Raw genomic sequence first — 57,671 nt, 5'->3', positions numbered from 1 at the left:
CCATCAGCGCGAACATCGCTGCGGTGGATATTTCGCGTTCCGCACACGGGCCGAGGCCGATGCCTTCGTGCGCTCCGACCGCTCCGCGGATGCGGTCCGGTCGTCATTGCTGGCCGACTACAGCATCGACAACCAGGCAACGGTGGATCCATGGCTGGCGAGCGTCAGCGAAAGCAACCTCTACGACACCATCGACCATCTTTCCAGCTACCGGAACCGCTATTACAGCAGCAGCTACGGCAAGGCTTCGGCCGAATGGATCCGTGATACCTGGCAGGGCCTCGCCGCCGGTCGCAACGACGTCGATGTCGAACTGTCCGGCTGCAGCAGTTGCTCGACCCAGCCCTCGGTCATCCTGACCGTCCAGGGCGCCGAGCTGCCCGACGAAGTGCTGGTGCTTGGAGCCCACCTGGACTCCATCAACGTCAACGGTGGCGGCAGCAGCAACCAGGTGGCGCCCGGCGCGGACGACGACGCATCCGGCATCGCCACCCTGACCGAAGTGATCCGGATCGCCCTGGCCAATGGCTGGCAACCGCGGCGCACGGTCAAGTTCATGGGCTACGCCGCCGAGGAGGTCGGCCTGCGGGGTTCCAATGCGATCGCACAATCCTTCGCCAACGACGGGGTCAACGTGGTCGGCGTGATGCAGCTGGACATGACCAACTACAAGTCGGGCGCAGTCGATGACATGCAACTGGTCACCGACTACTCCAGCACGGCCCTCAAGGCATTCCTTGTCGATCTGTTCGACGAATACCTGGCGCCCCTTGGCCTGACCCGTGGTACCTATACCTGCGGCTACGGCTGCTCGGACCACGCCTCGTGGACGAACGCCGGCTTCCCGGCCGCGATGATGTTCGAGGCCGGCGATCCCGGTGGCTACAATCCCAACATCCACACCTCGTACGACACGCTGCAGAGCATGGGCGAGTCGGCGCAGAACAGCGTCAAGTTCGCCAAGCTCGGACTGGCCTTTCTGGGCGAGCTGGCCAAGACCGCGGGCGACACCGAACCGCCGGAGAACCAGGCGCCCACCGCAGGCTTCAGCTCCAGCGTGAACGGCCTGGCGGTGAGCTTCACCGATGGTTCCAGCGACAGCGACGGCAACATCGCATCGCGCAGCTGGGACTTCGGCGACGGCGATTCCTCGACCCAGACCAACCCCAATCACACCTATGCGGCCGATGGCACCTACGACGTCACCCTGACGGTGACCGACAACGACGGCGCAACCGATAGCGAGACCAAGTCCGTGACCGTGGCCGTTGGCGGCGGCGGTGGTGATGGCGAGTTGGAGAACGGCGTGCCGAAAACCGGTATCAGCGGCGCCTCCAAGAGCAACCAGTACTTCACCCTGGTGGTTCCGGCGGGCACCACCAGCCTGAAGTTCGTGACTTCCGGTGGCAACGGTGACGCCGACCTGTACGTGAAGTTCGGCAGCCAGCCCAGCACCACCAGCTTCGACTGCAAGTCCGAAACCCCGACCACCAACGAGACCTGCACCATCAACAACGTGCAGGCCGGGACCTACCACGTGCTGGTGCATGCCTGGAGCGCGATCTCGGGTGTCAGCCTGACCGGCAGCTTCAACGACGATGCTCCCGACCCGCAGGACGACTACGACTACGTCTACCCGCAGGGCCGGGGCAGCTACGTGCCGGGGCAGACCGTGGTGCTGGCCACCGACGGCGAGCTGTACCGGTGCCGTCCGGCGCCGTTCGGCAACTGGTGCAACAGCACCGCAGCCCATTTCCAGCCGGGCGTCGGGCAGTTCTCGAACATGGCCTGGACGAAGCTCTAGCAACCACGCGCCGGTGCGGACACCCGCACCGGCGCGATCGCGGGGCCGTCCGGGCCTGGCCGGACCATGGCCGGCCGCAGCTTGAATTCCCCTGCAGCGGCCCCATTGCTCGTTCCTGTCGTCAACATATCCACGGGATCCATGCCCGTGCGCGCCAGGACCAGAGCCCAGCATGACCACCGAACCCATGAAGGACGCGGCCGAGCAGGCCGCCGTCGATAACGAGCAATCCCCCCTCGCGGCCGAACTGGAGGCCGTCCAGGCCGAGCTCGCCCAGCTGCGCGAAGACACCCTGCGTGACCGCGCCGACCTCGAAAACCAGCGCAAGCGCCTGGAGCGCGAGCGCGACACGGCGCGCAAGTTCGCCAACGAACGCCTGCTGGCCGAGCTGTTGCCGGTCATCGACAGCCTGGAAGCCGGCCTCGCCGCGGCAGGCGAGGATGCCGTCGCGCTGCGCCAGGGCATCGAGCTGACCCTCAAGCAGCTGCTGAAGGTCACCGCCGACAACGGCCTGGTCGAGGTCAACCCGGCCGGACAGCCGTTCAACCCCGACCACCACCAGGCGATGAGCACGGTCGACAGCGCCGAGCACCCGCCCGGCCACGTCGTGCAGGTCTACCAGAAGGGCTGGCTGCTGAACGAGCGTCTGTTGCGCCCGGCGCTGGTCGTCGTCAGCAACCACGACTGAATCGTGCGGTCCGCGGCGGTTCTTGAACTGCCGGACGCCGACCCCAGATAGCGTTCATCGGCGGCAAAGACCGCCCCAAAACATCCGGATTCAAGAGGGAGCAACACCATGGGCAAGATCATCGGTATCGACCTGGGCACGACCAATTCGTGCGTGGCGATCATGGAAGGCGGCAAGGCGAAGGTCATCGAGAACGCCGAAGGCGACCGCACCACGCCATCCATCGTCGCCTACACCAAGGACGGCGAGATCCTCGTCGGCGCCTCGGCCAAGCGCCAGGCCGTCACCAACCCCAAGAACACCTTCTATGCGGTGAAGCGCCTGATCGGCCGCAAGTTCACCGACGGCGAAGTGCAGAAGGACCTCGAGCTGGTGCCGTACAGCATCGTCGCGCATGAGAATGGCGACGCCTGGGTCGCGACTGCCGACGGCAAGAAGATGGCGCCGCAGCAGATCTCCGCCGAAGTGCTGAGCAAGATGAAGAAGACCGCCGAGGCCTACCTGGGCGAGACCGTCAGCGAGGCGGTGATCACCGTGCCGGCGTACTTCAACGACAGCCAGCGCCAGGCGACCAAGGACGCCGGCAGGATCGCCGGGCTCGACGTCAAGCGCATCATCAACGAGCCGACCGCGGCCGCGCTGGCCTATGGCATGGACAAGAAGGGCGGCGACCGCAAGGTCGCGGTGTACGACCTCGGCGGCGGCACCTTCGACGTGTCGATCATTGAAATCGCCTCGGTCGACGGCGAGATGCAGGTCGAGGTGCTGGCCACCAACGGCGACACCTTCCTGGGTGGCGAGGACTTCGACAAGCGCGTCATCGATTACCTCGTCGACGAATTCAACAAGGACCAGGGCATCGACCTGCGCAAGGACCACCTGGCCCTGCAGCGCCTCAAGGACGCCGCCGAGCGCGCCAAGATCGAGCTGTCGTCCGCGCAGCAGACCGAGGTCAACCTGCCGTACGTGACCGCCGATGCGAGCGGCCCGAAGCACCTCAACATCAAGCTGACCCGCGCCAAGCTGGAGTCGCTGGTCGACGATCTGGTCAAGAAGACGATCGGCCCGTGCCGCACCGCGCTGAACGACGCCGGCCTGCGCGCCAGCGACATCGCCGAGGTGATCCTGGTCGGTGGCCAGACCCGCATGCCGAAGGTCGGCGAAGCGGTGGCGGAGTTCTTCGGCAAGGAGCCGCGCAAGGACGTGAACCCCGACGAGGCCGTCGCGCTCGGCGCCGCGATCCAGGGCGGCGTGCTGGCCGGCGACGTCAAGGACGTGCTGCTGCTCGACGTGACCCCGCTGAGCCTCGGCATCGAGACCCTGGGCGGCGTGTTCACCAAGATCATCGAAAAGAACACCACGGTGCCGACCAAGGCGTCGCAGACCTTCTCGACCGCCGAGGACAACCAGTCCGCGGTCACCGTGCACGTGCTGCAGGGCGAGCGCGAGCAGGCCCGCTACAACAAGTCGCTGGCGCGCTTCGACCTGTCCGGCATCGAGCCGGCGCCGCGCGGCATGCCGCAGGTGGAGGTGTCGTTCGACATCGACGCCAACGGCATCGTCCACGTGACCGCCAAGGACAAGAAGACCGGCAAGGAGCAGAAGGTCGAGATCAAGGCCGGCTCGGGCCTGTCGGACGAAGAGATCCAGAAGATGGTCGCCGACGCCGAGGCCAACCGCGAGGAAGACCAGAAGTTCCACGAGCTGGTGCAGGCACGCAACCAGGCCGACGGCCTGATCCACATGACCCGCAGCACCATCAAGGAGAACGGCGAGAAGCTGCCGGGCGACGCGATCGGTGCGGCCGAAAGCGCGATTGCCGAGCTCGAGACTGCGATGAAGGGCGACGAGAAGTCGCAGATCGAGGCCAAGAGCAAGGCGCTGGAAGAGGCCGTGCAGGCGTTGATGGCGGCGCTGCAGTCGCAGCAGCCGGGCGCGGATGCGGCCGGTGACGCCGGTGCCGGTGCGGGCCAGGCCGCCGACGACGTGGTCGACGCCGAGTTCACCGAGGTCAAGGACGACGAGAAGAAGTAAGGCGTCCAGGTCCTCCGTTCGAACCAGGTCCACGCCTGCGGGCGTGGACGTATTGAGGGCCCGGGTCGCCACGCGCGATTCCGGGCCCGTTGTTGCATGACCACCAGTCCCCGTCCCGGTCATCCGGTGGGGCAGGGAAGCAGTGGAAGATGAGCAAGCGCGATTACTACGAAGTCCTGGGCGTGGCCCGCGATGCCGGTGCCGACGACCTGAAGAAGGCCTACCGCCGCTGTGCGATGAAGTACCACCCGGACCGCAACCCGGGCGACCACGCCGCCGAAGCCTCGTTCAAGGAGTGCAAGGAGGCGTACGAGGTGCTGGCCGATGCCAATCGCCGGCGCATGTACGACCAGCACGGCCATGCCGCGTTCGAGCACGGCATGGGCGGCGCCGGGGCGGGTGCCGGCTACGCCGACATGGGCGACATCTTCGGTGACATCTTCGGCAACATCTTCGGGGGTGGCGCCGGTGGTGGCCGCGGTCCGCGTCGCGGTGCCGACATCGGCTACGTGATGGAGCTGTCGTTGGAAGAGGCCGTCCGCGGCATCGAGAAGCAGGTCGAGATCCCCACGCTGGACGAGTGCGAAACCTGCGACGGCAGCGGCTCGGCCGACGGCAAACTCGATACCTGCCAGACCTGCAACGGTCGTGGCCAGGTGCGCTTCCAGCGCGGCATTTTCTCGATGCAGCAGGGCTGCCCGCATTGCGGCGGCCGCGGCCAGACGATCGCCAATCCCTGTGGCGACTGCCACGGCCAGGGCCGTATCGAGAAGACCAAGACCCTGTCGGTCAAGATCCCCGCGGGCGTCGACAACGGCGACCGCATCCGCCTGGCCGGCGAGGGCGAAGCGGGGCCGGCCGGTTCGCCGCCGGGCGACCTCTACGTCGACGTGCGCGTGCGCGAGCACGAGATTTTCCAGCGCGACGGCGACGACCTGCATTGCGACGTGCCGATCCGCCTTGGCCAGGCCGCGCTGGGCGACACCATCCGGGTGCCGACCCTGGGTGGCGAGGTCGAGCTGCGGATCCCGACCGAAACCCAGACCGGCAAGGTATTCCGGCTGCGCGACAAGGGCGTTCAGTCGGTTCGCAGCCGCCGTACCGGCGACCTGTACTGTCGCGTCGTGGTCGAGACCCCGGTCAACCTGACCAGCGAGCAGCGTGAGCTGCTGGCGAAGCTGGAGGCGACCTTTACCGGCGAGAACGCACGCAAGCACTCGCCGCGTTCGTCGACCTTCCTCGACGGGGTGAAGGGCTTCTGGGACCGGATGACCTCCTGATCCCGACAACGTGCTTGTCGGCCCTTGCCGGGCCGGCTAGCCTGCGTCGATGAACCCGCCTATCCGCATCCTCATCCACGGCGCCTCGGGCCGCATGGGCCAGGCCCTGTCGCGGCTGTCGGCCGAACGCGACGATATCCAGCTGGTTGCCGCGGTGTCGCGCAGCAAGCCGGCGCAGCGGGTGGTGGATGGCGTGCCGCAGTTCTCGGTGGCCGAACTCCACGGTGTTCCCGCGTTCGATGTCGCGATCGATTTCAGCCTGCCGGCGGGTTTCGACGCCATCCTCGGGCTGTGTCTCGAACGCGGCGCCGCGCTGGTGTCGGGCACGACCGGACTGGGGCCGGAGCAGCGCGCGGCGATCGACCGTGCCTCCGCGCGCATTCCGGTGTTGTGGGCGGCCAATTTCAGCCTCGGCGTGGCGGTGTTGTGCGAGCTGGTCGAGCGCGCGGCCCGGACGCTGCCGGGCTGGGATTGCGACATCGTCGAATCCCACCACGTGCACAAGAAGGATGCCCCGTCGGGCACGGCGCTGGTGCTGGGCGCGTGCGCGGAGGAGGGCGGGGCGACACCACGCCACGCCGCCATCCGTGCCGGCGACATCGTTGGTGAGCACCTGGTGCAGTTCACCGGCCTGGGCGAGCGGGTGGAGCTCGTCCACCGGGCGACCAATCGCGACGTGTTCGCCCGCGGGGCATTGCATGCGGCCGCGCGGCTGGCCGGCCGGGACCCCGGAAGCTACGGACTCCGCGACCTCCTGTAGGAACGACGTAAGTCGCGATGGGACCTTCGACCGCTGCACGACTGCCTATCGCGACTTACGTCGCTCCTACACGGGCCCGGGACCTGGGTGGATATCCGCACCGCGACTGAACAAGCCGCTGGCGTCCAGGCGACTTCATCGCTAGAATTCCCGTTCGCCTGAACTCCATTTTCGGACCGGTCCCGCACCGTGTCCGCGCTTTGCTGCAACCTGCATTCCGGTTTGCGCTGCGCCTGGTGGAGTCAGGATTCCCTGGCAATCAAGGCGATCCCCGTGAACCAACCCGCAATCCTTGCGCTCGAAGACGGCACCATCTTCGAGGGCATTTCCGTCGGCGCGCCCGGCCTTTCGGTCGGCGAAGTGGTGTTCAACACCGCGATGACCGGTTACCAGGAAATCCTGACCGACCCGTCCTACGCCCGCCAGCTGGTCACCCTGACCTATCCGCACGTCGGCAACACCGGCTGCACCGACAACGACGACGAGTCGACCCGGGCCTGGGCCGCCGGCCTGATCGTGCGCAACGTGCCGCGCCGACCGAGCAACTGGCGCAACCAGGTCGCACTGCCGGAGTGGCTGGCCAAACGCGGCGTGGTCGCGATCGCCGACATCGACACCCGCAAGCTGACCCGGCTGCTGCGCGAGACCGGCGCCCAGTCCGGCGCGATCATGGCCGGCGACGGCCTCGATGCCGAGAAGGCGCTGGAAGCGGCGCGCAAGTTCGCCGGGCTCAAGGACATGGACCTCGCCAAGGAAGTCTGCATCCGCGAGCCGCTGCAGTGGCTCGACGGCCAGCTCGACCTCGACAGCGGCGAGTTCGTCCGCGCCGAGGCCATCCACCACGTCGTTGCCTATGACTTCGGGGTCAAGCACAACATCCTGAGGATGCTCGCCGAGCGCGGTTGCAAGGTCACGCTGGTGCCGGCGCAGACCAGCGCGGCCGAAGTGTTCGCGCTCAAGCCCGACGGCGTGTTCCTGTCCAACGGTCCGGGCGACCCGGCGCCGTGCGACTACGCGATCGCGGCGATCCGCGAGTTCGTCGACAAAAAGATCCCGACCTACGGCATCTGCCTCGGCCACCAGTTGCTCGGCCTCGCGGTCGGCGCCCAGACCCTGAAGATGAAGTACGGCCACCACGGCGCCAACCACCCGGTGCTGGACCTCGACAGCGGCCGGGTGATGATCACCAGCCAGAACCACGGCTTCGCGGTGGACGAGGCGACGCTGCCAGCCAACGTGCGCGTGACCCACCGTTCGCTGTTCGACGGCTCCAACCAGGGCATCGCCCTGACCGATGCGCCGGCCTTCAGTTTCCAGGGCCACCCCGAGGCCAGTCCCGGCCCGCACGACGTGGCGCCGCTGTTCGACAGGTTCGTCGCCTCCATGAATGACAAGAAAGCCGAGGCGCACTGACATGCCCAAGCGTACCGACATCAAGACCGTCCTGATCATCGGCGCCGGCCCGATCGTGATCGGCCAGGCCTGCGAGTTCGACTACTCCGGCGCCCAGGCTTGCAAGGCCTTGCGCGACGAGGGTTACCGGGTGGTGCTGGTCAACAGCAACCCGGCGACGATCATGACCGACCCGGACATGGCCGACGCGGTCTACATCGAGCCGATCAACTGGCAGACGGTCGAGAAGATCATCGCCAAGGAACGGCCCGACGCGTTGCTGCCGACCATGGGCGGCCAGACCGGGCTCAACTGCGCGCTCGACCTCGCCGACAACGGCGTGCTGGAGAAGTACGACGTCGAACTGATCGGCGCCTCGCGCGATGCGATCCGCATGGCCGAGGACCGCGAGCTGTTCCGCGTGGCGATGGCCGAGATCGGCCTGGAATGCCCGAAGGCGGCGGTCGCCAAGACCTTCGAGCAGGCGGTCGAGATCCAGGCGGCCGTCGGCTACCCGACCATCATCCGCCCCAGCTTCACCCTCGGTGGCAGCGGCGGCGGCATCGCCTACAACAAGGAGGAGTTCGAGGAGATCGTCAAGCGCGGCCTCGAGCTCTCGCCGACCAACGAGGTGCTGGTCGAGGAATCGGTGCTGGGCTGGAAGGAGTTCGAGATGGAAGTGGTCCGCGACACCGCGGACAACTGCATCATCGTCTGCTCGATCGAGAACTTCGACGCGATGGGCGTGCACACCGGCGACTCCATCACCGTCGCCCCGGCGCAGACCCTGACCGACAAGGAATACCAGCGCCTGCGCGATGCCTCGATCGCGGTGCTGCGCAAGATCGGCGTCGACACCGGCGGCTCCAACGTGCAGTTCGGCATCAACGCGCAGAACGGCCGCGTGGTGGTGATCGAGATGAACCCGCGGGTGTCGCGCTCCTCGGCGCTGGCGTCGAAGGCGACCGGCTTCCCGATCGCCAAGGTCGCGGCCAAGCTCGCGGTCGGCTACACGCTCGATGAGCTTCGCAACGAGATCACCGGCGGCGCGACCCCGGCGTCGTTCGAGCCGGCGATCGATTACGTGGTCACCAAGATCCCGCGCTTCGCATTCGAGAAGTTTCCGGCCGCCGATTCGCGCCTGACCACCCAGATGAAGTCGGTCGGCGAAGTGATGGCGATGGGCCGCACCTTCCAGGAGTCGCTGCAGAAGGCACTGCGCGGGCTGGAGACCGGCAAGGTCGGGCTCGACCCGACCGGCCTGGACCTGTCCAGCGAGGATGACCGGACCAAACTGCGGCGCGAGCTCAAGGAGCCGGGCCCGGAACGCATCTTCCATATCGGCGACGCCTTCCGCGCCGGCATGAGCGTGGAGGACGTGCACACCCTGTCGTTCGTTGACCCGTGGTTTCTCGACCAGATCGAAGAGATCATCGCCGCCGAAAAGAAGGTCGCCGAAGCCGGTCTGTCAGCGCTCGACGCCAATCGCATGCGCGCGCTCAAGCGTCTCGGTTTTTCCGACGCCCGCATCGCCCAGCTGACGGGTACCGACGAGGCTGCGGTGCGCACCCTGCGCCGCGCGTTCGGCGTTCGCCCGGTGTACAAGCGGGTCGACTCCTGCGCCGCCGAGTTCGCCACCACCACCGCCTACATGTACTCGACCTACGAGGACGAGTGCGAAGCCGACCCGAGCGACCGCGACAAGATCATCGTGCTCGGCGGCGGCCCGAACCGGATCGGGCAGGGCATCGAGTTCGACTACTGCTGCGTGCACGCCGCGCTCGCGCTGCGCGAGGATGGTTACGAAACCATCATGGTCAATTGCAACCCGGAGACCGTGTCGACCGATTACGACACCTCCGACCGCCTGTACTTCGAGCCGCTGACGCTCGAGGACGTGCTGGAAATCTGCGACCTCGAAAAGCCCAGGGGCGTGATCGTCCAGTACGGCGGCCAGACTCCGCTGAAGCTGGCGCAGGACCTGGAAGCCGCCGGCGTGCCGATCATCGGCACCAGCCCCGACAGCATCGACCTGGCCGAGGACCGCGAGCGCTTCCAGCAGCTGGTCGAGAACCTCGGCCTGAAGCAGCCGCCGAACCGCATCGCCCGCAACGCCGACGAGTCGATCGCGCTCGCCCGCGAGGTCGGCTATCCGCTGGTCGTGCGCCCGAGCTACGTGCTCGGCGGCCGGGCGATGGAAGTGGTGCATTCCGACGCCGACCTGTCGCGCTACATCCGTGACGCGGTCAGGGTCTCGGAGAAGTCGCCGGTGCTGCTCGACCGCTTCCTCGACAATGCGGTCGAGGTCGACATCGACGTGATCGCCGACAAGGACGGCAACGTGCTGATCGGCGGCGTGATGGAGCACATCGAGGAGGCCGGCGTGCATTCGGGCGACTCGTCGTGCTCGCTGCCGCCGTACTCGCTGTCCGCCGCCACCCAGGCGCGGCTGCGCGAACAGGTCGTCGCGCTGGCCAAGGCGCTCGACGTGGTCGGGCTGATGAACACCCAGTTCGCGATCCAGACTGACGCGAGCGGCGACGACACCATCTACCTGCTGGAAGTGAACCCGCGCGCGTCGCGCACGGTGCCGTTCGTGTCCAAGGCCACCGGAATGCCGCTGGCGAAGATCGCTGCGCGTTGCATGGCCGGCAAGACTCTAGCCGAGCAGGGTGCGACCGCCGAGGTCATCCCCGACTACTACTCGGTCAAGGAAGCGATTTTCCCGTTCGCCAAGTTCCAGGGCGTGGATCCGATCCTCGGGCCGGAGATGCGCTCGACCGGCGAGGTCATGGGCGTCGGCCGCAGCTTCGGCGCGGCGATGGCGCGGGCGCAGGAGGCCGGCGGGATCAAGAGCGTGCCCGATGGCGGCAAGGTCTTCGTGTCGGTACGCGACCCGGACAAGCAGCGGGTCGTGTCGGTCGCGCAGGACCTCGTGCGCCGCGGCTATTCGCTGGTCGCCACCCACGGCACCGCCGCCTTCCTGCGCGAGCAGGGGCTGGAGTGCGAGGCGATCAACAAGGTCACCGAGGGCCGCCCGCACATCGTCGACCTGATCAAGAACGGCGAGATCGCCTACATCATCAACACCACCGAAGGCCGGCAGGCGATTTCCGACTCGTTCTCGATCCGCCGCGAGGCGCTGCAGCAGCGGGTCACGTACTCGACCACCGTCGCCGGCGCGCGTGCGCTGGTGCAATCGATGGAGTTCCGCGGCACCGGCCCGGTGTGGTCGCTGCAGGAACTGCACGCCGAGGTGAACGGCAGCCGCTGACCCAGCGTCCGCGTAGGTTCCTTGTAGGAGCGACGTAAGTCGCGATGGGAAGCCGGCCGGCGACACCGGCTCCCGATGGCGACTTACGTCGCTCCTACAGGCCCATACCGTTTGCACACGCTCCAGCGGCTATCCGTGCACAATCGGGATCGAGCACAATCGATCCACAATCTCCCGACTGACAGAACCACCGCCGGCCTGGCCGGCAGCAGGATTCCACCATGCAAGCACCCATCACCAGCAAGGGCGCGCAGCGACTGCGCGCCGAGCTCGACGAGCTCAAGTCCACCAAGCGCCCGGCCGTGATCCACGCGATCGCCGAGGCCCGCGCCCATGGCGACCTCAAGGAGAACGCCGAGTACCACGCCGCCCGCGAACAGCAGGGTTTCATCGAGGGCCGCATCAAGCAGCTCGAAGCCGAGCTGTCGCATGCCCAGGTGATCGACATCTCGTCGCTCAACGCCGGCTCGCGCATCGTGTTCGGCGCCACCGTCGAGCTGGCCGACACCGACACCGACGAGGAGCGCACCTACCAGATCGTTGGCGACCTCGAAGCCGACATCAAGCAGGGCCTGATAGCGATCTCCTCGCCGGTCGCGCGCGCCCTGATCGGCAAGCACGAGGGCGACAGCGTCAGCATCGACGCCCCCGGCGGCACCCGCGAGTACGACATCATCGCCGTCCGCTACGAGGGCTGAGCACCGGTGGGCACGGCCACCCTGCTGCTGCCGCCGCGTGCGCGATTCGGCGGGCAACGCCTGTTGCAACCGACCGCGCAATGGCTCGGCCGGGCCGACCAGGACGATGTCGAAGCCGATCCGCTCCCGCGCGTGTTCGACATCCTGCCGCGCGGCTGGCCGGTTGCCGCGGTAACCCGCCAGCGCGATGCCGGCAACGCGGCCGGCAGCGGCTGGATGCGCGCCGATCCGGTCTATGTCCAGCCCGACATCAATGGCGCGCGCCTGTTGGCCCATGGAGACGCCCTCGGCCTGACCCGCGCCGATACCGATGCGCTGCTGCCGGCACTCAAGCCACTGTTTGGCGATGCCGGCTTCCCGATCGACGCCCCGGTTCCCACGCGCTGGTACCTGCGCCTGCCTGAAGGGGCACGGCTGCCCGTTCTGGCAGATCCTGCACGTGCGCTGGGTGCCGACCTGTTCGAGCACCTGCCGGAAGGCAGCGACGGTCGGCGCTGGAGGGCCTTGCTGAGCGAGGCCCAGATCGTGTTGCACAACCACCCGCACAACCAGCGCCGCGCGGCTGCCGGACTGACCCCGGTCAACTCGCTGTGGTTCTGGGGTGCGGGTCGCATGCCGGACCATGTGCGCACCGGTTTCAGCGAGATACTGGGCGGCGATGACGCGATCCAGGCATTCGCGGGAGCCGCTCACGTCGCAACGGGACCACTGCCCGAACGCTGGCAGCGGGGCGAGGGGCAACGGCTGTTGGACCTGCGCGACATCCGCGACCTGGCCGTGCTCGACCGCGACTGGTTCGCCCCGATGATTGCCGACCTGGGGTCGGGCAAGCTCGACGGCGCCTCGCTCGAGTTCGGCGACGGCCGGCGCTTCCGCCTTGCGCGCGCGCATCGATGGCGCTTCTGGCGCCGTCCGCTGCAGTCGTTTGTCCAGCGTCCGCCGGACAACGAACCGGAATGACGCCGACCACAACACTGCGCCGCCGCGCGCCGGTCAGTTCGGGGCCCTGGCCCGACCACGTTCCGCCACTGCTGCAGCGGATCTATGGTGCCCGGGGTGCCGGATCCATCGAGCTGGCCCAGCCCCGGCTCGCCAACCTGTTGCCTCCCGACAGCCTGCTTGGCCTCGATGCCGCGACACGGCTGCTGGCCGATGCGATCGCCGACGATCGCCACATCGTGGTCGTCGGCGATTTCGACTGCGACGGCGCCACCGCCTGCGCGGTGGGGGTGCGCGGCCTGCGGATGCTCGGCGCCAGGCGAGTGTCGCATGCCGTGCCGAACCGCCTCGTCCACGGTTACGGCTTGTCCCCGGCGCTGGTCGAGGAACTTGCGGGGTTGCAACCGGACCTGCTGGTGACGGTCGATCATGGCATCGCGTGCAACGCCGGCATCGCCGCGGCCAGGGCGCGCGACTGGCAGGTGCTGGTGACCGACCACCATCTGCCAGGCGAGACCCTGCCGCCGGCCGATGCGATCGTCGATCCCAACCAGCCGGGCGATCCGTTCCCCAGCAAGGTACTGGCCGGGGTGGGGGTGATGTTCTATGTCCTGCTCGCCCTGCGTCGACGGTTGCGTGAAGCCGGCGTTTTCGACGGCAACGGCCCGGACCTGTCGCGCCTGCTCGACCTGGTCGCCGTCGGCACGGTGGCGGACCTGGTTCCGCTCGATGCCAACAACCGGGCCCTCGTTTCGGCGGGGCTGCGCCGGCTGCGTGCGGGGGAGGGCAGTGCCGGCCTGGGCGCCCTGATCGAAGTCGCCCAGCGTGACCCGGCCCGGCTTTCCGCCAGCGACATCGGTTTTGCCATCGCGCCACGGTTGAATGCCGCCGGCCGGCTCGAAGACATGGCGCTCGGGATCGAATGCCTGCTGACCGACGATCCAGCACAGGCCCGCGAGATCGCCCATACGTTGAACCGGATCAACGTCGAGCGCCGCGCCATGCAGCAGCAGATGACCGACGAAGCCGAGATGGCTTTTGCCGCGGTGGCGCTCGACGCGGCGACGGCGCCGGTGGCCGTGTGCCTGCACGATCCGTCCTGGCATCCGGGTGTGGTGGGGCTGGTCGCCTCGAAGATGAAGGAACGCCTGCACCGTCCCGTGATCGCGTTCGCACCGGCCGAACCCGGCAGCGATCTCCTGCGCGGATCGGCCCGGTCGATCCCCGGCTTCCACATCCGCGACGCCCTCGCGGCCGTGGACGCCTGCCATCCGGGCCTGCTCGGCAAATACGGCGGCCACGCGATGGCCGCGGGACTGTCGTTGCCGTTACAGGCGCTGCAGGCTTTCGAGCAGGCCTTCCGGGAGTGCGCCGAACGCCTGCTGACCCCGGACCTGCTGCGCGTCGAGATCCTCAGCGATGGCGAGTTGCAGCGCGAAGAGTTCAACCACCGGCACGCCGAGGCCCTGCGCCATGGCGGCCCGTGGGGGCAGGCGTTCCCAGAGCCGCAGTTCGACGGCGAGTTCGAGGTGGCCCGCTGGCGGGTCGTCGGCGAGCGCCATCTGAAGCTGGAACTCGACCACGCCGGGTTGCGCCTGAATGCCATCCATTTCGGCGGCTGGGACGGGCAGCCACCGCCGGCCCGGATCCGCATCGCCTATCGGCTGGAACCCGACGACTATCGCGGCGGCGGCGCCGTGCAACTGGTGGTCGTCCATCGCGAAGGGATCTGAACCGGGCGCGGGTGGCCGCATGCCGCCCTTGGGGCCGTTGCGGGATGCATATGACGATGCAACCGGGGGTCCGCATGAGCAGCAGCATGTTCGCGACGATCTTCGCCCCCTGCGTACGGCCGGTTCGATACATCTGGAGGCGGTTGCCGAACGCCTTCCTGGATACGCGGCTGATGCGCCGGGTCGGCACCTTCGTCTACGACCATTACATCCGCGACACCGAGCGGCAGCAGTCGCATGCCACCTGGTTCATGCGCAACGTGCCGCAGCTGGAAGTGCTGCGGGACCGTCTCTGCCATCTTGAACAGGGCGCCACCGTGCGGCTCGCCTCCGTCGGCTGCAGCACCGGCGTCGAACTGTATTCCGCACTGTGGGTGATCCGCACCGCGCGGCCGGATTTCAACGTGGTCGCGCAGGGCGTGGATATTTCCGCCGAGGTGGTCGAAGTCGCCAGGCGAGGTGTCTACCGGGCCAACGCACCGGCGGTGGCCGGAGGACTGTACGACCTCGGTGGTGGCAATGACGTGGCGACCCAGCTGGCGCCATTCGAGGGGCTGGTCGAACCGTTGCCGGGCGGCGCGGTCCGGGTACAGGACTGGTTGCGCGAGGGGGTGGCCTGGAGCGCCTGCGACGCCACCGACCCGCGCCTGCTCGACCTGCTGGGACCACAGGACGTGGTGCTGGCGCGTAACTTCCTCGGGCCGATGGACGACGTGCTCGCCGAAAAGTGCCTGCGCAACATCGCCCGGCTGGTGGTGCCGCAGGGTTACCTGGTGGTGGACGGGGTCGACCTGGACCTCAAGACACGGGTGGTGAGGGAACTCGATCTGGTACCGATACCGGACCGGATCGAGGAAGTGCATACCGCCGACCCGAGCAAGAAGGGCTGGCCCTGGACCCGGTGGAGCCACGAACCCATGGACCGGAGCCGGCCTGACTGGATCCTGAGGTATTGCACGGTGTTCTACGCGACCGCGAACGCCGCAATCCCCTGGCTGGAACTGCTGTAGCGGCTGCGGCTGGCGGGGGAATGTCGGCGCTACCGCCACTTCCTGGAAGAACGCATCGGAAGAGGAGAATCGGCTGGCGATCCTCCCGCCACCGCGGATGGCACCTGCTAGAATTGCCGGTCAATTTTCCGCCGCAGAATCACGGACAAACCACGGACATGATCGAACTGAATCCCGTCCGCCAGCGCATCGTCGACCTCAAGGGTCGGCTGGATGCGCTGAGGGGGTACCTTTGACTTCGATGCCAAGGTCGAACGTCTCGAAGAAGTAAACCGGGAGCTGGAAAGCCCCGATGTATGGAACGACGCCGATCGCGCCCAGGCACTGGGCCGCGAGCGCGCTTCGCTGGAAAAGGTGCTCAGCATCGGCAGCCTGACGGAAGGCCTGGCCAGCGCCGAGGAGCTGCTTGAGCTGGCCGAGATGGAAAACGATGAGTCGACCGCGCAGGCCGTGGTCGACGATGTCGATGCCACCACGATCGAAGTCGAGAAGCTCGAATTCCAGCGCATGTTCTCCGGCAAGATGGACGGCGCCGCGGCGTTCGTCGACATCCAGGCCGGCGCCGGCGGCACCGAGGCGCAGGACTGGGCCGAGATCCTGCTGCGCATGTACCTGCGCTGGGCCGAGTCGCGCGGCTGGAAGGCCGAACTGATGGAAGTCAGTGGCGGTGAAGTGGCGGGCATCAAGTCGGCCACGGTCCGGGTCGAAGGCGACTTCGCCTACGGCTGGCTCAAGACCGAGACCGGCGTGCACCGGCTGGTGCGCAAGTCGCCGTTCGACTCCGACAACCGCCGCCACACCAGCTTTACCGCGGTGTTCGTGTCGCCGGAAGTCGACGACAACATCGAGATCGACATCAACCCCGCCGACCTGCGCACCGACGTGTACCGCAGTTCCGGCGCCGGTGGCCAGCACGTCAACAAGACCGAGTCGGCGGTGCGTATCACCCACATCCCGACCAACACCGTGGTCGCCTGCCAGACCGGCCGCAGCCAGCACCAGAACCGCGACAATGCGATGAAGATGCTGGCCGCCAAGCTCTATGAGCTGGAGATCCAGAAGCGCAACGCCGAGCGCGATGCGGTCGAGGCGACCAAGTCCGACATCGGCTGGGGCAGCCAGATCCGCAACTACGTGCTCGACCAGTCGCGGATCAAGGACCTGCGCACCGGGGTGGAGCGCAGCGATACGCAGAAGGTGCTGGATGGCGACCTGGACGAGTTCGTCGAGGCGAGCCTGAAATCCGGGCTGGAAGCCGGCGCCAAACGCGCCGACGCCACATAAGCCCTCCGTTGTAGGAGCGACGTAAGTCGCGACCGCACGACGCAAACGGCTTCAGTGACATCGCGACTAACGTCGCTCCTACAAACGCCCCCATTCCATGACCGACTCCACCATGACCGACAACGCCACCCCGACGCCGCCCGACGAAAACAAGCTGATCGCCGAGCGTCGCGCCAAACTGGCGGCGTTGCGCGGGCAGGGCGTGGCGTTCCCGAACGACTTCCGCCGTGGCGACTACGCCGGCGACCTGCAGGCCGAGTACGCCGACGCGGAGCAATGGACCGCCGAGGCGCTCGAGGCCAAGGGCCACCGCGTCGCCGTCGCCGGCCGCCTGCTGCTCAAGCGGGTGATGGGCAAGGCCAGCTTCGTGCAGGTCCAGGACGAGTCCGGCCGGCTGCAGCTGTTCCTGCAGGCCGCCGCGCTCGGCGATACCTACGCCGCGTTCAAGGGCTGGGACGTCGGCGACATCGTCGGCGCCGAGGGCGTGCTGACCCGCACCCGCACCGGCGAACTGTCGGTCAAGGTCGACGCCCTGCGGCTGCTGACCAAGTCGTTGCGGCCGCTGCCGGACAAGTTCCATGGGCTGGCTGACGTCGAGCAGCGTTACCGCCAGCGCTATGTCGACCTGATCGTCTCGCCCGAGGCGCGCGAGGTGTTCGTCAAGCGCAGCAAGATCATCCGGGCGATGCGCGAGTGGCTCGACAGCCGGCGCTTCCTCGAGGTCGAGACGCCGATGATGCACTACATCCCCGGCGGCGCGGTGGCCAAGCCGTTCGCCACCCACCACAACGCGCTCGACCTCGACCTGTACCTGCGCGTCGCACCGGAGCTGTACCTCAAGCGGCTGGTGGTCGGCGGGCTGGAGCGGGTCTACGAGATCAACCGCAACTTCCGCAACGAGGGCGTGTCGACCCGGCACAACCCCGAGTTCACCATGCTCGAGCTGTACGAGGCCTACGCCACCTACAGCGAGGTCATGGACCTGACCGAAGGCGTGATCCGCGACGTCGCGACATCGGTCCTCGGCACCACCCGGGTAGAGTGGGACGGCCAGTCGATCGACCTCGGCCCGGCGTTCCGGCGCTGGTCGATGAGCGACGCGGTGCTCGAACACAACCCCGAGATCAGTCGCGACGACCTGCGCGATGTCGAGAAGATGCGCGCCCACTGCGCCCGCCTCGGCGTCCCGACCAAGCCCTCGCAGGGCTGGGGCAAGCTGCTGCTGGAGATCTTCGAGAAGACCGTCGAGCACACCCTGGTGCAGCCGACCTTCATCACCGAGCATCCGGTCGAGGTCAGCCCGCTGGCCCGCGCCAACGACGCCGACCCCGGCATGACCGACCGCTTCGAGCTGTTCGTCGGCGGCAAGGAGCTGGCCAACGGTTTCTCCGAGCTCAACGACCCCGAAGACCAGGCCGCGCGCTTCAAGGCCCAGGTCGACGCGAAGGAGGGGGGCGACGATGAGGCGATGCACTTCGACGCCGACTACATCCGCGCCCTGGAGGTCGGCCTGCCGCCGACCGGCGGGCTCGGCGTCGGCATCGACCGGCTGGTGATGCTGCTGACCGGCTCCTCGTCGATCCGCGACGTGCTGCTGTTCCCCTACATGCGGCCAGAGCATAACGCCTGACGCATTCCGCCCTGTCGGATCCGGGGCGCTGGGGGTATTCTCGGGGCGACAGTCGTCGGGGGGAGGCACCCATGGGCAGGCCGTTGTGAACGTTGTCATCGTCGATGACCAGACCTCTGCGCGCACGATGCTGCGGCACATCATCGAGGACATCGGCCCGGGCCTGGCGGTGCACGACTTCGGCGAGCCGGATGCCGCGCTGGGCTGGTGCCACGAAAACCTGCCGGACCTGCTGCTGCTGGACTACCGCATGCCGGGCATGGACGGGCTGGAGTTCGCCCGCCGCTTCCGGCGCGTTCCGTTGCACAGCGACATTCCGATCGTGCTGGTGACCGTGGTCGGCGACGAGCCGATCCGGCAGGCGGCGCTCGATGCCGGAGTGATCGATTTCCTCGTCAAGCCGGTGCGTCCCCGCGAGCTGCGCGCCCGCTGCCGCAACCTGTTGCAATTGCGACAGCAGTCCGAAGGCGTCAAGCAGCGCGCTCTTTCGCTTGAACAGCGCCTGCTGTCGAACATGCACGAGCTGGAGGAGCGCGAGCGCGAGACCCTGTCGCGCCTGGCCCGTGCGATTGAGTACCGCGATACCGGCACCAGCGTCTACCTGGAACGCATGGCGCACCTGGCCGGCATGATCGCCGAGCACCTCGGCCTGCCCGAGGAGGAAGTGCGCACGATCGAACTGGCCGCGCCGCTGCACGACATCGGCAAGATCGCCATACCCGACGCGGTGCTGCTGAAACCCGGTCCGCTGGACGAGGCGGAAACCGCCGTCATGCGCCGCCATCCGCGCATCGGCCACGAACTGCTCAGCGGCAGCCGGAACCGGTTCATCCAGGCCGGCGCCATCATCGCGTTGCGTCACCACGAGCGTTTCGACGGCAGCGGCTATCCCAACGGACTGGTGGGCGAGGAGATCCCGCTCGAAGCGCGGATCGTCGCCGTGGCCGATGTCTTCGATGCGCTGATCTCGGTCCGGCCGTACAAACCCGCGTGGACCATCGATGCGGCGCTTGCGTACCTTTACGCGCAGCGCGGTCGCCTGTTCGACCCCGCATGCGTCGATGTGCTGATACGCAACCGGGCGCAGTTGGAAGAAGTCTGTGGCCGTTATGCAGGAGCAGCCGCCCGTCCGGGCACGGAGTAGGCAATGACACGATCCCTGTCATGGATGAAGGAGCGGTTGTCGCGGCGCGAGGACAGCGAGCACGGGCAGGCGTTGATCCGCATCGCCGTGTTGCTGGTCGTGCTGGCCTACCTGCTGGTCCGCGGCGCCGGTGGAACGCTGGATGTCGCGGCCTATTCCGATGTCCTCGCGCTGGTGTTCACCGGGCTGGTGGTCGGCGCCGCGTTGATCGGCTGGATTCTCGTCGATCCACGGAAGTCGCATGTTCGCCGCTGCATCGGGATGCTCGCGGACTACGGCCTGATGACCGTCGCGATGATCCGCATGGGCGAGCCGCTGGGCTGGGTCTACGTGATCCTGATGTGGGTGACCGTCGGCAACGGCCTGCGGTACGGCAACCGCTATCTCATCGCCGCGGTCGTCGCGGCGTTCCTGGGCTTCGGCGCGGTGATCGCCGGCAACGACTACTGGTGGCTGGACAACCGGAGCCTGGGCATCGGGCTGCTGCTCGGGCTGGTGGCCGTGCCGCTTTACCTGTCCGGGCTGCTGCGCGACCTGACCCGCGCCACCCGCGAGGCCCGCCGCGCGAGCGAGGCCAAGAGCCGGTTCCTGGCCAACATGAGCCACGAGTTCCGCACCCCGCTCAACGGCCTGGCCGGCATGTCCGAGCTGCTGTCGACCACCGAGCTCGACAGCGAGCAGCGCGAGTGCCTCGACACCATCCAGGCGTCCACCCGCAGCCTGTTGTCGCTGGTCGAGGACGTGCTGGACATCTCCGCGATCGAGGCGGGCAAGGTCAAGCTCAGGTTCATCGCATTCGACGTGCGCGAGCTGGTCGAAGGCATCGGCCTGATCCTCCAGCCACAGGCGCGGGCCAAGCAGTTGCGTTACGTGGCGACCGTGGCCCCCGACGTGCCGGATGCGGTATGCGGTGACGACGTGCACCTGCGCCAGGTGCTGGTCAACATGGCGGGCAATGCGATCAAGTTCACCGACCATGGCTCGGTCCGCTTCGATGTCGAAGTGGTAGAGCAGGGCGGCGACCGGGTGAGGCTGCGGTTCACCGTGACCGATACCGGTATCGGCGTGCCGATGGCGATCCGCAACCGCCTGTTCGAGGCGTTCGAACAGGCCGATGTCAGCCTGGGGCGTCGTTACGGCGGAACCGGGCTGGGGACCACCATCGCCAAGGGACTGGCCGAGGCGATGGGCGGCAGCATCGGGTTCGAGAGCACCGAGCAGCGCGGCAGCCGGTTCTGGGTGGAAGTGCCCTTCGACCGGGTGGCGGCGGCGCCGGCCGCTTCCGATGCGGGCGTGCCGGAGCGCGCTGGCCGGGTCGATCCGGTCGCTGAAAGCCCCGAGAACGTCATCGCATTCTCCGACCCGTTCCTGCGGCACCGCGCGAGGGTCAGGAGCCTGCAGGTCCTCGTTGCCGACGACCATGCCGCCAACCGGATGGTATTGCAGCGGCTCCTGCAGAAGGCCGGCCATCGCGTCACCTGCGTGACGGACGGCGAGGGCGTGCTGGCGGCGCTCGATGTCTCCGACTACGACGTCGTGATCGCCGACCTGCACATGCCGCGGCTCAGCGGGCTGGACCTGCTGAAGGAATTGCGCGTGATGGAGGCCGGGGGCGGGCGCCGCACGCCGGTGCTGGTGCTCAGCGCCGACGTGACGCCGGAGTCGATCCAGGCGTGCGAGCAGGCGGGCGCACGTGCCTTCATGGCCAAGCCGGTCTCGATCAAGCGGATGCTCGACACCCTGGCCGAGATCGCGCTGAACGTCCGCGTGGGTGAACCCGCCGCGCCCCGCGAGCCGGTCGCGACCGTGCGGGTCGATGGCGTGTTCGACGCGGGTGTGCTGGATGAGCTTGCCGCCCTGGGCATGGGTGACAACTTCGAACGCGAATTCATCACCCAGTGTCTCGCCGATGCCGAGTCGTGCATTGCCGGGTTCGCGGCGGCCGGCGAATCGGGTGACTGGGATCTTCTGCGCGATCAGGCGCATGCGCTGAAAGGCGTGGCGAGCAACCTGGGGCTGGTCAAGCTTGCGTCCGCGAGCAGCGAGGTCATGGGCCTGGCCGACTGGCAACTGGTCAACGAGTGGCGCAGGCGCCTGGGCAATCTCGGCGACGGACTGGCCCAGGGCAGGATGGCGCTCGACGCACGCGATCGTGCGAAGAATGCACGTGGCGAGCGCTCCCCCTGAACGTACGAGCCGGCAGCCGTCAACCGGCAGCCTCTGCCATCGAACGCCGCGCCTGCGCCTTGACGATCCGGTCCATCGTCCGCAGCGATCGCTCATCCAGCGCCAGCGCCGTATCCACCCAGACTTCGGTGATCCCCAGCAGTTCGTCGTAGCCCACCGGCTGCGATATCCCGCGGACCGCATTGAGCGCCAGGTGGGCGTGCGGGGCGCGCTGCTGTCGGCGGATCAGGTCCTGCACCGCCGCCGTTCCGCGCCCCTTCGGAACCAGGATGTCGACCACGCCCAACCGGTGCAGTTCGTCGCTGCTGTAGATGCGGCCTTCGAGGATGATCCTCTCCGCCAGCTGCGGTGACACGCGCTTGCACAGGAACGAGTACGCGCCCATGCCCGGGAACAGCCCGAACAGGACTTCCGGCAAGCCCATGTCGACGCCTTCCTCGGCCACGATCGTGTGGCACGACAGGGCGAGTTCCAGCCCGCCGCCCAGCGCGTCGCCCTGCACCAGTGCGATCGTGCGGACGTCGCCGCCCAGGCCGGTGTGGAAATGGTGGACGCCCTCGACGCAGCGCCGCGCATAGTCGAGCAGGCGCTCGCGATTGCCGTCCCGGATCAGTTGCGAGAACAGCGCAAGGTCGCCCCCCAGGTTGAACGCGGAGGCATCGGACGCGAGCACGACGTGGCGCAACTTGCCTGGGGCGCGCTGGCCTTCGCGCCGGGTGATCGACGACAGGTAGCTCCACATGTCGTGCATCAGTTCGGTTCGGAAGCAAGGCCGGTCGTGGTCGGCATGCATGTACAACCAGTGCGCGTCGCCGCCGGCATCGGCTTCGATGCGCAGTGTCGGGTAGGGACGGACGCGATGAAGCTTCTCGATCAAACTCATGGTGCGGTCCTCTGAGGTGGCCGCCCGCATGCGTGGGTGGGCGCGAGCGGCGTGATGAAGCCCACGTTTTCGATGCTACACCTGAACCGTGCCACAACAGGAAAGCCCCTCCGGAGAGGGGCTTTCGGGACAATCACAGCTCGCGAGGGGGGCTGATCAGTCGCGCAACTCGCGACGCAGGATCTTGCCCACGTTGGTCTTGGGCAGTTCGTCGCGGAACTCGACGTGGTGCGGCCGCTTGTAACCGGTCAGGTTGGCGCGCGAATGCTGCAGCACCTGTTCGGCGGTCAGCGACGGGTCCTTCTTGACGATCACCACCTTGACCGCCTCGCCGGACTTCTCGTCGGGAACGCCGACCGCGGCGACTTCCAGCACGCCGGGCATCATCGCGACCACGTCCTCGATCTCGTTCGGATACACGTTGAAGCCCGAGACCAGGATCATGTCCTTCTTGCGGTCGACGATATAGAAGAAACCCTTTTCGTCCATCTTCGCCATGTCGCCGGTATGCAGCCAGCCATCGCCATCCAGCACTTCGGCGGTTTCCGTCGGGCGCTGCCAGTAACCCTTCATGACCTGCGGGCCGCGGATGCACAGCTCGCCGACTTCGCCCACCGGAACGTCGTTGCCATCCTCGTCCTTCAGGCAGGCATCGGTCGACGGGATCGGCAGGCCGATCGAGCCGTTGTACTCGGCCAGGTCCATCGGGTTGATGCAGGCCGCCGGCGACGTCTCGGTCAGGCCATAGGCCTCGACCAGGGTGCAGCCGGTGGCTTTCTTCCAGCGCTCGGCCACGGCGCGCTGGACCGCCATGCCGCCGCCGAGGGTGAGGTGCAGGCCGGAGAAGTCTATGTCCTCGAAACCGGGCGTGTTCAACAGGCCGTTGAACAGGGTGTTGACGCCGGTGATCGCGGTGAATTTCGTCTTCTTCAGTTCCTTGACGAAGCCGGGCATGTCGCGTGGATTGGTGATCAGGTGGTTGAGGCCGCCGAACTTCATGAACACCAGTCCGTTCGCCGTCAGCGCGAAGATATGGTAGAGCGGCAGGGCGGTGATGATGGTCTCTTCACCGTACTTCACGTTGGTGCCGATCCACGCCGCCGCCTGCTGCATGTTGGCGACCAGGTTGCGGTGGGTCAGCATCGCGCCCTTGGCCACGCCGGTGGTGCCGCCGGTGTACTGCAGGAACGCGATGTCGTCGGGCCGGGTGTCGATTTCCGGCAGCGTGTGCTTGCCGCCCAGCGCGAGGGTCTGCTTGAACCGCACCGCGCCGGCAATGGCGTAGTCGGGAACCATCTTCTTGACGTGCCTGAGCACGAAATTGACGATCGCGCCCTTCGGGAACGGCAGCATGTCGCCCAGGCCGGTGGTGATCACCGTGCGGACCCGGGTGTCGGCGAGGACCTGCTGGACGGTATCGCCGAAGTTGTCGAGCACCAGCACCGCAACCGCGCCGGAGTCGACCAGCTGGTGGCGGAGTTCGCGCGCGGTGTACATCGGATTGGTGTTGACCACGGTCAACCCGGCCCGGAGGATCCCGAACGTGGCGATCGGGTACTGCAGGCAGTTGGGCATCATGATCGCGACGCGATCGCCGCGCTTCAGGCCAAGCTCGCCCAGCAGGTAGGCGGCGAACTGGCTGCTGAGGGTGTCTATCTCGCCGTAGGTCAGGGTCTTGCCGAGGTTCGCAAAGGCGGGACGGTCGCGGTACTTGTCGATCGCGGTTTCCAGCACCGCGACGATCGACGGAAATTCATCGACATCGATCTGCGCGGGGACCCCGGCCGGATACTGATCAAGCCACGGACGTTCGACACTCATCGCGATCCCCTTGGATTCTGTTTCTGATCTGGCGCGTCTGATCTGGCGCGTTCTGATCTGGCGTGCAACGCCCGCCATATCAAACCGCATCCGATTCGTAGGCGTACGGTGTTCCAATGATTGGAGCATAGGGGGCGGGGGCTGGCAAGGCGGATTGCGAGGCCGGGCTTGTGCCACGATGCATCCCTTGGATGCGCACGGAAAAGACTCGCTGTGAACCGCATTATGCGATGGATATTGGTGCTCGCCGCGAGCGGGCTGCTGCTGGCCGGCTGTGCGAAGACTCCGCCGGAACAGGCCTTGCGGGAAACCATGCAGCAACTCCGTGGCGCCGTGGAACGACGCGACGCGTCGGCGGTGGAGGATCATCTGGCCGAAGACTTCGTGGGTCCCGGCGGGATGGACCGCGACGGCGCCAAACGGCTGGCCGCGCTGGCCTTCCTGCGCCATCGCGATGTCGGGGTGACCATCGGCCCGATCGACGCTTCGGTGACGCAGGACCATGCGACGGTCAGCTTCACCGCGGTCCTGACCGGAGGCTCCGGCCGGGCATTGCCGGAAGCGGCGCGACTCTACGACGTGGAAACGGGCTGGCGGCTGGAGGACGCCGACTGGCACCTGACCAGTGCGCGCTGGACGCCGCGACTGTAGACAGTCCGGCTGGAGAGGCTAGTGTTTCCACGGCTGGACCACCAGCAATACGCCACCCAGTATCAGCAGCACGCCGGCAATCCGCATCGGACTGGCCGGCTGCGGCGCATGCAGAACGCCGAAGTGGTCAAGCAGCACCGCACCCGTCAGCTGGCCCAGCACGGTCAGCGATATGAGCGCCGAAGCGCCGAGCCGTGGAACGGTAAGCGTCGCGATGGCGACATAGGCCGCGCCGATGAGGCCGCCGGTCCATGCCCAGGCCGGAAGGCGTGCCAGTTGGTCGACGCTGGGCCACGCTGGGCGCATCGCCACCAGCAACAGGACCAGGCTGATGGTGCCGACCAGGAACGAAACCGTCGCGGCGAATACCGCCCCCGCAGTGGCCTGGCCGAGACGCGCATTGACCAGTGCCTGCAGCGGCAATACAGCGCCGACCGCAACGACCAGCAGGAATATCAGGTATTTCATGGCGACGACCGATGGCACGCGGTTGGATGCGTCGCGAGAGTCTGACACGACGCCGGCGGTCGGGATGGCGCAAAGAAAAACGGGCGACCGAAGCCGCCCGTTCCGTTTCCGTTAGCCATTCCGTTGGGCAACCGCCGGCAACCGGCGTCGCCGTGCGGGATCAGGCGGCTTTCTTCGCCGCCAGCTGGCGCAGCACGTAGTGCAGGATGCCGCCGTGACGGAAGTACTCGACTTCCTTCGGGGTCAGCAACAACACCTTGACCTGGAAGGTCGTCTCGCTGCCATCCGCCTTGCGGGCCACCACGGTGGCGCGCTTGGCCTTGCCATCGTCCAGGCCGGTCACCTCGATGGTCTCGGAACCGTCCAGACCGTGGGTCTTGACGCTCTCGCCGTCGAGGAACTGCAGCGGCAGCACGCCCATGCCGACCAGGTTGGAGCGGTGGATGCGTTCGAAGCTCTCCGCCACGACCGCCTTGACGCCCAGCAGGATGGTGCCCTTGGCCGCCCAGTCGCGCGACGAACCGGTGCCGTATTCCTTGCCGGCGAACACCACCAGCGGGGTGCCTTCGGCCTTGTACTTCATCGCCGCGTCGTAGATCGACATGCGCTCGCCGGCGCCGCCGTCCTTCGCGTAGTACAGCGTGTTGCCGCCTTCCTCGCCGCCCATCATCAGGTTCTTGATGCGGATGTTGGCGAAGGTGCCGCGGACCATCACGTCGTCGTTGCCGCGACGCGAACCGTAGCTGTTGAAGTCGGCCGGCTGCACGCCGCGCGACTGCAGGAACTGGCCCGCCGGCGAGTCCTTCTTGATGTTGCCGGCCGGCGAGATGTGGTCGGTGGTGATCGAGTCGCCGAACAGGCCCATCACGCGGGCACCGTGGATGTCGTCGATGCTGCCGACCGCCATCGTCATGCCGTCGAAGTACGGCGGGTTCTTGATGTAGGTCGAGGCCTCGTCCCAGGCGAACGACTCGCCGGTCGGCGAGGCGATCTGGTTCCAGCGGCTGTCGCCCTTGAACACGTCGGCGTAGTTCTGCGCGAACAGCTCCGGGCCGACGGTGGCGGCGATGACGTCGCCGATTTCCTTGTTGCTCGGCCAGATGTCGCGCAGGTAGACGTCGTTGCCGTCGCGGTCCTTGCCCAGCGGCTCGGTGGTCAGGTCGATGTCGACCGTGCCGGCGATCGCGTAGGCGACCACCAGCGGCGGCGAGGCGAGGTAGTTCATCTTCACTTCAGAGTGCACGCGGCCCTCGAAGTTGCGGTTGCCCGACAGCACCGACGCGACCGCCAGGTCGTTCTCGGCGATGCCCCTCGACACCGCCTCCGGCAGCGGGCCGGAGTTGCCGATGCAGGTGGTGCAGCCGTAGCCGACGACGTAGAAGCCGAGCTTCTCCAGATCGGTCAGCACCCCGGCCTTCTCGAGGTAGTCGGTGACCACGCGCGAACCGGGGCCGAGCGACGGCTTCACCCACGGCGCCGAGGTCAGGCCCTTGGCGGCGGCGTTGCGCGCCAGCAGGCCGGCGCCGAGCATCACCGCCGGGTTGGAGGTGTTGGTGCAGGACGTGATCGCGGCGATCACCACCGAGCCGTCGCGCAGCTCGACGTCCTGGTCCTGGATGTTGATCTTCGAGCAGACCGGCGGCGCCGCCAGTCGATCGGCCTGCGGCTGGCCGCCGCCTTCCTTCTCGAAGCGCTGGATCTGGCGGTCGGTCGGCTCGCGGTGGGCGACCAGCGGCACGACGCTCTGGCGGAAGTTGGCCTGCATGTCGGACAGCAGCACGCGGTCCTGCGGGCGCTTGGGCCCGGCCAGCGACGGCTTGATGTCGCCCATGTCGAGCCGCAGCGTCGCGGAATAGGTCGCCGGGGCCTGGCCGGGCTCATGCCACATGCCCTGGGCCTTGGCGTAGGCCTCGACCAGCGCGACCTGCTCGTCGCTGCGGCCGGACAGGCGCAGGTAGCGGACCGCCTCGGCATCGACCGGGAAGATGCCGCAGGTCGCGCCGTACTCGGGCGCCATGTTGGCGATGGTCGCGCGGTCGGCCAGCGGCAGGTGCTGCAGGCCGTCGCCGAAGAACTCGACGAACTTGCCGACCACGCCGTGCTTGCGCAGCATCTCGGTGACGGTGAGCACCAGGTCGGTCGCGGTGGCGCCTTCCGGCAGCTTGCCGGTCAGCTCGAAGCCGACGACCTGCGGGATCAGCATCGACGACGGCTGGCCCAGCATCGCGGCCTCGGCCTCGATGCCACCCACGCCCCAGCCGAGCACGCCGATGCCGTTGATCATTGTGGTGTGGCTGTCGGTGCCGAACACGGTGTCGGGGAACGCCAGCAGGGTGCCATCGACGTCGCGCTCCATGACCACGCGGGCGAGGTTCTCCAGGTTCACCTGGTGGACGATGCCGGTGTTGGGCGGCACCACCTTGAAGTTCTCCAGCGCGGTCTGGCCCCAGCGCAGGAAGCTGTAGCGCTCCAGGTTGCGCTCGAACTCGATCTTGCCGTTGATGTCCAGCGCGTCCGGGCGGCCGAACACGTCGACCTGCACGGAGTGGTCGATGACCAGTTCCGACGGGATCAGCGGGTTGATCTGGTTGGCATTGCCGCCGAGCTTGCTGACGGCGTCGCGCATCGCGGCCAGGTCGACCACGCAGGGCACGCCGGTGAAGTCCTGCAGCACCACGCGCGCCGGCATGAAGGCGATTTCGGTGTCCGGCTCCGCCTTCGCGTCCCATTGCGCGACCGCTTCGATGTGGTCCTTGCCGACCGTGATGCCGCCGTCCTCATGGCGCAGCAGGTTTTCCAGCAGGATCTTCATCGAGTAGGGCAGTTTGCCCAGGTCGAAGCGCTTGCCCAGGAGCGGCAGGCTGAAATAGGTGTAGGACTTGCCGTTGACGTCGAGTTGCGCGCGGGTGGCGAAGGAGTCGGCCATTGGGAGCTCCGTGGCTAATGCAGCAGGGGAGGAATGACGGAGCAGGTGGAAAAACACCGCTACCGAGCCCCGTAATTATGCCGCAAACCCCATTAAATTGCCGCTACGACGGCTATCAGCGCAGTTGCGACTCCACCGCGGCGGCCATGTCGCGACGGCGCAGCAGGAAATCCCACAGGCTGCCGCCGAGCTGGCGCCACAGCACCGCCGAGCGCACGGCGGCCAGCAGTACCGCGCGCACCTCGGCCACGACCGCGGGCTGTCCGAGGTAATGCGGGTTGCCCTGGACCAGCACCCGCGGGCGCAGGTGGCTGAGGGTTTCGGCATACAGGCTGCCGAGCGCCGCGAGCACGTCCGGGTGGGTGCTGCCGTTCTGCCCGGCGGCATCGGACTGCGCGCGGATGCCTCGTTGCACCTTGTGGGCCATGTCGTCGTCCTGCACGAACCGGCGCTCCAGTTGCATCACCGCCAGCGCGAGGCGCGGCAGTTGCTCGTCCCGTGGCTGGCCGCCGAAGTAGTCGCGCAGCAGCATCAGGCCCGGACGCAGGTTCTCCCGACCGCCATAGACCGTCGCCGCGGTGTCGGCATCGATCCGGAAGATCGAGTCCAGCGACGTGGCCAGCACGCTTTCGTTGGCTTGGCCGGTATCGGCGATCCGGCGCACCTGGGCCAGGGCCTGGGCGAGGCCGGCCAGCGCCAGTACGCGCTCGGACATCGGGTGGGTGGGGCGGTCACTCATGCGGTCTGGGCCTTCAGGCGTTGTTCGAGTGGAGCGTCGGTGGCGGCGATGACGGCGCCGCCGAGGCAGGTGTCGTCGTCGTACAGCACCACGGACTGTCCGGGGGTCACTGCACGTTGGGGGCGGTCGAAGCGGACTTCCAGCGTACCGTCGTCGCCGACCATGACCTCGCAGGCTTCGTCGGCCTGGCGGTAGCGGGTCTGCGCCGTGCACGTGAATCGCGCGGCGGGTGGGGATCCGGCGATCCAGTGCGCGGTCTCCGACCGGAGCGTGCGCGATTGCAGCCACGGGTTGTCGTGGCCCTGGTCGACGTACAGCACGTTGCCGGCGACGTCCTTGCCGACCACGTACCACGGCGCCGGCTCGAAGCCGCGGACGCCGCCGATGTTGAGGCCCTCGCGCTGGCCGATCGTGTAATAGAACACGCCGGAATGGGTCCCGATGCGTTGTCCGGCAGGCGTGCGCATCTCGCCCTCGCGCGCGGGCAGGTAGCGGCCGAGGAACTCGCGGAAGTCGCGCTCGCCGATGAAGCAGATCCCTGTCGAATCCTTTTTCGCGGCGGTCGGCAAACCGGTCTCGCGGGCGATCCGGCGCACGTCGGGCTTGGCCAGTTCGCCCAGCGGGAAGCGGGTCGCGGCCAACTGGGCCTGGCCGAGCTGGTGCAGGAAGTAGCTCTGGTCCTTGTCGCGGTCGACCGCGCGCAGCAGGCGGTGGCGGCTGCCGTCGCTGCCGTCGCTGGCGACGCGGGCGTAATGGCCGGTGGCGATGAACTCCGCGCCGAGCTCGTGGGCGGCGTCGAGGAAGTGCCTGAACTTGATCTCGCGGTTGCACAGCACGTCCGGGTTGGGCGTGCGGCCGGCGGCGTACTCGGCGAGGAAATGCTCGAACACGCCACTCCAGTACTCGCCGGAGAAGTCGCGGAAGTGGATCGGGATACCGAGCCGTCCCGACACCGCCACCGCGTCCCGACGGTCGTCCTCGGCGCGGCAATCGCCACTTCCATCATCGGCCCAGTTCTGCATGAACAAGCCGGCGATCGGTTCGCCGGCATCGCGCAGCAGCAGCGCGGCGACCGACGAGTCGACCCCGCCGGACATGCCGACGATGGTCCGGGCGGGCAGGGCGGCGCGATCGGTCATGCCAGTTGCTGCATCAGGTCCAGCGGATGGCGGCGGCCGGCCAGGCAGTCGGCGACCACCTGCCATACCAGCGGACTGCGGTGCCGTGCCTGCTGCTCCTGCAGTTCGGCCGGGGTCAGCCACAGCGCCTGCACGATGCCGGTGTCCAGCGGCCGGGCGGGATCGTTGCTGACCGGTTCGGCGGCGAACGCGAAGCGCAGGTAATGACGCCCGTCGCTGCCATCGGCACGAGGCGGCGCCTTCCACTGGTAGGCGCCGACGAAAGCGGTCAGGCGCACGTCCCAACCGGTTTCCTCGCGGGTTTCGCGCAGGGCGGCGTCGAGCAGGCTCTCGTCCGGCTCCAGGTGTCCGGCCGGCTGGTTCAGCACCAGTCGGCCGCCGGCGGTCTCCTCGACCATCAGCAGGCGGCCGTCGCGCACCACCACCGTGGCGACGGTCACGTCCGGTTGCCAGAAACGGCCTTCGCGATAGCTCAAGGGACATCCAGGTGGGGGCAGGTTGCGGCCATTCTGCCCGGCGCGCTGCATGGGCGTCCAACGGTGGCGGCTTTATAATCGGCCCATGCCCAGACAGACCGACCACGACCACCAGCACGGCGCCATGGTGGAAACCGGCAAGCCGGAGGTGGCCCGACCGCCGCTGTATTCGGTGATGCTGCTCAACGACGACTACACCCCGATGGATTTCGTGGTCGAGGTGTTGATGCGGTTCTTCCCGATGACCGCCGAGAACGCCACCCAGATCATGCTCCACGTGCATACGCGCGGCCGCGGCGTTTGCGGGGTGTTCACACGTGAAGTGGCCGAATCGAAGGTAGCCCAGGTCAACGAGTTTTCCAGGCTCAACCAGCACCCACTGCTGTGCACCATGGAAAAGGCCTGAAGCTGCCGGGCGACGCGTTTCCTGAATTGATGGGAACCGGTCCTCCGGCCGACACTCCAGGCAACCGGGGATGACATGGAAAAGCTCGCGCGCACCCCCATCTAGGATCGCAGTAGCTTTTTTGGAGGCAACCGCCCCATGTTCAGCAAGGATCTCGAGTTCAGCATCGGCCAGTGCTACAAGCGCGCCCGCGAGGCGCGCAACGAGTACATGACGGTCGAACACCTGCTGCTCGCACTGCTCGACAACCCCTCGGCAGAGGCCGTCCTCAAGGCCTGCGGCGCCGACTTCCCCCGCCTGCGCGGCGACCTGGAGCAGGCGATCGCGACCTCGGTGTCGGTGTTGCCCGACGATGTCGAACGCGACACCCAGCCGACCCTGGGTTTCCAGCGCGTGCTGCAGCGCGCGGTGTACCACGTGCAATCCTCCGGCAAGAAGGAAGTCACCGGTGCCAACGTGCTGGTCGCGATCTTCGGCGAGAAGGACTCGCACGCCGTCTACTACCTCAACCAGCAGGACGTGGCCCGGCTGGACGTGGTCAATTTCCTGTCGCACGGCATCGCCCGCCACGGCGAGGAGGCCGACGGCCAGTCGCTGGAAGGCGAGGTGCAACCGGCCGACGGCGAAGGCGACGGCAAGGCCGACCCGCTGGCGGAGTTCGCGGTCGACCTCAACCAGCTCGCCCGCGACGGCAAGATCGACCCGCTGGTCGGGCGTGCCGAAGAGGTCGAACGCACCATCCAGGTGCTGTGCCGCCGTCGCAAGAACAACCCGCTGTACGTCGGCGAGGCCGGCGTCGGCAAGACCGCGATCGCCGAGGGCCTGGCCAAGCGGATCGTCGACGGCGAAGTCCCGGAGGTGCTGGAGGACGCGACCATCTATGCGCTCGACCTGGGCGCGCTGGTTGCCGGGACCAAGTACCGCGGTGATTTCGAGAAGCGCCTGAAGAGCGTGTTGTCGCAGATGAAGAAGGTGCCCGGCGCGGTGCTGTTCATCGACGAGATCCACACCATCATCGGTGCCGGCTCGGCGTCGGGCGGCACGATGGATGCCAGCAACCTGATCAAGCCGGCGCTGGCCTCCGGTGACCTGCGCTGCATCGGCTCGACCACATTCCAGGAGTACCGCGGCATCTTCGAGAAGGACCGGGCGCTGGCCCGGCGCTTCCAGAAGATCGACATCGTCGAGCCGACCGTCGGCGAGGCGTTCGAGATCCTGCAGGGACTGAAGCCCAAGTACGAGGCGCACCACGGCGTGACCTACGCCGACGACGCGCTGCAGGCGGCGGTCGACCTGTCGGTGAAGCACATCGGCGACCGTTTGCTGCCGGACAAGGCGATCGACGTGATCGACGAGGCCGGTGCGCGCCAGCGCCTGCTGCCGCTGGAAACCCGCAAGTCGGCGATCGACGTGGAGGAGATCGAGACGATCGTCGCCAAGATGGCGCGGATCCCGGCCAAGCAGGTTTCGGCGACCGACAAGGACGTGCTGAAGAACCTCGAACGCAACCTCAAGATGGTGATCTTCGGGCAGGACCCGGCGATCGACTCGCTGACCTCGGCGATCAAGCTGGCGCGGTCCGGCCTGGGCAATCCCGACAAGCCGATCGGCAACTTCCTGTTCGCCGGCCCGACCGGCGTCGGCAAGACCGAGGTGACCCGGCAGCTCGCGCTGCAGTTGGGCATTGAGCTGGTCCGCTTCGACATGTCCGAGTACATGGAGCCGCATTCGGTATCGCGCCTGATCGGTGCGCCCCCGGGCTATGTCGGCTTCGACCAGGGCGGCCTGCTGACCGAGAAGATCGTCAAGACGCCGCATTGCGTGCTGTTGCTCGACGAGGTCGAGAAGGCGCATCCGGACATCTTCAACATCCTGCTGCAGGTCATGGATCGCGGCACGCTGACCGACACCAACGGTCGCGAAGCGAATTTCAGGAACGTGATCCTGGTGATGACCACCAACGCCGGCGCGGCGCAGGCCGCACGACGCTCGATCGGCTTCACCAAGCAGGACCACAGCACCGACGCGATGGAGGTGATCCGCAAGGGCTTCACCCCCGAGTTCCGCAACCGGCTGGACGCGGTGGTGCAGTTCGATGCGCTCGGCTTCGACCACATCCTGCGTGTGGTCGACAAGTTCCTGATCGAGCTGGAGGCGCAACTGCACGAGAAGAACGTCGTGCTCAGCGCGACCCCGGACGCGCGTGAGTGGCTGGCCCAACACGGCTTCGATCCGCTGATGGGCGCACGCCCGATGGCGCGGGTGATCCAGGACAGGATCAAGCGCCCGCTGGCCGATGAACTGCTGTTCGGCAAGCTGATCGGCGGCGGCCGGGTGAGCATCGAGGTCAGGGACGGCGAGCTGGTGGTCGAGGCCCATGCCGAGCCGGAGAAGCTGTTGCCCGCGACGGTGGAGTGACCCGCGCTTGATTCCTGTAGGAGCGACGTAAGTCGCGATTTCCTCGCGAACCGGGATCACCGTGAAATCGCGACTTACGTCGCTCCTACACAGGTCGGGCTCTTCCCCCGATTCTTCCAGGCAATAAAAAGGCGACCCTGATGGTCGCCTTTTTAATCAATGACTTGCCACAATTACTTCATGCGGTAAGTGATGCGCCCCTTGGTCAGGTCATACGGCGTCATCTCCACCTTGACCTTGTCGCCGGTCAGGATGCGGATGTAGTTCTTGCGCATCCGGCCGGAGATGTGGGCGATGATCTCGTGCCCGTTTTCGAGGCGCACACGGAACATGGTGTTCGGAAGGGTTTCCGCCACCGAGCCCTCGAATTCGATCACGTCGTCTTTTGCCATGTGTTTCCTGTGGTTTCCCTGTAGGCGGCGCAAGATGCGGCCGCTAAGCCGGGTATTCTGTCATGCGGGCGGCCCGCACGCAAAAGGCCCCGCCGGGGAGGATTCAGTCCGTCCGCCTCAACCCGCAAGCCCGGCGGCGGGCATTTCGCCAAAACGGGAGGTCCAGCGGCCCGCCGGCTCGAACTGCGAAGTCAGCCCATCGACCACCCCGAGGAATCGTTGCCGCGGCCAGGACTCCGCGCCCAGCCCCAACAGGTGGGGGCTTTCGACCTGCGCATCCAGCAATGGCCAGCCCCAGGCGTGCAGCCGCCGCGCCAGTGCGGCCAGCGCGACCTTGGATCCCCCGGACGCCAGGCTGACCATGCTTTCGCCGAAGAACATCCGGCCGATCGCGACGCCATACAGGCCGCCGACAAGGTCCGTCCCGTCACGGACCTCGACCGAATGCGCATGGCCGAGTCGATGCATTTCTTCATACGCATCGCGCATGTCGCTGGTGATCCAGGTGCCGGGCTGGCCGGGACGGGGCTGCCCGGCGCAGGCGTCGATCACCTGTGCGAACGCGGTATCGGCTGTGACCACCCAGTTGCAACGGCGCAGCGAGCGCCGGAACCGGCTCGACAGTCGAACCGAATCGGTGCGGAACACCGTGCGCGGGTCGGGCGACCACCACAACAGCGGCTGGCCCTCGGAGTACCAGGGGAAAATGCCGTGGGCATAGGCGTTCAGGAGCCGCGCCGGCGACAGGTCGCCGCCCATCGCGAGCAGGCCGTCGGGTTCGCGCAGCGCCGTGCGCGGATCCGGGAACGGTGCGCCCGGGTCAACCGGAAGTTGCGACAGTCGGATCGGCATGGCCGGCATCATCGCCGCCAACACGCTTGAATGGCGAATGCGCGGCGAGGGTGGCCGCGTAGCGGCGAATCGATGCGGCTTCCTGGCCGCACCAGTCGCGCAGCGCCTCGCGGAAGGCGTCGTGCGCGATCCAGTGGCGGCTGTGGACGAAAGTCGGGAGGAAGCCGCGCGCGAGCTTGTGTTCGCCCTGCGCGCCGGGCTCGAAGCGGGTCAGTCCTTCGCGCAGGCAGTACTCGATGCCCTGGTAGTAGCAGGTCTCGAAGTGCAGCCCAGGCACCGTCTCGCTGCTGCCCCAGTAGCGCCCATACAGGGTGTCGCCCCCGCGCAGGCAGATTGCGCCCGCGATTGCACGGCCTTCCATCCCGGCCAGGAACAGCACCAGCGAGCCCGGCATCGTGTCGCGCAGGTGCCGCAGGAAGGGCAGGGTCAGCGCCGGGTGGTTGCCGTACTCGGCGAAGGTCTGCAGGTAGAACCGGTGGGCGATGGCGAGGTCGCCGTCGCTGGCATCGGCGCCGCCGACCACGCGGAAGGTGATGCCGGCACGGGCGACCCTGGCGCGCTCCTGGCGGATGTTCTTGCGGTGCTTGTGATCGAACGCGGCGAGGTAATCGTCGAAGCCGCGCCAGCCGGCCTCGTTGCGCCAGTGGTACTGCACGTCGATCCGGGGGAGCCAGTCTCCGGTGAAGGCCGCGGCCTCGTCATCGCGATGGAAATTCACGTGGGCCGACGAAACACCGTCGAGCGACGCCAGCCGGACCATCGCATCGAGCAACAGGCGGCGATGCGCCGGATCACGCGCGAGCAGGCGCGGCCCCGGCACGGGCGAGTAGGGCACCGCGCACAGCCACTTGGGGAAATAGTCGAGGCCGTGCTGCGCGTAGGCATGCGCCCAGGCGTGGTCGAACACGAACTCGCCGTGGGAGTTGTCCTTCAGGTAGCCGGGCGCGGCGGCGACCAGCCGGTCGTCCTGCCACAGGGTCAGGTGCCGCGGTGTCCACCCCCAGTCCGCACGCACGCAGCCATGCTGCTCCAGGCCGGCCAGGAACGAATGGGCGATGAAGGGATTGCGGCCATCGTGCAGCGCGTCCCACTGGTCGGCGGGGATGTCGTGGAGGCTGTCGACGAGGTGGGTGTGGGGCATGGCCGTAGGCACCATCATGCCCGGGCAGGAGTTCGGGCAGTCGCCTTTGGCGAAGCGTCAACAGCTTCGGAACGCCCGGCCCGGCCATCGTCGGCCGGACGCTCACTGACGCGCGAACTGCCGTGCAGCCCGCGAGCGCGGTTACTCACCCTGGTCGAGGAACTTCTCCGCATCCAGCGCCGCCATGCATCCGAACCCGGCCGAGGTGATCGCCTGCCGGTAGACCTGGTCGGCCACGTCGCCGGCGGCGAACACGCCGCGCACCGAGGTCTGGGTCGCGTTGCCATCGAGGCCGGACTGGATCTGCAGGTAGCCGCCCTTCATTTCCAGCTGGCCTTCGAACAGCGAGGTGTTCGGGGTGTGCCCGATCGCCACGAAGAAGCCGTTGACCGGGATCTCGCGGGTGCTGTCGTCCCTGGTCGAGCGCAGGCGCATGCCGTTGACGCCGGAGTCGTCGCCGAGCACCTCGTCGACGGTGTGGTCCCAGACCAGTTCGATCTTGCCCGCCTGGGCCTTGGCGAACAGCTTGTCCTGCAGGATCTTCTCGGCGCGCAGGCTGTCGCGGCGGTGCACGAGATAGACCTTCCGGGCGATGTTGGACAGGTACAGCGCTTCCTCGACCGCGGTGTTGCCGCCACCGATCACCGCTACCTCCTGGTCCTTGTAGAAGAAGCCGTCGCAGGTGGCGCAGGCCGACACGCCCTTGCCCATGAACTTCTGCTCGGACTCGATGCCGAGGTACTTGGCGCTGGCGCCGGTGGCGATGACCAGCGCGTCGCAGGTGTACTCGCCGCTGTCGCCCTTGAGACGGAACGGGCGCTGCGACAGGTCGGCGCTGTGGATGTGGTCGAACACCACCTCGGTGTCGAAGCGTTCGGCGTGCGCCTGCATGCGTGCCATCAGGTCCGGCCCCATCAGCCCGTGGGCATCGCCCGGCCAGTTGTCGACCTCGGTGGTGGTCATCAGCTGGCCGCCCATCTGCAGGCCGGTGATCACCAGCGGCTTGAGGTTGGCGCGGGCGGCGTAGACCGCCGACGTCCAGCCGGCGGGGCCGGAGCCGAGGATGATGAGACGGGCGTGCTTGCTTGGGGTCATGGCTATAATCGAGGGCTTGGCGTTGCCCCATAGCTTGGCGGCGAGGCCCGGGCAAAACAAGGCGGGTTCAAGGGATGCTGCGTTGCATGTCGACGCGGCGCCCGGGCTTGGAGGATCCGTCCGCAACGCGATGGCTTCACACCTTTCACTACTTCACAAACACGCCGGCACGCCGCGCCGCGGCTTTCCACCGGCCCTCTGGAGATGACTGCAATGCGTATCGGTGTACCCAAGGAGACCAAGACGCTCGAAGGGCGCGTCGCGCTCGTTCCCGCCGCTGCCGGTGACCTGGTCAAGCGCGGCCACGAGGTCTGGCTGGAGAAGGACGCCGGCGTCAAGAGCGGCTTCAGCGACGAGGAGTACACCCGGCTGGGGGTCAATATCGCGGACGACGCCGCGGCGCTCTATGCGAAGGGCGAGTTGATCGTCAAGGTCAAGGAGCCGATCGCCGGCGACCTGCAGCACCTGCGCAAGGACCACCTGCTGTTCTGTTACCTGCACTTGGCCGCGGAGCCGGAACTGACCCGCAAGCTGCTGGACATCGGCCTGACCGGCGTCGCGTTCGAGACCGTCGAACTGCCCAACGGCGACCTGCCGCTGCTTGCCCCGATGTCGATCATCGCCGGCAAGATCGCCACCCAGGTCGGCACCACGCTGCTGCACCAGCCGCAGGGCGGCAAGGGCAAGCTGCTCGGCGGCCTGCCGTCGACCGAGCGCGGCAAGGTGGTGGTGTTCGGTGCCGGCAAGGCCGGTGGCGCCTCGGCGGCGTTGGCCGCGGCCGGCGGCGCCAACGTGGTTGTGTTCGAGATGCGTGCCGACCGCATGGACGAAATGATGGCGCTCGGCCCCAACGTCACGACGCTTTACCCGTACCACGACGTGGTCATGCGCGAAGTCGCCACGGCCGACCTGGTCATCGGCGCGGTGCTGGTGACCGGCGCCAAGGCGCCGCGCGTGCTGACCCGCGAAATGCTCAAGGGCATGCAGGACGGCAGCGTGGTGGTCGACATCTCGATCGACCAGGGCGGCTGCTTCGAAACCTCGCGCCCGACCAGCTGGAAGGAGCCGACCTACGTGGAGGAGGGCGTGACCCACTTCTGCGTGACCAACATGCCCGGCTCGGTCCCGCAGACCAGTTCGCAGGCGATCTGCGCGGCGATCCTGCCATGGGTCAACAAGCTGGCCTCGGATGCCAACTGGCGCGACAACGAAGCCCTGCAGCGCGGCATCAATGTCGAGGCCGGCAAGCTGGTCCACCCGGCGTTGCTGGATATGAAGCTGTAGTATATTCAAGCACTAACAGCATCTAGCTAAGGCAGAACGTCACGGTGGCGCAAGCGTCCACAGCAGCCCGCAGGAAGAAAACGGACCCGGCTACGGCGCGCGACTCCGCGCGTCGTGAGCCGTCGCCACGCCGACAGCGGCTGATGCGCGACATCGCGCTGATCCTGATCGCGCCGTTGCTGCTGTACCTGCTGGCCAGCCTGGTGACGTTCTCGCCCGATGATCCGGGCTGGTCGCACTCGGGCAGCGTCACCGCGCCACTCCACAACGTGGGCGGTCTCGTCGGCGCGTGGCTGGCCGACGTGCTGCTGTACCTGACCGGCTACGTCGCGTTCCTGTTGCCGGTGATGCTCGGGCTGATCGCGTGGATCGCGCTGTTCAGGATGGACGCCGACGGCGATGGTGACGCCGACCTCGGGCCGGCGCTGCGGCTGGTCGGCATCGTCGGCTTCCTGGTTTCGGCGACCGGCCTGTTGCAGTTGCGGGTCGGGCCGGTGATCGATTTCTCGGCCGGTGCCGGCGGCATTCTCGGCCAGCTGGTCGGGCGGTCGCTGTACAGCGGCTTCGGCCCGGTCGGCGGCAACCTGTTCCTGCTGGCGTTGCTGCTGGTATCGGTGACGCTGGCCACCGGCATTTCGTGGCTGGCGGTGATGGACCGGATCGGCGCCTGGACGTTGTCGCTGGGGCCGGTGCTTTCAAAACTGTTCCGCCGCGGCAGCCGACAGGCGAACGAATGGCAGCAGACCCGCGCCCTGCGCGAGGAACGCGAAGAGGTGCGCAAGGTCGACACCGAGCTGCGCGCCAAGCGGGCGCCGGTGAAGATCGAGCCGCCGGCTCCGGCCGCGGTCGAGAAGAGCGACCGGGCCAAGCGCGAGACACAGATCCCCCTGTTCCACACCGGCGATGGCACCGGCATCCCGCCGCTTGCTTTGCTCGACGACCCCAAGCCGCAACCCAAGGGTTACAGCGCCGAGACACTGGAAACGCTGTCGCGGCAGATCGAATTCAAACTCAAGGACTTCCGGATCGAGGCCGAGGTGGTCGGCGCCTATCCGGGCCCGGTGATCACGCGCTTCGAGGTGCAGCCGGCGCCCGGCGTGAAAGTCAGCCAGATCAGCTCGCTCGACAAGGACATCGCCCGTGGCCTGTCGGTGAAGTCGGTGCGCGTGGTCGACGTGATCCCGGGCAAGTCGGTGATCGGGCTGGAAACGCCGAACACCCAGCGCGAGATGATCTACCTGTCGGAACTGCTGCGCTCGAAGGAGTACGACAAGTCCAACAGCCCGCTGACGCTGGCGCTGGGCAAGGACATCTCGGGCCGGCCGACCGTCGCCGACCTGGCGCGGATGCCGCACTTGCTGGTCGCCGGCACCACCGGCTCGGGCAAGTCGGTCGCGGTCAACGCGATGGTGCTGAGCCTGCTGTACAAGGCGTCCGCGAAGGAACTGCGGATGCTGATGATCGACCCGAAGATGCTGGAGCTGTCGGTCTACGAGGGCATCCCGCACCTGCTGGCGCCGGTCGTGACCGACATGAAGGAGGCCGCCAACGGGCTGCGCTGGTGCGTGGCCGAGATGGAGCGGCGCTATAAGTTGATGTCGGCGGTCGGCGTGCGCAACCTGGCCGGCTTCAACAAGAAGGTGCGCGACGCGATCGACGCCGGCCAGCCGATGCTCGACCCGCTGTTCAAGCCGAACCCCGAAATCGACGAGGCGCCGCCACAGCTGGAGCCGCTGCCCTTCATCGTCATCTTCATCGACGAATTCGCCGACATGATGATGATCGTCGGCAAGAAGGTTGAGGAGCTGATCGCACGGCTGGCGCAGAAAGCGCGCGCCGCCGGCATCCACCTGATCCTGGCGACCCAGCGGCCGTCGGTCGACGTCATCACTGGTCTGATCAAGGCCAACATCCCGACCCGCATCGCGTTCCAGGTCTCGTCCAAGATCGACTCGCGCACCATCCTCGACCAGTCCGGCGCCGAGGCGCTGCTGGGCAACGGTGACATGCTGTACCTGCCGCCGGGCACCGCGATGCCCGAGCGCGTGCACGGCGCGTTCGTGTCGGATGACGAAGTCCACCGCGTGGTCGAGCACCTCAAGCAGATCGGCGGGCGTCCGGATTACATCGAAGGCGTGCTGGAAGACGTGCAGACGATGGGTGACGGCGTGGTCGTCGGCGCGACCGGGCTGCCGGAGACCGCGAGCAGTGGCGACGAGTCCGATCCGTTGTACGACGAAGCCGTGCGGGTGGTTACCGAGACCCGGCGCGCGTCGATCTCCGGGGTCCAGCGCCGGCTCAAGATCGGCTACAACCGAGCGGCGCGGCTGGTGGAGGCGATGGAAGCGGCCGGCGTGGTGACCCCACCGGAGCACAACGGTGACCGCAGCGTGCTGGCGCCGCCACCACCTCGGGATTGATGGCGGGTCTTGAACTGCGATGCGAGAGAGTCGCCTCTGGCCTCATGTAGGAGCGACGTAAGTCGCGATCGCACGGCGATCCCGGGTAGCAGCGAAATCGCGACTTACGTCGCTCCTACATCGAAGCCCATCGAGTCCGCGGATCCAATTCGCAGAAGCCCCTCGAACCCGCGGACCCGAGAGCCGGAAAGCCAATCGAAACCTGCCCCCCCGCGACTGAACCGTGCCGGCTACGTCGAGGACCTATTCAGCTTCCCCCCCACACACTGCGACCAGACCTGACCGGAGATCCACCTTCATGAAGCAGATGATCCGCTGGAGCGCCGCACTGTTGCTGGGCGCCGGCATCGCCGGCAGCGCTTTCGCCGGGGCGCGCGACAACCTCGATGCCTTCACGAAGGGGCTGGAAGGGCTGGACGGACAGTTCACCCAGACCGTCTACAACAGCCAGGGCAGATTGAAGGAAACCTCCAGTGGCGAGGTCCAGCTGTCGGTCCCGCGCCTGTTCCGCTGGGAGTACGTCAAGCCGTACCCGCAACTGATCGTCGCCGACGGCAACAAGGTCTGGATCTACGACCCCGATCTCGCCCAGGTCACGGTGCGCCCGCAGGGCGTGCAGGAGCAGAGCAGCCCGCTGGCCGCGCTGATCGAGCCGGACAAGCTCGACACCCTGTTCCTTGTCAGGGAAACCGGCCAGGCCGACGGTCTGGAATGGCTCACCCTGACGCCGAAGGACGGGCAGGAGGCCAGCTTCCAGACCGCCAGGCTCGGCTTTCGTGACAACCAGCTCGTGGTGATGGAAGTGCTCGATACCATCGGGCAAAACACCCGGATCGAATTCGGCAAGTGGACGCGGAACCCGGATTTCGCGGCCGGCACGTTCAAATACGCGCCGCCGGAGGGCGTGGACGTCATCGGCGAGGGCTGAACGGGTTAATCGTTCATATTCAATGACTTGGCCTCACGGCCCGTCGACACCGCAATCGCGAGGATAGCCCCATCGGCGTCGTGCCCCGGCGCCTGACAGGGAATCGCGATGTACCACCTTCCACACCACATCAACCGGCCCGTCGTGCTCGCGGTCATCGCGGGCCTCGGCCTGTTTTCCAACGCGGTCGTTGCCGACGACCGGGCTCCAATCGAGATCCAGGCACATGCGCTGGATCGCCAGCCGGAGTCGCGCATCGAGGCCGACCAGGCGATGGATGCGGCGGTCGCGGCCTCGGTGATCGGGGCGATTTCCATCCAGTTCGACGAGCGCAAGGTCGCGGTGAAGCTCGACGCGGTGGCCGTGCAGCCCGCAAGCGTGCGCGACCGCGCCGTGAGCGGGGAAGGGCGTCTGCAGATCGGCAACGACACGAGCTGGATCCCGTTCCGGTTCGATGTCCTCTATGACACCCGTACCGCGGGCGTCAGTTATCCAGCCATCACCCTGGGGGCCGCGGAAGAGGCCCATGAAGTCGCCCTGGATGCGCCGTTGGCGGTGGAACTGGGGCTCCGTGCCGACCGGGCACTCGATGCCGAGTTCGCCCAGCAGCCGGTGCAACTGGTGGTAAGCCGGGTGACCGCAGCCGATGCCGGCGAACGCTACACGCTGGTCAAGGCGACCGGCACCGCCGACTTTGCCGCCGAAGGCACCACCCCGACGCAGGTGCAGGCGCTTTACGACCGCAAGACCGGCGAGTGGCTGCGACTCGATTACGAGCTCGGGACCACGTCGAACTGGGCCGACGCCGAGGATGCGGCGGTGGCGGCCCGGTGATCAGGGGCAGGTAGTTCCGTTTCTCTCCGGATCGCGTCGGTCCTCGGACCGCCTTGTGTTAGGAGCGACGTAAGTCGCGATTGCACGGCGATCCCGGTTCGCGGGGAAATCGCGACTTACGTCGCTCCTACATGGGCGCCGGTTACATGGTGCCGTTCCGCCATCCCGCCTCGGCGTCCGCCCCCAACAGCCTCCCTTTCGCTATCGTGTACCGGTCGCCGAAACGAATGACCCGCCTGCCGTGGCACGCCGCACCACTTCCCCCGTGGACACCCCCGATCTGATTGGTCCCGACCCGGCCAGCGAGGCGCTGCGCCCGCTGGCCGAGCGCATGCGGCCGCGCAGTGTCGACGAGATGGTCGGCCAGCGTCGCCTGCTCGCGCCGGGGTCCGCGCTGCGCCGGGCGGTCGAGTCGGGCCACGTCCACTCGATGATCCTGTGGGGGCCACCGGGCTGCGGCAAGACCACGCTCGCGCTGTTGCTCGCGCAGTACGCCGATGCCGAGTTCAAGGCGATTTCCGCGGTGCTGTCAGGCCTGCCGGAGGTACGCGTGGTGCTTGCCGAGGCGGCGCAGCGGTTTGCCGGCGGGCGCCGCACCGTGCTGTTCGTCGACGAGGTCCATCGCTTCAACAAGGCCCAGCAGGATGCATTCCTGCCGCACATCGAGCGCGGCACCATCCTGTTTGTCGGAGCGACCACCGAGAACCCGTCGTTCGAACTCAACTCCGCCTTGCTCTCGCGCTGCCGCGTCCACGTGATGGAAGGCGTGTCGGTCGACGACATCGTGCTCGCCCTGCATCGTGCGCTCGAAGACACGGAGCGCGGCCTGGGCGGGCAGGGACTGGACGTCTCCGGGGAGGCCCTGCGGCAGATCGCCGGCGCCGCCGATGGTGACGTGCGGCGCGGCCTGACCCTGCTCGAGATCGCCGCCGAGCTCGCCACCGGCGAGGACAACCGCATCACCGAGGCGACCCTGGCCCAGGTCCTGGCCGACCGCACACGCCGTTTCGACAAGGGTGGCGAGCAGTTCTACGATCAGATATCCGCGCTGCACAAGTCCGTGCGCAGCTCCAACCCCGACGCCGCGCTGTACTGGCTGGCACGGATGCTCGACGGCGGTTGCGACCCGGCTTACCTGGCGCGACGGCTGACCCGGATGGCGACCGAAGACATCGGCCTGGCCGATCCGCGCGCGCAGGCGATGGCGATCGAGGCTTGGGACACGTTCGACCGGCTCGGCAGCCCCGAGGGCGAACTGGCCCTGGCGCAGCTGACCATCTACCTGGCCAGCACCGCCAAGTCGAACGCCGCCTACGTGGCATTCAACGCCGCCCGGCGCGACGTGCGCGAGCACGGCACCCAGGACGTGCCGCTGCACCTGCGCAACGCACCGACCAAACTGATGAAGCAGCTGGGCTATGCCAAGGGCTACCAGTACGACCACGATGCCGAGGGCGGGATCGCCCTCGGCCAGACCGGCTTCCCGGACGCGATGGGCGAGCGCGTCTACTACCAGCCGGTCGAGCGCGGGTTGGAGATCAAGCTCAAGGAGAAGCTCGACCGGCTGCGTGCGGCGCGCCGCGATGCGGCAGGAAAGCGGTAACCCGCTCGCAGGCCTGTATCGGTTTCGATACCCGGTGTAACACCGGCGAACCGTGCCCGCGGCACGGCTACGCGCGGTTGTAAGGCACTTCGCTGCCGGAGTGGAGAGGTGGCTGTTTCGGCAATGAAACACCGCCGCCGCCCGGCACTGGAGCCTGGCGCCCCGTCGTGCCCATTCATTCGCCTTGAGCCCGGAAAACAGCGGTTCGCCATCTCCGCGCGCCGATGGCATCACTCCTGCGTGCCTTCTCCCTGCATAGCGGCCGGGTGTCGCTGTTTCCCCCTTTTCGCCCGGGCCATGCATCCTTGAGGAGAACAACAATGCGCATTCGCAAAACCCTGATTGCATCAGCAGCGCTCCTGGCACTTGGACTGACCGGCCAGGCCTGGGCGCAACAGACCAACGGTGACGGCAACGGTGGCGATGACATCCTGGTCAACGCCAACGTCCCGATCGACGCATCCAATTCGAGCGCCGGCAACAACCGCGACAACGACGGCCGCGCCCGTGCGGACGGGCTGGGAGCCGCCGCCGCCAACAACGGTGGCACGGCCACGTCCAACGTGTACGACGCATTCAACACCAGCAACGCGGTCGCCTCGACCGTCCTCAGTGGCTCGGTGACCGACATCCGCGTACGCGACATCGGCAACGTCGCCAACAACTCCGGCAACGCCAATGGCGGCAGCGGTGGAGCGGGCGGCGCGGGCCTGGGCGGCATCGCGCTCGGTGGCGCCGGTGACGGTGGACGCGGCGGCGATGGCGGCAACGCCAACGGCGACAGCGCCCGCGGCGGTGACGGCGACAGCAGCAGTGGCGATGCGGGTGCGGCCAGCCTGGCAGTTGGCGGGTTTGCCGATTCGGCGTCCGGCGATGTCGATGAACGCCGTGCAGGTGACGGAACCAGCGGCTCTTCGTCCGCCACGGGCGGCGCGGGAACCAGTGGTGCCGCATCCGGTGCAAGCGGTGCCAGCAGCGCCACGGGCGGCAGCAGCGGCTCGGTCGCGGCCAACGGCGGCGCCGGTGGCATGGGCGGCGCGGGCAGCGGCGGTGCCGCGAGCGGTGGTGCCGGAACCGGTGCAGGCGGTGGCGCGGGCGGGGCCGGTGGATCGGTCGCCAACAGCGCGGGCGCGTTCGACATGTCCAACCACATGGACGGGTCGGCCAACGCCGCGGCGGGCATCATGGTCACTGCGCAGAACAGTGGCTTCGCCTCGCTGATCCAGCAGGGCGTGACGGTGCAGGCCAACCTGACGGTCGGCCAGTAATCGCACCAGGTAATTCGCCGTGGCCCCGCGGGGTCACGGCGAATCGGTGCACGGCACACGAAACCGCCAGGAGACCACCATGCGCCCGTATATGTCCGTGTCCCGCCGAGCAGGCGGGTTGCTGTTGGCAGGCTTGCTTGCAGTTTCGGCGATGGCGCTCGCGGCCGGACCGCCAGCGCAACAGGGAGATTCCCCGCAAGTCGAAGACTTCGGCCCCGTGATCGCACCGGAAGGCCTGGCGCAGTTGCGTGGCGGCAACGGCGTCGAGAACCAGGTCGATGCCGACGGCATCGTCGAAGGCAACCATGCCGAGAACATCACCAGCGGCGACAACACGCTGACCGGCGGCGCGTTCGGCAATGCCACCGGCATCAACACGGTGATCCAGAACAGCGGCTCCAACGTGCTGATCCAGAACGGCATGGTGGTCAACGTGCGGTTCACGCCGACGCCGTGATGCCACGCGCGGCCATCGTCGGCATCGTGCTCGGGGTGGCTTTCGCGGCCACGCCGGTCGCTTCGATCGCGTCGTCCCTGACCCTGCAGGCGCCGCACGGCGGCAGCTACCGGTTGCAGGTCACCAGCCTCAAGGAGGCGCGGTTCAGGACCACGCTGCCTCAGCAGTACGACTTCAGTTGCGGGTCGGCGGCGACCGCGACCCTGCTGACCTTCCAGTACGACTATCCGGTCAGCGAAGAAGACGTGTTCGTCCAGATGTACCGCAATGGCGACCAGCGAAAGATCCAGACCGAAGGGTTCTCGTTGCTGGACATGCGCCGCTACCTGGAGTCGCAGGGGTTCACCGCCGACGGCTTCGAACTGCCGCTGGACAAGCTGCTGGAAGAAGGGCTGCCCGCGATCGTGCTGCTCAACGATCGTGGCTACCGGCATTTCGTGGTGGTCAAGGGCCTGCGCGATGGCCGTGTGCTGCTGGGTGACCCCGCACGCGGCACCCGCGCGATGCCGCGCGCCCGCTTCGAGGCGCTTTGGGACAACGGCGTGCTGTTCGTCGTCCACAACCAGCGTGCCGTGGCGCAGTTCAACCAGGCCCGTGACTGGCGCACCGCGCCGCTGGCGCCGGTGCAGTCGGGCGTCGGCCGGCGCGGCCTGCATGAATCGATTTCGACCAAGCTGGGGCCGGGGGACATCTGATGTCGCGCCCGGTCCATATCGGCATCTGCACTGGCATCCTGCTGGCCGGCGCGGCCTGGCCGTGCGCGGCGCATGATCCGTTCGGCACAGCGACTGTCGCGCTTGGACCCGAATGGGTCGCGGTCGGCACGGAGCGGCTGGAAGGGATGCGCGGCGGGTTTGTGTTGCCGTCAGGGCTGGCGATCTCGTTCGGGATCGAACGGGTGGTCTACGTCAATGGTGAGCTGGTCGCTACCGCGCGGCTGAGCATCCCGGACATCACGAAGATGACTCCGGTGCAGGCGCAGGGGTTGGCCGAAATGCGCCAGGGGATGCTCGTCCAGGTTGGCGACGGGAATGCGTTTGTCCCTTCAGGTGCGATCAACGGCGTGGTGATCCAGAACAGCGTCGACAACCAGGACATCCGCACGCTGACCACGCTCGACGTGGGCGTCGGGACGCTCGGGATGTTCAAGGCGCTCAACTCGCAGGCGGCCTTGCAGGACGCCCTGCAGTCCGCAGTGGGCACGCCTTGATCGCAGCGGTTCCCATTGCCAGCAGGGACGGATCGGCCGGATGAACATGCGGACAAGACGCGCGACCACGATCTCGGTGGTGTTTGCCAACTGCCTGTCACTCGCGATCGCGGGGCAGGCCAATGCCCAGCCGGCCGGGGAGGGCGCATCGCCGGACTCGCGGCTGGACGAACTGCAACGGCAACTCGACCTGCAGACCACGCAACTGGAGCACCTGCGCGACGACATCACCGCGCAGGAGCAGAGCGTCGCCGGGCTGCAGCGTGCAATCAACGACGAGCGCCTGCGCCTGACCCGCGGACGCGGCGGGCAGGATGGGGCCCCTTTGCCGCAAACTCCCGTCCAGCAACCTGTTCCGGCACCGCGCCCACTTGCGCGGAGTGGCCAGGATCCGACCCAGGGCCCGCCCGAACAGCCGGTGGGCCGTGCACCCGAACAGGACCTTCGGCCCCCCGAAATCGCACAGATCTTCGACCAGCCCGGCGTGCTGACTCCACCGGGCAAATTCGTGCTGGAGCCGACATTGCAGTACGGCTACTCGTCGAGCAACCGGGTGGCGCTGGTCGGCTACACCATCATCCCGGCGATCCTGATCGGGCTGATCGACGTGCGCCAGGTCAAGACCACCACCGGCACCGCGGTACTGACCGGGCGCATGGGCTTGAGCAATCGCATGGAGCTGGAAGCCAAGGTGCCGTACGTCCACGCCAGCAGCGATACCGTCAGCCGCGAGATATTCACCGGCACCGCGGTCGACAAGGCGTTCCACTCCAGTGGCCATGGCTTGGGTGATATCGAGGCGACACTGCGTTACCAGCTCAACCACGGCGGGCCCGACAAACCGTTCTACGTCGGATGGCTGCGCTACAAGAGCCGCACCGGCAAGGACCCGTTCGAGGTCGTCACCGACTGCGTGACCCGCTGCGTGGCCAACGCCACCGGTACCGGCCTGCCGCTGGAACTGCCGACCGGCAGCGGCTTCACGGCGATCCAGCCCGGCCTGACCTGGCTCTACCCATCCGACCCGGTGGTGTTCTTCGGCAGCCTCAGCTACCTGCACAACTTCGAGCGCCACGACGTCTCGCGCACGGTGCTGACCGGCGCGCCGCCGGAGTTCCCGCAGACCGTCACCGAGCCGATCGGTGACGTCGAAGCCGGCGACATCTGGGGTTTCAACTTCGGCATGGGCCTCGCGCTCAACGAGAAGGCCTCGATCAGCATCGGCTACGACAGCGCCATCATCGGCCGGACCAAGCAGAACGGCGAGGACGCGCCCGGCGCGGTGCGGATAACCCTCGGCACCTTGCTGCTGGGCGCGTCCTACCGGTTCAGCGAGCGCCACACCCTCAACGTCGCCCTCGGCGTCGGCGTCACCGAGGACACGCCCGATGTCGTGTTGACGGCGCGCGTGCCGATCACGTTGTAGGTGCCCACGGATTTGAACAGGACGCTACCGGCGCCGTAGAGCGTCTCGCCGCGCCGGTTGCAGCCGCAGGCCGCATGGGAGAAGGTGTGTCGTGGCGACGGCATCAAGCAGCAATGGTGCATCGAATCCAGTGCGGGCACGGTTCGAGCAGGTCAGATCATGGGGAAACGTCGAATGCGAACCATCCGGTGCCTAGTGGTAGCGACTGTTATCGCGCTGTCGGTCGGCAGCGCCACCGCTGGAAACCCATCTAACGAACCCTACATGCCAATCCAGTCGCGGGCCGACTTGCAGCGATATCTCGATGCGACGCCGATCGCGGAATCCCCACTATCCCGTTTGTCGCCGATGGGGCGGCGACGCTTTCTTGACGAGATCAACTTCACGGCACGAGGTATCGGTGGGTACGGGACTGCCGACCTGGAGGCCGAACTCACCGCTGGAGATATTCGCGAAGTCCTGGCGCTGTTCGGTCTGCATGCATCTTCGGGACTATTGAGCGACGCGCGCGAGGTGAACCGCAACGATCGCCCATCGCGCTGGCCAGTACCGCGTGAACCAACCGCAATCGGCCTGAAGTTCGACCAGTTGCGCGCACTCGACCGCCTTCCTGCAGACCCGACTGCCGGGCTGACCGGTGATGCACGTGCACGGGCCATGCATGACGGTTACGACCGAATGTTCGGCGCCGGTCCCTCTTTGCTGGCCGAAGTCTCGGATACCGATCTGGACCTGTTGTTTCGCGCCGCGGGAATGGTGATCGGGGCAACCAATGACCCACGGTACTTCAACGACATGGACCGTTTGCTGGCTGAGTTACAAGTGCGAGAACTCGCCCAGAAAGGGCACTATCGTTCGATGCACCGGGCACTGGTTCTGACCCGGAATTTCGATCGGGCCGATGCGCTGGCGCGAGCCCATCCATCGCTGGAATTTTCCGTCACACCCGAGATCGTGGACGAGGTTGCCCCGGACTACACAGGGCCGACTATCTGGTCGGTGGGCCAAGATCGGTATCGACTGGTCCACCAGGCTCTCGAACTCGATGCACCGGCGGTCATAATCGTGACGACAGATCCCAGCCGTTGTCACTTTTCTCGAGAGGCGATGACGGCCATCGAGTCCGATCCGGTGCTGGGTCCCCTGTTCGCCAAACACGCCACTTGGCTGGTACCGCAGGCCGGCAGCCTGGACGTCGAACTATTGCAGCAATGGAATCACGAACATCCGGGCGCAGGGGCATCCCTCGCAGTGGACGCTCGTGAATGGCCAGCAATCGATGAATGGGCCACACCGACGTTCTACTTCTTCAGCAATGGAGAGCTGGCCGCGAAGGTCGTTGGCTGGCCGCGCGGCGAAGCAGGACACCGCGATGAGGTGGTCGCGGCGTTGGGGGATATCGGACTACTTCAATAGGTCGCCGCGCTATGGCGTGGCGGTATACCCGCCAAAGCTTCCCGCCGCGCCCGGAAACACCACGGGGCTCTCTGCGCCGTTCTTCCCTACCGCCGATACGCCGAAGAAGTAGTTGTCGATGACGACATTCTCCAATGTGTACTCGTCGACGTTGCCGACGTAGACGCTGCGGCTCCACTGCGGCTCGGTCGTGAGGCGCCAGTGGATGCGGTAGCCGGCGAGGGCCGGGGCCTGGGTCGCTGGCGGACGGGTCCAGCGCAGGGTGGTGTCGGGGCTGACCGCGCCTTCGATCTCGACGCCGGCCGGCGGGGGAGGGGCCCACGCCATGCCCGCCAGGCTGACTGCGTTGAGGGCGGTCAGCTTGGCCGCGTAGTCGAAGTCGACGCCGTCGATGGTGTCGCCGTAGACGATGCCGTCTTCGGTGCGCAGGTCCTGGTGCTGGCGGTTGTAGTTCTCGTTGGTTTCCATCACCCGCACCGCCGGTGCGCCGATGTCGTTGAACGGACGGTGGTGGCCGCCGCGGCCGAAACGGTCGAGCCGGTAAACCATCATCACGTCTAGGTTCGGTACGTACTGGTCGGCCATGCGGTCGATGTAGCGGGCGAGGTTGCGCGAAGGGGAGTCGACCTCGCCGCCGGTGAAACGGCGCTTGCGGGCCTCCTCCGCGGTCTCGTTGACCCGGGTTCCCTCGGAGAACACCCGCGCGGTGGTGTTGTCGATGACGCCGTTGACACCTTCGATGTTGCCGATCATGTCGTTGTTGAGCAGCGCCTCGATCCGCCAGTCGTGCGCCTTGGCGTAGTCGGCGAGGATCCTGCCGCCGAACAGTCCCTGTTCCTCGCCGGCCAGCGCGGCGTAGACGATCGAGCCGTTGAATTCGTACTTCGACAACACCCGCGCGGCTTCGAGCGTGCCGGCGATGCCCGAGGCGTTGTCATTGGCGCCCGGCGAGTCGGAGGTGTAATCCATGACATCGCTGACCCGCGAGTCGATGTCTCCGCTCATCACCACGTAGCGGTCCGGATCGCTGCTGCCGCGCTGGATCGCGATCACGCTGACCACCTCGACCGGGTCGGGGATGCGCTCCTCGCCGGAGACGGTGTCGCTGACGACCATCACTTCCAGGCAACCGCCGCAGTCGCGCGAGATCCGTTCGAACTCGGCCTTGATCCAGCGCCGCGCCGCGCCGATGCCGCGGGTGTCGGATTCCGTTTCCGACAGCGTGTGGCGGGTGCCGAAACCCACGAGGGTGCGGATGTCGGCCTCGATCCGGGCGGCGGACGGTGCGGTCGCGATGTCATGCAATTGCGGGACCGACGCCGGTGGCGGCGCGGTGGTGGCAGCCATCGCGGAGGCACAGCAGAGGCTGGCGGCGGTGGCGAGCAGGTATCGATGCATGGCGACGTCCCCGGGATGCGTTGAAAAATGCGTTTAAACCAGAGTAGGGACGTTGGCCGGCCGATCGCAACTGCCAACCGCGATCGGCCAAACGCGATCAAATCAACGTGGTCAACCCGAGGGAGGCGCTGAGCCATTCTCCCGTTCCGAATCCTTCGACGGTGTGGGCGACGTCGCGTCGTCGCCGGTGCGCATCCGGCAATCGGTCGCTGCTTCGCCGATCAGCCCGGTACACGACTCGGTCGCGGACGGAATGGTGGATGTGGGCGCGGTTGCAGCGCTGTCGTCGACGACCGTGGTCGCGGTTTCGGACGGCTCGATCGGCTCGGCGTCCCTGCGGTCGCAACCGGCACCCACCACGAGCAGCACCGGCAGGATGGCAATGGTTCTGATGTTCACGGGACCTCCCTGGGTAATCCATCGGTTCGCGATGCGGCACCTTGGGGCCGCCTGCGCACAATGGGTGGAGGCGTGTCGATGCAGTGTCGATTGCTACGCCTAAGGGGTCGCGGCGTCCACCGTTGGCATCGCGATCGTTGCGGCGGGATACGGCTCGCGAAGCAAGACGCGCCTGGCATCGCGCTGATCCTCGTCGGGCACGACCGCCAGGAACTCCACCTTTCCCGCCACCAGCGTTGCCAACGGCACGCCGTCACGCCAGAGCACGCGTCCGCCGAGTTGGCGCGGCACCCGCGTCCCCGGCAGCAGGCTGCCCACGAGGTTCAGCGGATCCAGCGCGGACAGGTTGATGGATTCGCCATCGGCGGCACGTTTGCGGACCTGGCGCAGTGCGCCGATCGCCTCCGGCAGCGCGAACTGCTCGCCGGAAATACCGGCGATGAAACGGCCGCCGCGGATCTCGCCGCGCGCCTCCAGCCGGTGATAGACCCGCAGAAGCTCCCGCCAAGAGGGCAACCAGGCGGCTTCGCGCTCGAGCAGGCGCCAGCACACCACGCCGTAGCGGTGCAGCAGGGTGCGGGCGACGTGCTCGACGGCCTGTGGATCATTGCCACTCGCGCGCTCACCGTCAGGATGGCGGGTCAGCGTCCACCGCCCCGCGTCCTGGATGCCGAACAGCGGCACGCGTCGGCCCCGGCGCGATACCGCCGAGGGTCGTTTGGAAGCCGGCACCAGCAGCGCACGCAGGCCGGCGAAGCTGTCGCAGTGCAGGCGGCCGCGTGCGACCAGTTCGGCCAGGGCGTCCTCCAGTTCGACCCGCAACAGGTGCGCGCCCTCGACGAGGTCATCGAAGAACGATGCACCGTGGGCACCGAGATAGTCGACGACGCGTTCGGCGCGCGAACCCAGTTGTACTTCCGGCGGGCCGCGATCCCTGCCCAACGATCCCCACAGCGCCAGCCGGCGCCGTGGCAGCAGGACGATGGGCGTCGCCCGCACCGGCCCCGTACGGCCGCCGGTGCTGGACGCGCTGCTTTCGCGCAGCCGCGCCCAGGTGATGCGGCCGGTGGTGCACAGGTCATCCAGCCAGGAAATCGAATAGTCGGTCAGGCGCGCCGGCAGCAGTTCGCCCTCCCATGCGGCGGCGGGCGCTTCGAAACCTTCCAGCTGTGCGAGCACGCCAGCAAGCGCTTCGGGGCCGCTGACGCGTGTGGCCTTGGACACGCGTTGCCAGTCGAACAGGAAGCGCATGAAGTCCCGCGGCTCGACCGGCTCGATCTCGCGGCGCAACCGTCCGATGGTGTAGCGGTGGATGCGTGCCAGCAGGTGTCGTTCGCACCATTCCTCATCGCCGGCCGGGGTGCTGAAGCGGCCGCGCATGACGTAGCCCTCGCTCTCGAGGCGCAGCAGCGCGCCTTCGATGGTCGGTGTATCCGGCACGCCGGCTGCGGCAAGGGAAGCGGTCGTGGTGGGGCCGAGTCCGGTCAGGCGCGAGCGGACCAGCTCGCAGGCGGCGGTGTCCGGTGTCCACTCGACGGCGAACTCGTCAGGCACCCGGATCGCCGGCGACACCTCCGCGTCCGTGAGTGCCTGCACCTGTGGTAGCCGCTCGGCCGCGATCCAGATGCCTTCGCCGATGCTGGCCAGCGTAGCGCGCCCGGCGGCCGACAGTTCGGCCAGCCACGCCAACCAGCCCTCGTTGTCCCGCGCTTCGCCGGCGGTAATGAAACCCAGCCCCATCAAAGCTTCGTGCACTTCGTCGGCGTTGCGGGCTTCGGGCCAGGCTTCGGCGCGTACGGCGTCGATCGCGCCGGGGTCGAGCCGGCCGAGATCGTCGGCGCTCTCGGCATCCGCGTAGCGCCGCGCCATCACGGCCTGGGTACGGCGCTCTTCCAGCGGCGCATCGTCGAGGAACGCATACGGTTTGGCGTTGAGCGCCTCGGCGGCGAATGGCGAGGGGCCGGTAAGGTCACGGGCGATGACCTGGACGCTGCCGTTTTCCATGCCTCCGAGCAATGCCACCAGGCCGGTGACGTCCATGGCCTCGTGCAGGCAGTCGTGCAGCGTCTGGGCGACGAGCGGGTGGTCCGGGACTTCGCGCTCGCCGACGAGGTTCTCGGCGCAGGCGACCTGGTCGGGAAACACCGTCGCCAGCAGGTCCTCGCTGCGCATGCGCTGCAGTTGCGGCGCCACCCGCTTGCCGCCGCTGAAGCGGGGCAGGGCGAGGGCGTTGGTCGCGTTCCAGCGCCAGCGCGCGGTGAACAGCGGGGCGTCGAGCAGGGCCTGCACCAGCACCTCGCGGGCGGAGCCGGAATGCAGGTAGTGCGACACCTCGATCAGCGGGAAGCTGTGGCTGGTCGAAAGCGACAGCACGATCGCGTCCTCGGTCGCCGCCGCCTGCAGTTCGAAGTTGAACTTGCGGCAGAAGCGTTTGCGCAATGCCAGGCCCCAGGCGCGGTTGAGCCGGCTGCCGTACGGCGAATGGATTACCAGCTGGGTGCCGCCGGACTCGTCGAAGAACCGCTCGATGGCGATCACCTGCCGGGTCGGCAACACGCCGAGCGCGGCGTGCTGGTGGGCGAGGTAGGCGAGCAGCTGGATCGCGGCGTTGTCGTCGAGCCCGAGTTCGTCGAGCAGCCAGTGCATTGCCGTAGGGTGACGGGCTTCGACCGGAACGTCCGCCTGCGGGCCTTCGGCGGGCACAGCGGCCAGGCGAGTCGCGACTTCTTGCCGCAGCCTTGAGACCCCGATCGACAGTTCATCGGTCCGGCCGGGTGCCTCACCAAGCCAGAACGGAATGCTCGGCGGCGCGCCCTGGGCGTCCTCGACCCGCACCCGGCCCGCCTCCACCCGAAGGATGCGATAGCTCGCGTTGCCCAGTTGGAAAACATCGCCGGCGAGACTCTCGATCGCGAAATCCTCGTTGACGTTGCCGATCGAAATCGCCTGCGGTTCCAGGATCACCGCGTAGTCGGCGGTATCGGGAATGGTTCCGCCCGACATCAGCGAGGTCATGCGCGCGTTCTTTCGACCGCGCACGCGACGGTGAACCGCGTCGCGATGCAGGTACCCGGCGCGCGGACCGCGGCGGGTGGTGAAGCCGTCGGCGAGCATCCGCACAATGGCGTCGAACTGTTCGCGCGGCAGTTGTGCATACGGCCACGCGCGGCGCACCAGCCCGAACAGCGCGTCCTCCGCCCACTCGTTGGCGGCGACCTCGGCGACGATCTGCTGCGCCAGCACGTCGAGCGGGGCGGGCGGGATCTCCAGCGTGTCGAGTTCGCCCCGGCGCACGCAGTCGAGCAGGGCGGCCGACTCGACCAGGTCGTCGCGCGACTGCGGGAACAACCGCCCCTTCGGCACGCCACCGACATGGTGCCCGGAGCGACCGACACGCTGCAGGAACGCGGCGATCGACCGTGGCGAACCGAGCTGGCAAACCAGGTCGACGTCGCCGATGTCGATGCCAAGTTCCAGCGAAGCGGTCGCCACCAGCACCCGCAACTCGCCACGCTTGAGCCGCTGCTCGGCGTCCAGCCGCAACTCCTTGGCCAGGCTGCCGTGGTGCGCGGCGACGGCCTCCTTTCCAAGCCGCTCCGCCAGGTGGCGTGCCGCGCGCTCGGCCATGCGCCGGGTGTTGACGAACACCAGCGTGGTCCGGTGCTGCTCCACCATCTGCGCCAGGCGCGTGTAGACCAACTCCCACTGCTCGTTCGACATCACCGCCTGCAACGGCACCGGCGGCACTTCCAGCGCGATGTCGCGCTGGCGGGTGTAGCCGATGTCGACGATCTCGCAATCGGGCGTGCCGTCCGCGGCGACCGACGCGGTGCCTACCAGGAAGCGTGCGACCTCGTCGATCGGCTTCTGCGTCGCCGACAGGCCGATGCGGGTCAGCCGGCGTCCGCACAGCGATTCCAGTCGTTCCAGCGTCAGTGCCAGATGGCTGCCGCGTTTGGATGCGGCGACGGAGTGGATCTCGTCGACGATCACCGAACGCGTGCTCGCCAGCATGCGCCTCCCCGATGCCGAGCCGAGCAGCACATACAGCGACTCCGGCGTGGTGACCAGGATGTGCGGCGGCTGCTTCCGGATGCGGTTGCGCTCGGCCTGCGAGGTGTCGCCGGTGCGCACCGCGGTACGGATCGCGACATCGGGCAGACCCCGTCGCGCGAGTTCGGCCCGGATCCCCGCGAGCGGCGCTTCGAGATTGAGGTGGATGTCGTTGGACAGCGCCTTCAGCGGCGACACGTAGACCACGGTGGTTGCGTCGGGCAACTCGCCGCCGGCCTGCAGACCCTGACGGACCAGCCCGTCGATCGCGGCCATGAACGCGGTCAGGGTCTTGCCCGAACCCGTGGGCGCGGCCACCAGCGTGTGGCGCCCGGAACGGATCGACGGCCACGCCAACGCCTGCGCCCCAGTGGGGGCAGGGAAGGTCCGGGCAAACCATCCGGCGACGGCGGGATGGAACCCGTCCAGGGGCGTTGCGGGCAGCGACATCCCCGTATTATCAACGACTTGCCGCGCGCCGGATGAACGCGGGCCGGGCAGGGCGCGCAAAGAGAAGGCCCCTTTCGGGGCCTTCGTCCACAGCACGTCAACCGATTCAGCGGCCATCGCCGTCGGCATCGCCCGGCATCGCGCGTTCAAGGCGGTGCCAACCGTCGCGGACGGCCTCCTTGGCCTCGCTCCACGCCAGCCGGGAGTTCGCCTTGGTCGCTTCCCAACCGCGCTCCAGATCGCTTTCGACGTCCTCGAAGCGGCGGCCGGAATTCGCGCCGTACTGGTCGTAGCCGTACTTGTAAGCCGGCTCGTAATCGTTCCAGCTGCGACCCTGCTGGTAATACGGCGTGGTCTCGTAGCTATTGCGGAAATGGTCGTTGTATTCCTGCTGGTTCAACTGCGCCATGGCGGCGTCCTCTTCGGGTGGGGGAAGACCCAATCTAGGAACGCGCACCGAAAAACGGTGTGAGCGGAACACGTCACACCGGATGCACGCGGCAAGGACCCGGCATTAACGTCCGGCCGCGTACGAATGGGGCTCTGGTCCACCGAGGAAACCACGATGCGAATTCCCACCGCTGTGCCGGCACTGTGCGCGATCATCACCCTGGCGCTTGCCGCCGGTTGCGAACCGGGCCCACCGGACGACCAGACTCCCGGCGATGCCGATGGCGATACCGTCTCCATGCCCGATGCCAATCCGGCGGCACGGGTCGAGGGCACCGGACAACTCGGCGCCGGTGCCGACACGACAGGCGCCGTCGCCACCAACCAGATACAGGTCGCCACCGCCGGCGGCCCGGGACCTTACCTGACCAACAGCGCAGGCAGCGCGGTGTACTTCATGGAAGGCGACACCGATGGCAGTGGCTGCGTCGATGCATGCACCGAGGCGTGGCCGCCGGTGCTGGTCGACCAGGTCGCCCCCACCGCCGGCCCCGAACTGCAGGGCGGGATGCTGGCGACGATCACCCGCGCGGACGGCGCCGTGCAGGTGACCTACAACCAGCATCCGCTGTATCGCTATGCCGCCGACGTCGGCGCCGGTCGTACCGCCGGACATGGGGTCGAGGACCAGTGGGGCCACTGGCACCTGATCGATCCCGCGGGCGATGCACTGGAGCCGGCGCAGTAGCGAAGCCGCGGGCGCGAGGCGCGGTCCGAACACCGGCAATGGGAACCGTCGAGGGCTCTTCGCGGGCGTCCGAAGGCCAGGTCATTGCCGAAGAGGCGGGCCTGCGCTACGTCCGCGACGACG

Annotated in this window: 46 protein-coding genes (2 of these 46 only partly in view); 31 read left to right on the top strand and 15 right to left on the bottom strand. The window is 67.5% G+C overall.

The window, feature by feature from the left end; all coding sequences use genetic code 11:
- From ACT9AS_RS08975 to ACT9AS_RS08905, 15 genes are all read left to right on the top strand, one after another.
- Positions 1-1,804 carry the 3' portion of a M20/M25/M40 family metallo-hydrolase gene (locus tag ACT9AS_RS08975; RefSeq protein ID WP_445099765.1) on the top strand. It extends 281 nt beyond the left edge of the window, so the window shows 1,804 of its 2,085 coding nt (coding positions 282-2,085); its start codon lies beyond the left edge, outside the window; it ends in the stop codon at positions 1,802-1,804.
- A 172-nt stretch (positions 1,805-1,976) separates the two neighbouring features.
- The gene (gene grpE / locus ACT9AS_RS08970; protein ID WP_445099764.1) at positions 1,977-2,492 is read left to right on the top strand and encodes a nucleotide exchange factor GrpE; all 516 of its coding nucleotides are present in this window, start codon (positions 1,977-1,979) and stop codon (positions 2,490-2,492) included.
- A gap of 108 nt (positions 2,493-2,600) precedes the next feature.
- Positions 2,601-4,526, top strand: a complete 1,926-nt coding sequence (dnaK, locus tag ACT9AS_RS08965) for a molecular chaperone DnaK (protein ID WP_445099763.1) — start codon at positions 2,601-2,603, stop codon at positions 4,524-4,526.
- A gap of 149 nt (positions 4,527-4,675) precedes the next feature.
- Entirely contained in the window at positions 4,676-5,806 is a 1,131-nt protein-coding gene (gene dnaJ / locus ACT9AS_RS08960; protein ID WP_445099762.1) for a molecular chaperone DnaJ, read from the top strand.
- Positions 5,807-5,855: 49 nt separating this feature from the next.
- Positions 5,856-6,566 (top strand): 4-hydroxy-tetrahydrodipicolinate reductase, encoded by a 711-nt coding sequence (gene dapB / locus ACT9AS_RS08955; protein WP_445099761.1) that lies wholly within the window; start codon positions 5,856-5,858, stop codon positions 6,564-6,566.
- Positions 6,567-6,839: 273 nt separating this feature from the next.
- Positions 6,840-7,979, top strand: coding sequence for a glutamine-hydrolyzing carbamoyl-phosphate synthase small subunit (gene carA, locus ACT9AS_RS08950; protein WP_445099760.1), 1,140 nt, complete (start codon positions 6,840-6,842; stop codon positions 7,977-7,979).
- A 1-nt stretch (position 7,980) separates the two neighbouring features.
- Positions 7,981-11,232: a carbamoyl-phosphate synthase large subunit gene (gene carB, locus ACT9AS_RS08945; protein WP_445099759.1), complete on the top strand. Its 3,252-nt coding sequence runs from the start codon at positions 7,981-7,983 to the stop codon at positions 11,230-11,232.
- Positions 11,233-11,465: 233 nt separating this feature from the next.
- Positions 11,466-11,930 (top strand): transcription elongation factor GreA, encoded by a 465-nt coding sequence (gene greA / locus ACT9AS_RS08940; RefSeq protein ID WP_445099806.1) that lies wholly within the window; start codon positions 11,466-11,468, stop codon positions 11,928-11,930.
- A 6-nt stretch (positions 11,931-11,936) separates the two neighbouring features.
- Positions 11,937-12,890, top strand: coding sequence for a phosphoglycerate mutase (locus ACT9AS_RS08935; protein ID WP_445099758.1), 954 nt, complete (start codon positions 11,937-11,939; stop codon positions 12,888-12,890).
- Positions 12,887-14,602 carry a single-stranded-DNA-specific exonuclease RecJ gene (recJ, locus tag ACT9AS_RS08930; RefSeq protein ID WP_445099757.1) on the top strand — a complete coding sequence of 572 codons (1,716 nt, stop codon included), beginning with the start codon at positions 12,887-12,889 and terminating at the stop codon, positions 14,600-14,602. Before ACT9AS_RS08935 ends, recJ begins: the two co-directional genes overlap by 4 nt.
- 74 nt (positions 14,603-14,676) lie before the next feature.
- Positions 14,677-15,612, top strand: a complete 936-nt coding sequence (locus ACT9AS_RS08925; RefSeq protein WP_445099756.1) for a CheR family methyltransferase — start codon at positions 14,677-14,679, stop codon at positions 15,610-15,612.
- Positions 15,613-15,770: 158 nt separating this feature from the next.
- Positions 15,771-16,896, top strand: a protein-coding gene (prfB, locus tag ACT9AS_RS08920) for a peptide chain release factor 2 (protein WP_445099755.1) whose coding sequence is annotated in 2 segments (ribosomal slippage) — positions 15,771-15,845 and positions 15,847-16,896 — 1,125 coding nt in all. Because the reading frame shifts where the segments join, the coding sequence is not laid out codon by codon here.
- A gap of 112 nt (positions 16,897-17,008) precedes the next feature.
- Positions 17,009-18,526: a lysine--tRNA ligase gene (gene lysS / locus ACT9AS_RS08915; protein WP_445099805.1), complete on the top strand. Its 1,518-nt coding sequence runs from the start codon at positions 17,009-17,011 to the stop codon at positions 18,524-18,526.
- A gap of 85 nt (positions 18,527-18,611) precedes the next feature.
- A complete protein-coding gene (locus ACT9AS_RS08910) occupies positions 18,612-19,670 on the top strand; it encodes an HD domain-containing phosphohydrolase (RefSeq protein WP_445099754.1) in 1,059 nt (352 codons plus the stop codon).
- A 3-nt stretch (positions 19,671-19,673) separates the two neighbouring features.
- Entirely contained in the window at positions 19,674-21,857 is a 2,184-nt protein-coding gene (locus tag ACT9AS_RS08905) for an ATP-binding protein (protein WP_445099753.1), read from the top strand.
- A 19-nt stretch (positions 21,858-21,876) separates the two neighbouring features.
- Here ACT9AS_RS08905 and ACT9AS_RS08900 read toward each other — a convergent pair whose 3' ends face one another.
- Both ACT9AS_RS08900 and ACT9AS_RS08895 read right to left on the bottom strand, forming a co-directional pair.
- Positions 21,877-22,740: a crotonase/enoyl-CoA hydratase family protein gene (locus tag ACT9AS_RS08900; RefSeq protein WP_445099752.1), complete on the bottom strand. Its 864-nt coding sequence runs from the start codon at positions 22,738-22,740 to the stop codon at positions 21,877-21,879.
- A gap of 156 nt (positions 22,741-22,896) precedes the next feature.
- A complete protein-coding gene (locus tag ACT9AS_RS08895; RefSeq protein WP_445099751.1) occupies positions 22,897-24,561 on the bottom strand; it encodes a long-chain fatty acid--CoA ligase in 1,665 nt (554 codons plus the stop codon).
- Between the two features lie 225 nt (positions 24,562-24,786).
- Between ACT9AS_RS08895 and ACT9AS_RS08890 the strand changes: the two genes are divergently transcribed.
- A complete protein-coding gene (locus ACT9AS_RS08890; RefSeq protein WP_445099750.1) occupies positions 24,787-25,212 on the top strand; it encodes a nuclear transport factor 2 family protein in 426 nt (141 codons plus the stop codon).
- 18 nt (positions 25,213-25,230) lie between these two features.
- Here ACT9AS_RS08890 and ACT9AS_RS08885 read toward each other — a convergent pair whose 3' ends face one another.
- From ACT9AS_RS08885 to ACT9AS_RS08865, 5 genes are all read right to left on the bottom strand, one after another.
- Positions 25,231-25,680 carry a DMT family transporter gene (locus ACT9AS_RS08885; protein ID WP_445099749.1) on the bottom strand — a complete coding sequence of 150 codons (450 nt, stop codon included), beginning with the start codon at positions 25,678-25,680 and terminating at the stop codon, positions 25,231-25,233.
- A gap of 160 nt (positions 25,681-25,840) precedes the next feature.
- Positions 25,841-28,606, bottom strand: coding sequence for an aconitate hydratase AcnA (acnA, locus tag ACT9AS_RS08880; protein WP_445099748.1), 2,766 nt, complete (start codon positions 28,604-28,606; stop codon positions 25,841-25,843).
- A gap of 115 nt (positions 28,607-28,721) precedes the next feature.
- Positions 28,722-29,321: a high frequency lysogenization protein HflD gene (gene hflD, locus ACT9AS_RS08875; RefSeq protein ID WP_445099804.1), complete on the bottom strand. Its 600-nt coding sequence runs from the start codon at positions 29,319-29,321 to the stop codon at positions 28,722-28,724.
- A gap of 20 nt (positions 29,322-29,341) precedes the next feature.
- Complete coding sequence (mnmA, locus tag ACT9AS_RS08870) at positions 29,342-30,484, bottom strand: tRNA 2-thiouridine(34) synthase MnmA (protein WP_445099747.1); 1,143 nt, start codon at positions 30,482-30,484, stop codon at positions 29,342-29,344.
- Complete coding sequence (locus ACT9AS_RS08865) at positions 30,481-30,960, bottom strand: NUDIX domain-containing protein (RefSeq protein WP_445099746.1); 480 nt, start codon at positions 30,958-30,960, stop codon at positions 30,481-30,483. The genes mnmA and ACT9AS_RS08865 overlap by 4 nt, the downstream gene beginning before the upstream one ends.
- An 85-nt stretch (positions 30,961-31,045) precedes the next feature.
- Here ACT9AS_RS08865 and clpS point away from each other — a divergent pair, with 85 nt between their 5' ends.
- Positions 31,046-31,366, top strand: a complete 321-nt coding sequence (gene clpS / locus ACT9AS_RS08860; RefSeq protein ID WP_445099745.1) for an ATP-dependent Clp protease adapter ClpS — start codon at positions 31,046-31,048, stop codon at positions 31,364-31,366.
- A 138-nt stretch (positions 31,367-31,504) separates the two neighbouring features.
- The gene (gene clpA / locus ACT9AS_RS08855; protein WP_445099744.1) at positions 31,505-33,784 is read left to right on the top strand and encodes an ATP-dependent Clp protease ATP-binding subunit ClpA; all 2,280 of its coding nucleotides are present in this window, start codon (positions 31,505-31,507) and stop codon (positions 33,782-33,784) included.
- A gap of 173 nt (positions 33,785-33,957) precedes the next feature.
- Here clpA and infA read toward each other — a convergent pair whose 3' ends face one another.
- From infA to trxB, 4 genes are all read right to left on the bottom strand, one after another.
- A complete protein-coding gene (gene infA / locus ACT9AS_RS08850; protein ID WP_445099743.1) occupies positions 33,958-34,176 on the bottom strand; it encodes a translation initiation factor IF-1 in 219 nt (72 codons plus the stop codon).
- A gap of 117 nt (positions 34,177-34,293) precedes the next feature.
- A complete protein-coding gene (gene aat, locus ACT9AS_RS08845; RefSeq protein WP_445099742.1) occupies positions 34,294-35,028 on the bottom strand; it encodes a leucyl/phenylalanyl-tRNA--protein transferase in 735 nt (244 codons plus the stop codon).
- Complete coding sequence (locus tag ACT9AS_RS08840; RefSeq protein WP_445099741.1) at positions 34,997-36,169, bottom strand: GNAT family N-acetyltransferase; 1,173 nt, start codon at positions 36,167-36,169, stop codon at positions 34,997-34,999. Before ACT9AS_RS08840 ends, aat begins: the two co-directional genes overlap by 32 nt.
- 141 nt (positions 36,170-36,310) lie before the next feature.
- On the bottom strand, positions 36,311-37,264 hold the full coding sequence (trxB, locus tag ACT9AS_RS08835) for a thioredoxin-disulfide reductase (RefSeq protein ID WP_445099740.1): 954 nt from the start codon (positions 37,262-37,264) through the stop codon (positions 36,311-36,313).
- 213 nt (positions 37,265-37,477) lie between these two features.
- Here trxB and ACT9AS_RS08830 point away from each other — a divergent pair, with 213 nt between their 5' ends.
- The 11 genes from ACT9AS_RS08830 (at position 37,478) to ACT9AS_RS08780 (ending at position 50,110) form a co-directional block, all read left to right on the top strand.
- Complete coding sequence (locus ACT9AS_RS08830; protein ID WP_445099739.1) at positions 37,478-38,548, top strand: alanine dehydrogenase; 1,071 nt, start codon at positions 37,478-37,480, stop codon at positions 38,546-38,548.
- 44 nt (positions 38,549-38,592) lie between these two features.
- The gene (locus ACT9AS_RS08825) at positions 38,593-40,968 is read left to right on the top strand and encodes a DNA translocase FtsK 4TM domain-containing protein (protein ID WP_445099738.1); all 2,376 of its coding nucleotides are present in this window, start codon (positions 38,593-38,595) and stop codon (positions 40,966-40,968) included.
- A gap of 298 nt (positions 40,969-41,266) precedes the next feature.
- On the top strand, positions 41,267-41,896 hold the full coding sequence (gene lolA, locus ACT9AS_RS08820) for an outer membrane lipoprotein chaperone LolA (RefSeq protein ID WP_445099737.1): 630 nt from the start codon (positions 41,267-41,269) through the stop codon (positions 41,894-41,896).
- A gap of 108 nt (positions 41,897-42,004) precedes the next feature.
- On the top strand, positions 42,005-42,730 hold the full coding sequence (locus ACT9AS_RS08815; RefSeq protein ID WP_445099736.1) for a hypothetical protein: 726 nt from the start codon (positions 42,005-42,007) through the stop codon (positions 42,728-42,730).
- A 331-nt stretch (positions 42,731-43,061) separates the two neighbouring features.
- Entirely contained in the window at positions 43,062-44,333 is a 1,272-nt protein-coding gene (locus tag ACT9AS_RS08810; protein WP_445099803.1) for an AAA family ATPase, read from the top strand.
- Between the two features lie 320 nt (positions 44,334-44,653).
- Complete coding sequence (locus ACT9AS_RS08805; protein ID WP_445099735.1) at positions 44,654-45,601, top strand: hypothetical protein; 948 nt, start codon at positions 44,654-44,656, stop codon at positions 45,599-45,601.
- Positions 45,602-45,818: 217 nt separating this feature from the next.
- Positions 45,819-46,058, top strand: coding sequence for a hypothetical protein (locus tag ACT9AS_RS08800; RefSeq protein WP_445099734.1), 240 nt, complete (start codon positions 45,819-45,821; stop codon positions 46,056-46,058).
- Complete coding sequence (locus ACT9AS_RS08795; RefSeq protein WP_445099733.1) at positions 46,058-46,753, top strand: cysteine peptidase family C39 domain-containing protein; 696 nt, start codon at positions 46,058-46,060, stop codon at positions 46,751-46,753. The genes ACT9AS_RS08800 and ACT9AS_RS08795 overlap by 1 nt, the downstream gene beginning before the upstream one ends.
- Complete coding sequence (locus ACT9AS_RS08790) at positions 46,753-47,268, top strand: hypothetical protein (protein WP_445099732.1); 516 nt, start codon at positions 46,753-46,755, stop codon at positions 47,266-47,268. Before ACT9AS_RS08795 ends, ACT9AS_RS08790 begins: the two co-directional genes overlap by 1 nt.
- A gap of 46 nt (positions 47,269-47,314) precedes the next feature.
- Entirely contained in the window at positions 47,315-48,694 is a 1,380-nt protein-coding gene (locus ACT9AS_RS08785) for an acetate kinase (RefSeq protein ID WP_445099731.1), read from the top strand.
- Between the two features lie 264 nt (positions 48,695-48,958).
- Entirely contained in the window at positions 48,959-50,110 is a 1,152-nt protein-coding gene (locus ACT9AS_RS08780) for a hypothetical protein (RefSeq protein WP_445099730.1), read from the top strand.
- Positions 50,111-50,119: 9 nt separating this feature from the next.
- On the opposite strand, the gene ACT9AS_RS08775 is transcribed toward ACT9AS_RS08780, so the two are convergent.
- The 4 genes from ACT9AS_RS08775 to ACT9AS_RS08760 all read right to left on the bottom strand — a co-directional run bounded on the left by ACT9AS_RS08775 (position 50,120) and on the right by ACT9AS_RS08760 (position 56,819).
- Complete coding sequence (locus ACT9AS_RS08775) at positions 50,120-51,508, bottom strand: M28 family peptidase (RefSeq protein ID WP_445099729.1); 1,389 nt, start codon at positions 51,506-51,508, stop codon at positions 50,120-50,122.
- Between the two features lie 111 nt (positions 51,509-51,619).
- Positions 51,620-51,907, bottom strand: coding sequence for a hypothetical protein (locus ACT9AS_RS08770; RefSeq protein WP_445099728.1), 288 nt, complete (start codon positions 51,905-51,907; stop codon positions 51,620-51,622).
- Between the two features lie 99 nt (positions 51,908-52,006).
- On the bottom strand, positions 52,007-56,410 hold the full coding sequence (locus ACT9AS_RS08765) for an Lhr family helicase (protein ID WP_445099727.1): 4,404 nt from the start codon (positions 56,408-56,410) through the stop codon (positions 52,007-52,009).
- 106 nt (positions 56,411-56,516) lie between these two features.
- On the bottom strand, positions 56,517-56,819 hold the full coding sequence (locus ACT9AS_RS08760) for a hypothetical protein (protein WP_445099726.1): 303 nt from the start codon (positions 56,817-56,819) through the stop codon (positions 56,517-56,519).
- 156 nt (positions 56,820-56,975) lie between these two features.
- On the opposite strand from ACT9AS_RS08760, the gene ACT9AS_RS08755 reads away from it, so the two are divergent.
- Together ACT9AS_RS08755 and ACT9AS_RS08750 are read left to right on the top strand one after the other, a co-directional pair.
- The gene (locus ACT9AS_RS08755) at positions 56,976-57,548 is read left to right on the top strand and encodes a COG4315 family predicted lipoprotein (RefSeq protein WP_445099725.1); all 573 of its coding nucleotides are present in this window, start codon (positions 56,976-56,978) and stop codon (positions 57,546-57,548) included.
- 38 nt (positions 57,549-57,586) lie between these two features.
- Positions 57,587-57,671, top strand: the start of a protein-coding gene (locus ACT9AS_RS08750) for a DNA topoisomerase IB (protein ID WP_445099724.1). 971 nt of this gene lie beyond the right edge of the window; 85 of the gene's 1,056 nt are visible here — the first part of the coding sequence; the start codon lies at positions 57,587-57,589; its stop codon lies off the right edge, out of view.

The organism is Lysobacter sp. F60174L2 (assembly GCF_052547135.1).
Note: the sequence above shows the minus strand (reverse complement) of the source record. Positions and strands in the feature narration are given on the sequence as shown.

Excerpts from the sequence above, each read along its gene's own strand:
- dnaK (WP_445099763.1), top strand. The coding sequence starts at position 2,601 with ATGGGCAAGATCATCGGTATCGACCTGGGCACGACCAATTCGTGCGTG.
- trxB (WP_445099740.1), bottom strand. The coding sequence starts at position 37,264 with ATGACCCCAAGCAAGCACGCCCGTCTCATCATCCTCGGCTCCGGCCCC.
- ACT9AS_RS08830 (WP_445099739.1), top strand. The coding sequence starts at position 37,478 with ATGCGTATCGGTGTACCCAAGGAGACCAAGACGCTCGAAGGGCGCGTC.
- carB (WP_445099759.1), top strand. The coding sequence starts at position 7,981 with ATGCCCAAGCGTACCGACATCAAGACCGTCCTGATCATCGGCGCCGGC.
- ACT9AS_RS08885 (WP_445099749.1), bottom strand. The coding sequence starts at position 25,680 with ATGAAATACCTGATATTCCTGCTGGTCGTTGCGGTCGGCGCTGTATTG.
- ACT9AS_RS08925 (WP_445099756.1), top strand. The coding sequence starts at position 14,677 with ATGAGCAGCAGCATGTTCGCGACGATCTTCGCCCCCTGCGTACGGCCG.
- mnmA (WP_445099747.1), bottom strand. The coding sequence starts at position 30,484 with ATGACCGATCGCGCCGCCCTGCCCGCCCGGACCATCGTCGGCATGTCC.
- ACT9AS_RS08815 (WP_445099736.1), top strand. The coding sequence starts at position 42,005 with ATGTACCACCTTCCACACCACATCAACCGGCCCGTCGTGCTCGCGGTC.
- clpS (WP_445099745.1), top strand. The coding sequence starts at position 31,046 with ATGCCCAGACAGACCGACCACGACCACCAGCACGGCGCCATGGTGGAA.
- ACT9AS_RS08760 (WP_445099726.1), bottom strand. The coding sequence starts at position 56,819 with ATGGCGCAGTTGAACCAGCAGGAATACAACGACCATTTCCGCAATAGC.
- ACT9AS_RS08890 (WP_445099750.1), top strand. The coding sequence starts at position 24,787 with ATGCGATGGATATTGGTGCTCGCCGCGAGCGGGCTGCTGCTGGCCGGC.
- dapB (WP_445099761.1), top strand. The coding sequence starts at position 5,856 with ATGAACCCGCCTATCCGCATCCTCATCCACGGCGCCTCGGGCCGCATG.
- aat (WP_445099742.1), bottom strand. The coding sequence starts at position 35,028 with ATGCCGATCCGACTGTCGCAACTTCCGGTTGACCCGGGCGCACCGTTC.
- ACT9AS_RS08805 (WP_445099735.1), top strand. The coding sequence starts at position 44,654 with ATGCGCATTCGCAAAACCCTGATTGCATCAGCAGCGCTCCTGGCACTT.
- clpA (WP_445099744.1), top strand. The coding sequence starts at position 31,505 with ATGTTCAGCAAGGATCTCGAGTTCAGCATCGGCCAGTGCTACAAGCGC.
- ACT9AS_RS08790 (WP_445099732.1), top strand. The coding sequence starts at position 46,753 with ATGTCGCGCCCGGTCCATATCGGCATCTGCACTGGCATCCTGCTGGCC.
- ACT9AS_RS08785 (WP_445099731.1), top strand. The coding sequence starts at position 47,315 with ATGCGGACAAGACGCGCGACCACGATCTCGGTGGTGTTTGCCAACTGC.
- ACT9AS_RS08780 (WP_445099730.1), top strand. The coding sequence starts at position 48,959 with ATGCCAATCCAGTCGCGGGCCGACTTGCAGCGATATCTCGATGCGACG.
- ACT9AS_RS08775 (WP_445099729.1), bottom strand. The coding sequence starts at position 51,508 with ATGCATCGATACCTGCTCGCCACCGCCGCCAGCCTCTGCTGTGCCTCC.
- ACT9AS_RS08795 (WP_445099733.1), top strand. The coding sequence starts at position 46,058 with ATGCCACGCGCGGCCATCGTCGGCATCGTGCTCGGGGTGGCTTTCGCG.
- ACT9AS_RS08755 (WP_445099725.1), top strand. The coding sequence starts at position 56,976 with ATGCGAATTCCCACCGCTGTGCCGGCACTGTGCGCGATCATCACCCTG.
- dnaJ (WP_445099762.1), top strand. The coding sequence starts at position 4,676 with ATGAGCAAGCGCGATTACTACGAAGTCCTGGGCGTGGCCCGCGATGCC.
- lolA (WP_445099737.1), top strand. The coding sequence starts at position 41,267 with ATGAAGCAGATGATCCGCTGGAGCGCCGCACTGTTGCTGGGCGCCGGC.
- grpE (WP_445099764.1), top strand. The coding sequence starts at position 1,977 with ATGACCACCGAACCCATGAAGGACGCGGCCGAGCAGGCCGCCGTCGAT.
- acnA (WP_445099748.1), bottom strand. The coding sequence starts at position 28,606 with ATGGCCGACTCCTTCGCCACCCGCGCGCAACTCGACGTCAACGGCAAG.
- lysS (WP_445099805.1), top strand. The coding sequence starts at position 17,009 with ATGACCGACAACGCCACCCCGACGCCGCCCGACGAAAACAAGCTGATC.
- ACT9AS_RS08900 (WP_445099752.1), bottom strand. The coding sequence starts at position 22,740 with ATGAGTTTGATCGAGAAGCTTCATCGCGTCCGTCCCTACCCGACACTG.
- ACT9AS_RS08840 (WP_445099741.1), bottom strand. The coding sequence starts at position 36,169 with ATGCCCCACACCCACCTCGTCGACAGCCTCCACGACATCCCCGCCGAC.
- ACT9AS_RS08895 (WP_445099751.1), bottom strand. The coding sequence starts at position 24,561 with ATGAGTGTCGAACGTCCGTGGCTTGATCAGTATCCGGCCGGGGTCCCC.
- ACT9AS_RS08765 (WP_445099727.1), bottom strand. The coding sequence starts at position 56,410 with ATGTCGCTGCCCGCAACGCCCCTGGACGGGTTCCATCCCGCCGTCGCC.
- recJ (WP_445099757.1), top strand. The coding sequence starts at position 12,887 with ATGACGCCGACCACAACACTGCGCCGCCGCGCGCCGGTCAGTTCGGGG.
- ACT9AS_RS08810 (WP_445099803.1), top strand. The coding sequence starts at position 43,062 with ATGCGGCCGCGCAGTGTCGACGAGATGGTCGGCCAGCGTCGCCTGCTC.
- infA (WP_445099743.1), bottom strand. The coding sequence starts at position 34,176 with ATGGCAAAAGACGACGTGATCGAATTCGAGGGCTCGGTGGCGGAAACC.
- ACT9AS_RS08905 (WP_445099753.1), top strand. The coding sequence starts at position 19,674 with ATGACACGATCCCTGTCATGGATGAAGGAGCGGTTGTCGCGGCGCGAG.
- hflD (WP_445099804.1), bottom strand. The coding sequence starts at position 29,321 with ATGTCCGAGCGCGTACTGGCGCTGGCCGGCCTCGCCCAGGCCCTGGCC.